Source organism: Salinicoccus sp. ID82-1, assembly GCF_021991715.1.
Lineage (GTDB): Bacteria > Bacillota > Bacilli > Staphylococcales > Salinicoccaceae > Salinicoccus > Salinicoccus cyprini.
On the sequence record NZ_JAGFLY010000004.1, the window covers coordinates 226,871 to 284,541 of the forward strand.

A 57,671-nucleotide genomic window follows, 5' to 3' on the forward strand; every position below is an offset into this window, starting at 1 on the left:
AATCCGCAAGCATCGAGTTTGTGGCAGATGTACGTGCCTATCCATACAGCAGAAAACACCCTCAATTCAATGGAGAAGAAATGAAAGAATGGCTGAAGGAAGCGGGTATCGGCTACAATCATTTTCCCCTGCTCGGAGGCAGGCGCGGTACTGCCTCAAATGTAGGCAGCAATCTGAACAGCGGCTGGAATAATGTTTCATTCCACAATTACGCAGACTATACGCTGACAGAAGATTTCTCTTCAGGTATTGAAATGCTGGTAGACAAGGCAGCTTCATACAATATAGTCTGCATGTGTTCAGAGCGGCACCCTGCCCGCTGCCATCGTCTGATCATCAGCAACTGGCTTGCGGCACACGATTGGACAGTCCAGCACATCATCAATAACAGCAAAAACGAACCGGAACTGGTTCACCATGTTCTCGGCAAATGGGGGGCAATGCCGATCATAGAGGCAGACGGCACTGTCGTGTACCCTGAAGACGTATAATTCTCAGGTACTTGACGGTCAGCTGGAACAAGGAAATGTCCATCAGTTGAAATTATTTTCATTTAGCACAACTTTCTTTATAATCAGCATATAAGACTTCCCATAGGAGCAGACAAATGATTGAATTTAAAAATGTGACAAAACGATACGGCGACAAGCTTGCAGTGGACGATGTGAGTTTCAATATCAGAGAAGGGGAAATATTTGTTCTGATCGGCCCTTCCGGTTGCGGCAAAACAACCACATTGAAGATGATCAATCGTCTGATACCACTTAGTGAAGGTTATATCTATTTCAAAGATAAGCCGATCAGTGACTACCCGATCTACGAGATGCGTTGGGATATTGGCTATGTACTTCAGCAGATCGCCCTTTTCCCGCATATGACCATCAAGGAAAATATTGCCCAGGTTCCCCAGATGAAGAAATGGAACGATAGGAAGATCAATGAAAGAATTGATGAACTGCTGACGATGGTCGGCCTGGAACCGGAACAGTACAAGCATCGTACACCAGATGAACTTTCCGGTGGTCAGCAGCAGCGTGTTGGTGTTGTAAGAGCACTGGCTGCCGACCCACCCCTTATACTTATGGATGAGCCGTTCAGTGCACTCGACCCGATCAGCAGGGAGAAACTTCAGGACGATCTGGTCGAATTGCAGAAAAAAATTAAAAAGACGATTGTCTTCGTCACCCATGATATCCAGGAGGCATTGAAGATTGGTGACCGTGTATGTCTGCTTAGAGAGGGTCATGTGGAACAGATCGGTACGCCTGAAGAGTTTATGGCCAACCCGAAGAATGACTTTGTCAGGGAGTTCATCGGCAACCTCGAGTCATACAGGATGCAGCAGGTAACGATTGCGGATATCATCAGGACATATCCACCACTTGATCCCGGAGATACTCCCGGCTATCCTGAGGTCGCACACGATGCAACACTTCAGGATATCTATCAGCACCTGTCAGATCATGAAGGTGTTGTCATCCGGGAAGATGGCGAGAGGAAAGTACTGAAACATCACGATGTCTTCAAGTATCTTGCAACAAGTCAGCGAGGTGATAAGCAATGAACACCTTCTTCGAAACACTGGATGCACGAAAAGGAGAACTGCTGACCACGCTGATTGAACACATCCAGATTTCCTTCATTTCTCTTATAATTGCTGTCATCATCGGTTTGCCACTTGGTATCCTGCTGACAAAAACAAAGAAGATATCGGAATTTGTCATCAACATAGCAGCTGTACTTCAGACCATCCCATCCCTGGCACTGCTCGGGCTCATGATACCGCTTTTCGGTATTGGTAAAGTACCGGCAATCATCGCCCTGACTGTCTATGCACTGTTGCCGATTCTACGTAATACGTTTACCGGAATCGACGAAGTGGATGATTCACTTGTCGAAGCGGCCAAAGGTATCGGTATGAAACCGATGCGCCGGCTGACCAAGGTCGAACTGCCGATTGCAATGCCGGTCATCATGGCAGGGATACGCACAGCGATGGTGCTGATCATCGGGACCGCGACCCTTGCTGCCCTGATCGGTGCCGGCGGTCTTGGAGATCTGATCCTGCTCGGAATCGACCGCAACAATACATCCCTCATTCTCATCGGTGCCATTCCGGCAGCGCTGCTGGCCATTCTTTTTGATGTATTGCTGCGTATCATTCAGAGATTATCCTATAAGAAGATCATCATTACGCTTGGAACCATTCTGATTGCCATGCTGGCAATTACTGTTGCTCCGCTGCTTGCTCAGAGAGAAGATTCCATCACCATCGCAGGTAAACTGGGCACAGAACCCGCCATCATTACAAATATGTATAAAATTCTGATCGAAGAAGAAACAGATTATACAGTCAATGTGGAAGATGGACTTGGCAGGACAACCTTCCTGTTCAATGCACTGAGATCCGATGATATTGATGGCTACCTTGAATTTACAGGCACCGTCATCGCTGAGCTGACAAAAGAAGAACTTGAATCGAAAGAGGAAGAAGCGGTCTACGAACAGGCCAAATCCGGACTCCAGGAACAGTTCGGTATGACACTGCTCGAGCCGATGCAGTACAACAATACCTATGCACTTGCTGTAAAGCGAGATTTTGCAGAAGAACATAACCTTGAAACCATCGGAGATCTGAGAGAAATACAAAACCAGATCTATCCTGGGCTCACTGCAGAGTTCAATGACCGTGCAGACGGCTTTCCGGCTCTGCTGGATGCCTATAATCTGGACTTCAATGAGGTAGTGACCATGGAGCCAAGTCTCAGATATCCGGCTGTTGAAGCAGGAGACATCAACCTGATTGATGCATACTCCACAGATGCAGAGCTCAGACAGTTCGATATGGTCGTACTTGAAGATGATAGAAACGTTTTCCCGCCATACCAGGGCGCACCTTTATTCAAGCAGTCATTCCTCGATGAACATCCTGAGATTATTGAACCACTGAACAAGCTCGGTGGCATGATCAGCAACGAAGAGATGCAGGAGATGAACTACCGTGTGGCTGAAGAAGGCGAAGATCCTTATGTTGTGGCTGAAGAATATCTGCAAGAGGCAGGTCTGATAGAGTAGTTTCTATCATCCAGCCGATGCCCTGTATTACAGACCTACTGTAATACAGGGTTTTTATTTGAAAAAATTACATAAAAAAGCAGGAACAGTGATAGAAATTCCCATTTGTTTTCGAATATAGAAGTGAACACAACAGTAAAGGAGGAAATCAGTTGGATTCCAATGAAGAACAAATGGTGCAGCTGATTCGTTCACAAGACGAAACAGGTATCAGATACTTGCTTCAGCACTATGGTGGCCTGATGAAAAGCGTCTCGCAACGTCATCTGTACCATCTTGAGAGCCATATTGACGAGTGCATGAATGATGCCCTGCTGGCAGTCTGGAACCATATTGAGGATTTTAATCCATCACAGTCTTCGTTTAAAAACTGGGTACTGTCCATCACACGTTTCAAAGCCATAGACCTTCTGCGCAAGCATAGTAAAGAGAAGCACGAAGCATACGATGAGCACCCAGCCATTCATGAAGATCAGCATCAGCAACTTTGGGAAGAAGAATGGAACGATCTGATAAAAGATCTGAATGACAAGGATCAGCAACTGATGACGCTTGTCTTTGTGGAAGGATATTCTGTCGAAGATGCCGCAAGAATGAAGGGAACCAGCAGAGATAATGTCTACAACCGGATATCGAGAGCAAGGAAGAAACTAAGGAGGCATAAGGATGAGCATCTACAAACAGTTCAATCACACGCAAACAGAAGACTATAGAGCTGACGCACTTAACAATGAAGAACTGGAGCATTACTTCAGCAACTTCAAATCAAGCCGGACAATCAAGAAGAAGACGAGAAGGCCAGTCCGCTCCCTGGTTACTGCAGCAGCCGCTGTACTGGTGCTGATCCCTGTCGCATTCAACGAGGACATCCAGGCGAGTGTCTCCACGTTTCTGGATGATTTCAGTTATAGTCTGACGAACACCTTCTCTCCCAATGCCACCGAGTATGCATCCGCAGTCAATCAAGTATTGAGCTTTGATAATGCAGATATAAAATTGACTGATGTCCTTGTAGATGACCAGTACATCACGTACAACGTACTGATTGATGCGAAAGAAGATATCGAAGTGATCGGTCTGAACTCGAAGCCGCTTGAAATCAATGGAAAAACATACACCGGCGGCGCTTCTGGACAACTCGGAATGGTTGACGAAGAGAATAACGTCTATTCCATGGTGATGACAGAACGTCTGAATGAACCGGTACCGGATGGCGAACTGGATATTTCACTCCAATTCAGCGACTTCTACTATTTTCAGGACGGCACTGAGCTGAAAGATGATATGAATGCTGTATATGAACTTACAGCAACCAAGTCTCTGCTCGCCCAGGATACCCATAATCTCAACCTGGAAAAAATTTATGATGTTGGCGATTATGATGTCGCACTGAATCAACTTATACTCAATCCAGTCACAGCACGTATTGATGCACGAGATTCCGAGAAGAACCTGACATACGATATGACGTTTGAAGATCAATCCGGCAAGACCTATCTGTTCAACTTGACCAGTAAGTCGCCCGCAGAAACAGAAAATGAATTTGAAACAGTACTTACTTTCAATCCTGAATTCTCGAGCGGTACAATAGATGATTTGAACCATGCAGACTACCTGACCCCAGAATTTGAACTCTCCGTTATTCCTGAATCCAGCGGAAAGATACAGGATATTAAAAATCCAACTGTTGTATATGAACCCATCAATCTGAGATGATTTCTGTATTTTATCAATAAAACCTATTCGGAATAATTCATTTCCCGGGAAATAAGAGCATGTCAAAGCGTTTTGACACTTATTATATGGTCGATGTCAAAAGAACTTGGTAGTATAAAAGAAATACCCCGACTAATCTGGAAACGAGGACATCGATATGGAAGTCAGCACTCAAATTAGAAAGTACAGGCAACGGGATGGCTACTCCCAGGAGGAACTTGCACATAAATTATATGTATCCAGGCAGACAATATCCAACTGGGAGAACAGCCATAGCTATCCGGATATTCAAACGCTTCTAATGATGAGTGTGCTATTCGATGTTTCTCTCGATAATCTGGTCAGGGGAGATATGGATATGATGAAAAACGAAGTTTTGAAGCAGAAGAACGCAATGAATTTCTGGTCGTGGACAATGGTAGGCGCCTATTTCGCAACTGCAGTACTGATGGGGGTAGTCCTCAACTTCATGAATATATGGGGAATCATCCTACCAATCTGTACATTCGGCATTGCTCTCCTTGGAGCAATCAAAGTAGAAAGGATTAAAAAGACACATGCTCTGGGAACGTACGAAAAGATTGTTGCTTTCAGTGAAGGGCGGCCGACAGAAGAAATATCAACCAAAAAGGGATGGAAGGATGTAATGAGTCTTGTAGGCGTGCCACTCGCATTCATAATCATAATGCTGCTGAGCGTCTATCTGTTCTCATTGATCTAGAAAAGACGGTCTGTACTATAAATGGAATATAAAAATGGCTCCTGAAAGAGATTCAGGAGCCATTTTATTTAGCTACGCAGTTTTTTGAATCCGACAACTATCGCTGCAAGCAGCAGTGCAATGCTTCCGATGAGCAATGTAATACTGACACTTGTATATTCGCTGCCACTTTCAGCGTAGATGCCATAATAGGGCCAGATGATTACGAGCGGATAGAGCCAGTCCTTGAAAAAGAAGGCAATGGCCAGACCAATCAGTGTCGCCACAATCAGAATAATGACCGTCCATGCCAGCTCATCCAGTCCAAGGATGGTTTCCACATTGTTGCTGACTGTGACTGTAAAGATATTGACGATGGTCGCAACTGTCACCCATGCAAAATAGATCGAGAAAGGCAGACGATCGAACCAGTGGTATCCGGTTTCGGTCATCGTAGAATACATTTCTGCCAATGTATAAAGCAGTGCTGCAATCACAATCGTGGATGCAATCAGCCACTGCTGGGTGAATACTAGAATCCATGCACCATTCAGGAGAAAGTTGATGATGGGCCAGAATTTCAGTCGATACGCCATGGAATCTTCCCATGTTCTTGAAAAGAAGATTTTGATGATCCATATGAAGAGCAATACATAGATTACACCCCAGATTGAGAATGCAAAACCTGCAGGCTGAATGATGGACTGGTTGTTATTTGCCACAAACCCCACATTCGTTGCACTCCAATAGTTCAGGAAAATCATGATGGCAAAGGCCACAAGGTATCCAATTGCCCATTTCTTCTGTTCAGCCATATGTACTCACTCTTTCTTCGATTAGTTGTTTCTTATCTATTTACTTTAAAGAGAAGGGTGAAACAATATATGCAGGATGCGTTTATTTGAATTAGAAAATAAAATGGATGGCGACCAGTATGAACATTGTAATTCCAAGTCTGATGTGCAGCTTTCTGACTCTGATTCTGGGGTCGATCAGCAAACGGTACCATCCCGAAAGGACAAGGACGAACAGGTTGATGGAAGCGAGGAATCCAGTCAGAATCTTCATGTTGGTCAGATTGAAGCCATAGAGCTCTATGACTGCCCATCCATGAAGCAGGATGATGATCAGAGCAGATGTCCCTACCCAGCGGTGGTATGGACGGATCCGCTTCGACATTCTCGCCAATCGTATCCTGTTCTGCCTGTTTTCTGCATTGCGGATTGTAGAAAACACTGCGTTTCGTGTCCAGTTGAAGATGAACAGCAGAAATCCGGCAAAACCGAGTAGTATATGTATGTATGATGCATGGCTGGATATGCCGAAGGCAACATTCCATATGGCCCAGATGAGCAACATGCCATTCAGTAGAAACCAGATACTCATGTTCCTGCCTCCAAAAAATAATTTATTTCAATGACTATGGTCACTAGAAAGAAATTATATAGAAGTTTCCGGCAATGTCCACAGTCCTAGAGATGATTTGTCGCCGCCCACAATATATGATAATATATTCATATATTGATATTGATGATTGAGGTGAAGTACTTTGGAAAAGTTTGAAGCTGAAAAGGAAAATATCCAGGACCTGGATAGCGAAACGATTTTCATGGTGTCACAGACGTTCAAGGCACTTGGTGATCCTACCAGAATCAGAATATTGAACTTGATATGCGAAGAAGAACATTCTGTGAATCAGATTGCAGAAACGCTGGATATTGGACAATCCACCGTTTCCCACCAGTTGCGGTTTCTGAAAAACCTGCGTCTTGTGAAGTACCGCCGTGAAGGCACAAGCATCTATTACTCGAATGATGATGAGCACGTGATGCTGACGCTGAAACAGATGATCGATCATGCACGCCACAACTAATTTGTACGTACGCGCGTGGGTACACGCATATGTTATTTAGGAGGGTTTTCCATGGGACATGACCATGAACACCACAATCATAATGCCAATCGGACTGTGTTGAAAACCAGTTTCTTCATCATTGCTGCATTTATGCTCCTCGAAGCCGTGGGGGGGTATCTGACCAACAGTCTGGCACTGCTTGCAGATGCAGGCCATATGCTGAGTGATGCCATTTCGCTCGGGGTCGCTGTACTGGCCATGACAGTCGGAGCAAAGGCCGCGGACTATAGTAAGACCTTCGGCTATAGACGATTCGAGATTCTGGCAGCCATTTTCAACGGCGTCACACTTATACTGATTTCCCTCTATATCTTCTATGAAGCATTCCAGCGGTTCTCAGACCCGCCGGAAGTGGCCTCGACCGGGATGCTGATCATTGCAATCATCGGCCTGTCAGTCAATATACTGGTCGCCTGGCTGATGATGAGCGGCGGCGATACTAAAGAAAATCTGAATGTCAGAGCGGCCTTTCTGCATGTCCTCGGTGATCTGCTCGGATCAATCGGTGCCATCGTGGCAGCACTGCTCATCATGTTCTTCGGCTGGGGCTTTGCCGATCCATTGGCCAGTGTAATTGTTGCTACCTTAGTGCTGATCAGTGGTTGGAACGTCTCTAAAGATGCAGTACACATTCTTATGGAAGGCACACCTTCCAATGTAGATATAAAGCGGATTGTTGAAACCATGAAGGAAGAAGAGGGCGTGACCGACGTTCATGATCTGCATATATGGAGCATCTCAAGTGGGCTCAATGCCTTGTCATGCCATGTCACTGTAGACGGCAGTAGGACAGTACGAGAATGCCAGAAGCTGCTGCAGTCTCTTGAAGAGCGGCTTGAGGATAAGAATATCCATCATGTAACGATTCAGATGGAAAATGAAACCCATCATCATTCAGATGCCTTAATGTGCAACATGAAGCATAGCCACTGATTCGAAATTCTGACACGGCAGTTGATCATCCATCAACTGCCGTTTTTTTATTGAACAATAAATTTTATCATCGGGTTGAGCATTTGCACTTTACTATACCCATAGGGGGTATGTTATGATTCATTCAAGCTATACAGGAGGCAGTAACCACTTAAGCAAACCAAAGGTGTATAAAAGCTTTCTACAGCTAATAATAATGATAAAGGAAGTAACAACATGGCAAATCAAAACATCACACTGGAAACTGTATGGAATGGCAATCAGGGCGAAGGTGTCATCCATAGCAGAAATATTGATACCAAAATTGCAATTCCTGAAGCAATGGGCGGTACTGGTGCAGGTACGGATCCAAAAGAAATGCTCATCTCTTCTGCCGCAGCATGCTATTCAATGACACTGGCTTCCATGCTTGAAGCAAGAAAGCTGCCGGTCACCGAGTTCACAATGCGTTCTGAAGCAGGAATGACTGAAGAAAACAACCTGCAGATTGTACACTACCCTCAGATTACACTATCAGCAGAAGCGACAGAAAAAGAAGTCCAATCGGTGGATAGAGCATTTTCATCTGCTGATAAGGCTTGTGCTGTCGGCAATATACTGAAAAAAGCAGATAATGAAATTTCCATCGAAGGGAGCATCTCTGTAGGTACTGGCGAATAATACGCTGTTTCATCTTCGAAATGTATCTCACTGGAAGTAGGAGTTGAATAATAGAATGACGAATTATCAATTGGAAGTCTATTCAAGGCCGACCTGTTCAGATTGCCAGAACCTGAAGCAGTTTCTTCGAGCGCATAGCATTTCATATACAGAATATGACTTGTCAGAGCAGCCCGAGAAAGAACAGGACCTCAAGAAGATCACAGGGAGCAGGATTGTTCCTGCCCTTGTCTTCTCACGTCCTGCGTTTATGGGAATCAAAAGAAAAAGGACCAGCATGATCGGTTTTGAACAGAATGAAGAAAAGATCAGAACATTACTGAATATCACTTAGAATATTACAAAGCACTTTCTTGACGCTATATTTTTTTACACGTATTAATACCCCATAAGGGTATTAATGCAAAAGTAGAACTTGGACGAAATAAAATCAAATGAACTGTAGGTTCTTCCCATGTCATCACAAACACTCACACATCCGATCCGAATCGCTTTAAAGCACTGTTTCTTCTTTGTTTTGCCAACTTCCTCGTCATGATGGACTCGGCAATCATACAGATTGCATTACCATCCATACAGGGAACACTTGGCTATACCCAAGAGAATCTGCAATGGATCATGAGTGCATTCCTCATCTTCTTTGGCGGATTCCTGCTACTGGGTGGCAGACTTGCCGATCTATTCGGCAATAGAAAAATTTTCAATATCGGTGTCATGATCCTCGTTGTCTCATCCTTATTTGCAGGGTTGGCATGGAGTGAAATGGCTCTGAATGTCTCAAGAGCTGTACAAGGACTCGGATCTGCCCTGATCGCTCCAGCAGCATTATCCATGATCATGCTGCTGTTCAGCGCAAACCCAAAGGAAATGGGTAAAGCACTTGCCTTCTGGGGTCTGTCCGGTGCAGCTGGCGGCGCCCTCGGCATCGTCCTCGGTGGCGTCATCACGGAATTCGTAGGATGGCGTTGGACGCTGCTACTCTATGTACCGCTTGGTCTCGCAGTTCTATTCTTTTCACCAAGACTACTGCAAGCTACGAAAGGCAGAGTCAAAGGCCGTGTCGATTACATCGGTGCGCTGGCGGTAACCATATCATTGATGCTCATTGTATACGGTATTGTTACAGCTGAGCACAGTGGATGGCAGTCTCTGAGTACAATCCTGCCGCTCTCAATCGGCGGATTGCTATTCCTGCTGTTCCTGATTCTGCAATCCAGAGTAAAAGCACCGCTTATTCCGCTCAATATTTTTAGGACACACAATCTTATGATCGGAAACATTTCCGTATTCCTGATCGCAGCATCATGGTTCCCACTCGTATATATACTGGTACTATACCTCCAACAGGTATTACAGCTGGCACCATTCACCAGTGCGATGGCGCTGATCCCGATGCCGATTTTCATGGCATTCTTCATGATCATGATTGCTGAGAAAGTAATGGCTAAGTTCGGTATCAAAAAGACGATGGTTGCCGGGTTCATCATACTGGCTGCTGGCGGTTTCCTCTTCTCCCAGATGGCAACGGTAGATGGAAACTACTGGACTAATGTATTGCTTGCTTCTCTATTTGCATCTTTAGGCAACGCACTGGCATATCTGCCGGCAACAACCGCTTCGGTTGCTGCAGTCAGGTCGGACAGATCAGGTATTGCATCAGGACTGTATAACACTTTCTATCAGATCGGTTCTGCCATCGGTCTTGCATCCATCGTAGCTATCGCAGGCGCAGCAAGATCTGCGAGTACTGCGGCCAATCCAGTCGCCATGCTGAATGACGGATTCCAGCAGGCCTTCCTATGGTCCGGAATCATCGCATTAGCGGGAGCTGTTCTTGCCATCATTTTCACACATCCGGCAACACAGGAAGAGCAAAAAGCCAGTCCAGCAACTGCCGGCAAGTCTTTAAGCTAAAATCATTCATTGGAGGAATCAATTATGAAAAATATAAAATATCTATTTGGAGCAACAGCCGTGACGGCACTGATACTCGGTGCCTGCGGGGCAGAGGAAAGCACTTCAGAGCATGGATCACATGAAGAAAGTATGGATCATTCTGAAATGGAGCACTCCGGTATGGACCACTCCAGCTCAGGCGAAGTGCCGGAGAGCCTTGCAGAAGCAGAAGACCCGACCTATCCAGTGGATAGCCAGGCAATCATACGCACAGAGCATATGGCAGGAATGAATGGTGCCACCGCAACCATTACAGGTGCGTTCGACACTACAGCCTATGCTGTGACGTATACTCCTGAGACAGGCGGCGACCCGGTCGAAAACCACAAATGGGTAGTCCACGAAGAACTGGATAATCCGGGCGAAGCACCTTTAGCACAAGGGGATGAAGCTACAATGAACGCAACGCATATGGAAGGCATGGACGGTGCCACTGCGACGATTGATTCTGCTGAACAGACGACTGTCTACATGGTGAGCTATACGGATACGGAGACTGGAAATGAAGTCCAACATCATAAATGGGTCACTGAAGACGAACTGGAACCATTGGAGTAGCTTTTCAAAATCCGCTGTCTTGACATTAATACCCTTAGGGGGTATAATGAAATGAATTAATAACACATGAAAAGTGGTGAATATATATGGCGGATCATTTACAGGCACTTGCGATCGAACCAAGAACTTCGGATGAGAAGACAAAGATGCTGAATCGTCTGAAGCGTGTCGAAGGGCAAGTTCGCGGCATACAGAAAATGATTGATGAAGACCGCTACTGTATCGATATTCTGGTACAGATCAGTGCCATCGAATCGGCACTGAAGAACGTCGGATACAGTGTAACCGAAAGACATATGAAGCACTGTGTGACAGACGCCATTGAAAAAGGGGAAGGTGCTGATTCCATCGAAGAACTGATGGCGGTCCTGAAGCAATTCTCCAAGTAGAAAAAGCAAAATCGAATAAGGAGGGAAATATATTGTCCAACAGCAAACACGTCACATTAAACGTTACAGGCATGACATGCGCCGCATGTTCAAGCCGTATTGAAAAAGTACTGAATAAGATGGACGATGTCGATGCCAAAGTCAATCTGGCAACTGAGAAGGCGTCCATCGACTATGATTCAGATAGTATAAAACTCGATACCATTACAGATAAAATCGCAAACCTTGGATATGGTGTCGAATATGATGAAGTCGAATTCGATATTACCGGCATGACATGTGCCGCATGTTCAAGCCGCATCGAGAAAGTATTGAATAAGACCGACGGCGTTAGTAATGCAACAGTCAACCTGACTACAGAAAGTGCCGTCATCGAATATAATTCCAGTATCGTCACCGAGAAGGATCTTATCAGTAAAGTCGGCAATCTGGGGTATGAAGCAAAACCGAAACAGAGCAGTGAAGAAAAAGGCACCAAGAAGGAACAGGAACTGACACGGATGAAGTGGAAAGTCATCATTGCAGCACTTTTATCCTTACCGCTGCTTGTGACCATGCTTGATCACCTGTTCGGAGTAAGCCTTCCGGCCATATTCATGAATCCATGGTTCCAGCTGGCGTTTGCCACTCCTGTGCAGTTCATTCTCGGCTGGCAGTTCTATGTCGGTGCCTATAAGAACCTGAAGAACTTCAACGCCAATATGGATGTACTTGTTGTCATGGGTACAAGCGCTGCATTCATATATAGTCTATATGAAACCTATTCATGGATGACCGGTGCCACAATGCACCCGCATCTTTATTTTGAAACGAGTGCCATCATCATTACACTGATCCTATTCGGAAAATATCTGGAAACACGTGCAAAATCAAATACGACAGGCGCCATCAAGGAGCTTCTGAATCTCCAGGCGAAAGAAGCGCGCGTCATCAAAGATGGTGTAGAGCAGATGGTACCGGCCGAAGAAGTTATGAAGGGCGACCACCTCATCGTCAAGCCGGGTGAGAAATTCCCGGTGGATGCGGTCGTCGTCAAAGGACGGACGTCTGTTGACGAATCGATGATCACCGGCGAGTCGATTCCAATTGAAAAAGAAATCGGCACCAGTGTCATCGGATCGACCGTGAACCAGAACGGTACAGTTGAAATTGAAGCAACCAAGGTCGGCAAGGAAACAGCCCTCCAGTCCATCATCAAAGTGGTTGAAGAAGCACAAGGCAAAAAAGCACCGATACAGAGGATGGCTGACATCATTTCGGGCTATTTCGTTCCTATCGTCATCGGAATTGCGCTTGTCACGTTCCTCGTATGGTACTTCCTGGCAAGCCCAGGCAATTTTGAACCTGCACTCGTCGCTGCGATTTCGGTACTCGTTATCGCATGTCCTTGTGCGCTTGGTCTTGCTACACCGACATCAATCATGGTCGGCACAGGCAAAGGCGCGGAAAATGGGATTCTATTCAAAGGTGGGGAGCACCTTGAAAAGACGCATTCTCTGAATACAATCATCATGGATAAGACAGGTACAATCACTAAAGGTAAACCTGAAGTGACCGATTTCACAGGCGACCAGGATACACTCAGGCTGCTTGCTTCAGCTGAGAAAGGTTCTGAGCACCCACTGGCACAAGCCATCGTCGGCTATGCAACTGAAAATGATATTTCAATGGTAGATGTGGAAGACTTCAGTGCGATACCAGGACACGGTATCGAAGCAGTCATCGAAGGCCGCAAAGTTCTTGTCGGTACGCGCAAGCTGATGGCTGAAAATAATATGAACACGGATCACCTTGAAGACAGCATGACCCAGTTCGAACACGAAGGCAAAACAGCCATGATCATTGCAACAGATAATCAGATCAAAGGTGTCGTTGCCGTGCAGGATACGGTAAAGGACAGTGCCAAAGAAGCAATCAAAGCATTGCATGACCAAGGTCTTGAAGTGGTCATGCTGACCGGGGACAATACCCGGACAGCAGCAGCCATCGCCAGACAGGTCAACATCGATACGGTCATCGCTGAAGTACTTCCTGAGGAAAAAGCGTCTCATGTTAAACAAATGCAGGACGAAGGCAAAATCGTCGCCATGGTTGGAGACGGCGTCAATGATGCCCCTGCACTTGCAACTGCCGACATCGGTATCGCCATCGGTACCGGTACAGAAGTTGCAATCGAAGCCGCCGACATCACCATTCTCGGTGGCGAACTGACACTGATCCCAAGGGCAATCAACCTGAGCCATAAAACAATACGCAACATCAAGCAGAACCTGTTCTGGGCATTCGCCTATAATACAGCAGGCATTCCAATCGCAGCACTCGGGTTCCTTGCCCCTTGGGTGGCAGGCGCTGCCATGGCATTCAGCTCAGTCAGCGTTGTATCAAACTCGCTTCGCCTGAAACGCGCAAAAATTTAATTCAAATCATAGGAGGAATTTCATTATGGAAAACCAGACAATCAAAGTAGAAGGTATGACATGCGGTCATTGCAAAAGCTCGGTAGAAGGTGCGCTTAATAAACTCGACGGTGTCGACAGTGCAGTCGTCAGCCTCGAAGACAACCAGGTCGCTGTCCAGTATGACGAAAGCAAAGTGAGCAGCAGTGAACTGAACGAAGCAATCGAAGACCAGGGCTACGATGTCGTAAAATAAGTGAAGATATGCTTTATTTCCCCCATTAAAAGGAATGGGGGATTTTTTATGTTCAACCAACTCCTTAATAATTCAGTATTCCTTTAATTCATATAGTATATATACACCATTTTATTTATAACGTTATGCATTACGTAAAAAATCCTTATAAATCAGTATTTATACACCTGGTATAACGCTTATGTATCGCTTTATAGCACTCGCTGACATACATTAACCGGTTTAAAAATTGCTTTTGATGTGTAAACCTAGTATTATAAGTAGCCTGTTCATTTACATACTAGTAAAAGTAACGGGATGCCGAACGGTATTCCATAAATATTAAGGAGCGAATCAATGAAGGATTCTTCAGGTCCCAGTAGTAGGAAGTTATCGAAGGTTTTCATCTATTCAGTAATGATTGTTGCCCTGCTCGTAGTTGCCGGCATCATCAATCCAGACCAGTTCGGAGCAGTTTCTGGTGCTATTGCAGGGTGGGTAAGCAAATATTTTGGATGGTACTACATGATCATCACATCCGGCATGCTGTTCTTCTGTATTTTTCTTATCTTCAGCCCGATCGGCAAATTGAAGCTCGGAAAACCACACCACAAGCCGGAATTCAGTACCCGTTCGTGGCTGACCATGCTTTTTAGTGCAGGAATGGGAATCGGTGTCGTATTCTACAGTACTTCGGAACCGATCTCCCATTTTGTCACACCCGCCACTGCGGATCCGGAATCAGAGGAAGCAGTACTTGAAGCCATCCGTGCGACCATCTTCCACTGGGGTGCCCATGCCTGGGGAATGTACGGTGCAGTGGCATTGGCGCTTGCCTATTTCCAGTTCAGAAAAGGGGAGACCGGACTGCTTTCGAAAACCCTGCGTCCAATACTCGGAGATAAAGTCGATGGCACTGTGGGCGTCATCATCGATGTTCTGACTGTGTTCGCCACAGTAATCGGTGTTGCGGTAACACTTGGTGTCGGTACTACACAGATCAATGGCGGTCTGAACTACCTCTTCGATATGCCGATCAACCTGACCATGCAAGGTATCATCATTGCCGTAGTCACTCTGCTCTTCCTGGCCAGCGCATGGAGCGGTCTCAGTAAAGGAATCAAATACTTGAGTAATATGAATATGGTACTGGCAACCATACTTCTACTGTCCGTCCTGATAATGGGTCCAACGCTGTTGATCCTGAACATGCTGCCGACAGCAGCCGGGGAATACATCAATACATTCATCGCACGTACGCTTGATGCAGCACCTTTGAACAGCCAGAAGAATGAATGGCTGCAGTCTTGGACCATCTACTACTGGGCATGGTGGCTAAGCTGGAGTCCATTTGTCGGCATTTTCATTGCCCGCGTATCAAAAGGACGTACCGTTCGTGAATTCGTCCTGGCCCTGCTTATCGTACCGACAACAATCGGAATCATCTGGTTTACAGTATTCGGTGTAACGGGTATCGATATGGCTGATCGAACGCCGGACATCATCAATCTCGGACCGGAAACACAGCTGTTTGCCATATTCAATGAGATGCCGCTCAGCGTACCATTATCAATTCTCGCAATCATACTCATATCGTCATTCTTCATTACATCAGCGGATTCAGCGACTTTCGTATTGGGCATGCAGACATCCCATGGCTCGTTGCGCCCTTCTGCAAAAATCAAGGTGATATGGGGCATCAGCCTGTCGTCCATCGCCTACGTACTGCTACTCTCAGGGGGAGAAACAGGGCTCGAGGCGCTTCAGTCGGCAGCCATTATAGCAGCGTTACCGTTCAGTTTCGTCATTCTCATGATGATGTATTCATTCTATAAGGATGCCAATAGAGAGAGAAAGTATCTCGGGCTGACAATTACTCCAAACAAGCATCGCATGAAGGAATACCTCAACCGTGAAGAAAAAGAATATCAGGAACAGAAAGAGGCAGGGGTAGACGAAAGAGATCTATAGCAGTCACAAGCAGCACCAGACCTTCAAAAGTCTGGTGCTTTTTATGTATTGCATGCGTTATTCATCCATGTATTGAAGTATTTGTAGTTATGTGGGCAATGTTCTACACTCGTCTTATACCTAAATTATGCAAGGGGCGTTTACATGAGATTCTATATCAAGCAGAAAATTTTCTCCTTCAAAAATCAGTTTACAGTAAAAGATGCAGAAGAAAATGATGCTTTCTACGTAGAAGGCAAAGCGATTTCGCTCAGGAACAAGCTGCGTGTAACCGACACAAGCGGTGAAGAGGTTTTATATATTGAACAGAAGGTCCTTCGCTTCTCCCCGGAGTTTGAATTGTATAGAAATGACCAAAAGGTAGCGACAGTCAAAAAAGACTTCAATCTGCTGGCGAACAACTATACGATTCTGGGGCCGGACTGGCACATAGAAGGCTCCATCATGGAGCATAACTATTTCATCAAAGAGAATGACAATATTGTTGCCGAAGTCAGTAAAAAGCTGATTTCATGGGGGGATTCCTATTCGATTGATATCTACGATGAGGCACATCTGGATATCCTTCTTGGCATCGTAATCGTTATCGACTGCGTCAACCAGAAAAACAACTAGATGATAGGCGACATTCTACTTGAATCATAAAACCCGAAGCGTCGCTTCGGGTTTTTCTTTATATGCACTTATTCATATGAATACTATATGGGAGTCGATCATTCCTTCTACTTACAGTATACACTCATCTGTGAATCATTTATAGACTGTTCATACTGAAGTATCCGTATTATAGTTGCATTACAAAACGAGAGTATGGAGGGGAAAAGATGAATAATAACGCCGTTACAGACGCTGGCCCTTTTTTCCACGGTACGAAAGCAGAGCTCAAGATTGGAAAATATCTCGAGCCAAAGCACTTTTCAAACTATCAGGATAGAAAATCCAATTTCATCTACTTTACTGCATCACTGGATGCGGCCAAGTGGGGGGCTGAACTGGCAAAGTCCGATTTAAAAGAGAGAATCTATATTGTAGAACCACTGGGTGTTTTCGAAAATGATCCCAACTTGACCGATAAGAGATTTCCCGGAAATCCGACACGCTCCTATAGATCCAGATCTCCTCTGAAAATAATTGCTGAGCTCGGTTCGTGGGAAGGGCATACCGATGAAGAAATAGAGCATATGAAAGCTTCTCTCGAAAAACTCCGTAGAGAGGGAAAAGACGTAATGGATGATTAATGTTCATCACCTGTCCTCATGTCGATTATTTCGTCCGTTTTAGGGAAAGTATGAGGTAAATTAATATATAGAAGGTGTAATGATGCGACATAGAAAATGGTGGGAAGATGCGATCATCTATCAGATCTATCCAAGAAGTTTCAAAGATTCCAATGGGGATGGAATAGGAGACATCAATGGCATAATCGAGAAACTGGATTACATCGAGTCTCTCGGTGTCAACACAGTATGGATCAACCCGATGATTCTATCCAATCAGCAGGATAACGGATACGATGTCATCAACTATACAAAGGTGGACCCATTATTCGGCACTGAAGAAGATGGAGAGAGACTGATCAAAGAACTAAAGAACAGGGGAATCAAGATCATCTTCGACTTTCCATTGAACCATACATCAGATCAGCACCCCTGGTTCAAGACAGCATTGAAAAGCAAAGATAGTCCTTACCGTGACTATTATCTATGGGCAGAAGCAGAAGAAGACCGTCCATACCCGAACAATTGGACTGCAGGATTTGGCGGCTCAGCCTGGAGCAGGGTGTTGAACGAAGACCAGTACTATCTGCACCTGTTCATGCACTCCATGCCTGACTTGAACTGGTCGCATGCGCCGCTCAGACAAGAAATGGCGGAAGTGCTGAACTACTGGATTGAAAAGGGCATTGACGGCTTCAGACTGGATGCTTTCATTTATATGGATATCGATCAGGATTTCCCGGAGTATCCTGGAGAGAAGGGGCCGGGACAGGAGATGAATGAGCACGGAAATAATATCAAAGACTATCTGAACGAAATGAACCAGGCGATCAGCCACCATGAAAAGGAAGTATTCCTGGTCGGTGAAGCAACCAGTGCAGATGCAGACTTGACACAATGGTACACGGATCAGGAGAACGATATGGTGGACAAGATCATCACACTTCAGTATTTCCCGGAAAATAAAGAAGGAATGGATCGGTCTGTTCCCGAATCAAACCAGCATCTGCCTCTTGATCCCAAGAAGTTCAAGAAAGTGCAGAAGGAATTCCAGGAGAAAGGTGGGGCGGACGGCGGCCCCATACTTTTCTGGTCGAACCACGATATGCCACGTTCACCACATAAATATGGCAACATGGCAACCGAGCATCGGGACAACAGCGCTAAAATGATGGCGACGCTCCTCTACTTGCAAAAAGGCATACCGATAATATACAACGGGGAAGAAATCGGCATGAAAAATGTTGCCTTTGGTGATCCAGGCAATATTGCAGATTCAGGTGTGATGCAATTCTACCAAGAAGCTCATCAGGCTGGCTGGAAGCATAAGAATATCATGCACCACATCAACCTGACTGCTCGCGATGTCAGCAGAGGCATCATGCAGTGGGAGGATAGTGAGAAAGTCGGATTCACTGACGGTGTCCCCTGGATGCTCTATAATCGCGAATCGACCTATAACGTAAAAGACCAGGAGAAAGATGAAGACAGCATACTCAATTTTCATAGAAAGCTGATTGAGCTGAAGAAGACAGAACTCTTCCAGCATGGCGCCTATGAAATGAGAGAGACAGAAGAGACATTGTATGCCTATGAACGGACCTTGGATGCACAAAAAGCACTGGTCTATTGCAACTTCTCAGACAAAGCAGAGACAATCGACATCGGGAAAGAGTGGCATGCGCAACAAATCGCTCTTCAAAACGCAGGCAACGGGCTTGAAGATGGAAAGTTGCGTCTGTCTCCATATGGTGCAGTTGTCCTTGTAAAGAAATAGATAAAGATATTCACATCAGTTTTCCTTTTACAAGGAAGGCTGATTTTTTATGTCCAAATCGTGACCCTTAATGAATTATTCAGAAATAATACAAACAGATATCAATATTACAATGATCGATACTAATTGTAACCTTGTTATTATTAAGCTGTAACACCCGACGGATAAATTCATGATATAGTGTGTCTTGTCTTAAAAAATAAGGCTTGAAAACGACATGACTCAACAACTCAATAAAACACCCATATAAAATTTATCTGGAGGACGAAAAAAATTATGAAGAAAACAATTCTGACTACAACTCTAGCACTCGGTCTCGGTATCACTGGTATCACATCTGGTCAAACAGCGGACGCATCCACTCACGAAATCAACAAGCAGGAGCTCGCAGAAATGGCTCTGGCAAATTCAAGCGAACTCAACAATGCGCCAATCCACGAAGGTGCATATGACTATGACTTCACGCTTAATGGTGTAGACTACAGCTTCGAATCAAATGGTACAAGCTTCACATGGGCTTACAATAGCTATGGCGATGTTCAACCACAGCAGGAAGTTCAAGTACAAGAACCTGTAGAACAAGAAGTTCAAGCACAAGAGCCTGTACAGCAGGAAGTTCAAGTTCAGGAACCAGTACAACAGGAAGTCGAAGTTCAGCAACCAGAACCTGAGTACAATGTACAGGAAGTATCCAACACACAGCAACAGACTGAAACTACTCAAGCAGCTGCACCACAGCAGTCCACTGGCGGATCAACTAAAGAACAATTCCTGGCTGCTGGCGGTACAGAAGCAATGTGGCAAAATATTGTCCTGCCAGAATCAAGTGGTAACCCGAACGCAGTGAATCCACTCGGCTACAGAGGCCTTGGACAAACAAAAGAAGCATGGGGAACAGGATCTGTTGAAACACAGACTAAAGGCATGATCAACTACGCGCAAGAACGTTATGGTTCTGTTGAAGCTGCTATGGATTTCCGTGCACAAAACAACTGGTGGTAAGATTCAGACCAACTAATAACCCGTATGACCTGGATTTCTCCAAGTCATACGGGTTTTATTTTCTACATATTAAATTTGAATTAGCATCAATAATGCTTATTTAAAACTCCGTGTAAACTCCGCTGGAATTTTCGATTCAAATCGCAGGGATTCTCCTGTTTTCGGGTGTTTGAATGCGATGACGTGGGCGTGTAGGCCCACTCTTTTAATCGGATTACCGCGTGCTCCATACTTCTTATCGCCGACAATTGGATGGCCCAAGTCCTGCATATGGACACGGATCTGGTTTTTACGCCCCGTTTCCAAGTTGACTTCCAGTAATGATAGATTGTGACTGAACTTTAATACTTTATAATGGGTAATCGCTTTTTTACCGTCATTCGGATGCTTACTCGAACGCATTATCAACTCTTTATTCTCCGTCAGCCAGGAAGTGATTCTACCCCCTTTAGTTACTTTACCTTCAACGAGCGCGATGTATGTTCGCTCAGAAACGATATCTTTCCAGTTATCCTGCAACTTCTGCTGCACATGTTTATTCTTCGCAAATATCATAATTCCGGAAGTCTCACGGTCCAGTCGATGCACGATGAAAATACGGTTCCTAGGATTAATACCCTGTACATAATCCGACAATTGACGATAGGCAGTCATCTGCTGCTCTTTCTCTGATGCGATTGAAAGCAGACCGGCGTCTTTTTCGATGACGATCACATCGTCATCTTCATGGAAAATTCTAATGCCTCTAAGTTTTACATTTTTAGCTGCTGAACGTATTTCAACACGATCTCCCGGTTCGAGTGCATCATTGAATTGAGTTGTCCCTTCACCGTTTACAAAAACTTTTCCCCGGCTCAGTGTTTCTTTTACAGCTTTGCGACTACGCGAAGACATCACTTCGAATAGGAACTTCAGCAATTCAGTCGGTTCTTTGACGATCCATTCTTGATTCTGTCCGTTTGATTTTTCATTTTTATTCATTGTAAACTTCCTTTTTCAACTTATATTATTCTTTAATACGAACGTTTCATCCGACAAGTGATTAATAAGCAACACCCACGCGTGCTTTTACATACTCATCATCTTCTATCTGACTGTATGCAAGCTCTGCTGTATCAGGAACGGAAATCATTTTCCCGTTTTCAGGAAGGAAGTCACGTTCTATTCGATACCTGCTTGTATGTTCACCATCAGGCAGATAGGTGGGGCAGATGATTGTCCAGTCAAGAGATGAGTCTTCAAGCAACTCATAGACTTTGTGATGCTCCTTTGCTGCACGTGTCGTTCTTCTTTTTGATTCATTCGATTGATAGCGCAGTTTTCCGGGTTCGGTTCTGCTGTTCAGAATGCCTGCAGTGCCAATAGTAATGATTCGTTTTATGCCTTCATCTTCCATTACTTTCACAATGGACGGCATGCTTTCGGAAAGCGTCGTGGTGCCATCAGTGCCGAGTGCGCTGATTACCATATCCATACCCGCTATCGCGTTCACAATGTCTGCTTCTACTAGAACATTTCCTTCTATGACTGTTAGGTTTCTATCTTTAATCCGGAGCTTATCCATGTCACGTACCAATACCTTAACATGATGGTCATCATCCAGTGCAAGTTTTAATATATGACTGCCGACTCGTCCAATTGCTCCTAAAATCAGTATGTTCATTCCGAGTCTCCACCTTTTCAATTATTTGTGGTAGCTTTCATTCTTGATGATCTTATTCGCCCTGTAGATCTGCTCCATGAGCATGACCTTCATCATCTGGTGGGGGTAGGTGAGGGTGCCGAAGCTGATTTCCTGGTTGGAGCGCTGCTTGACTGCCTGGCCGAGCCCGTTGCTGCCGCCGATGATGAATACGATGTCACTTTTGCCGGTATTCATCCACTGCTGATACTGGCTCGCCAGCTGCTCGCTTGTGTAGGTCTTCCCATGTATCTCGAGTGTAACGACGTGCTGGCTGTCTTTGACTCTGCCCAGTATCTTCTCTGCTTCCTTGTCCTTGATGTTTTCAATATCCTTCTCACTGGCATTATTCGGTTCCTTTTCATCGGAAACTTCGATCAGTTCAAGCTTGGTATATGCACCGAGCCGCTTCCTATATTCATCCACAGCCTGCTGCCAATACTTCTCTTTCAACTTGCCCACAGTAATCAAAGTGATTTTCATACATATCCTCCTGTTTATCCACATTTATTCCACATATCCACGGATATTTACTCATTCACTGTGTATAATATCATTTCCTAATCATTATAATCACATAAATATAAGAAAAGCAGCCAGTAATCCTTTACTGACTGCTTAGTTATCCACATTTTTATACTTTACCCACATTTATGACTATTTATCCACATAGTTTTCACACATTTCTGTGTATAACTTTATATCTGATAGATTTTTGTCGGTACAGCCTTGTCCGTATCACTGATTGTTATATGATTGTCTGTATCGATATCATACTGGTTCAGCACTTGCTCCACACTCATTTTAGCCAGTTCTTTTATATTGTTATCCAGACTCAGGTGACTGAGATAGATACGCTTTGTACGGTCCGTTATAACGTCACGCATGGCATGTGCAGCGTCTTCATTCGACACGTGGCCGACATCGGAGAGTATACGCTGTTTGGTGACCCACGGATATCTGCCCATCCGGAGCATATCGACATCATGATTGCTTTCGAAAATGAAAACATCGCTGTCTTTGATGATGCCTTTCATCTGGTCCGAAATATAGCCCGTATCCGTGATGACGGAAATCTTCTTGTTGTCTTTCATGAATGTGTAGAACTGGGGGTCGATGGCGTCATGGGAAACATTGAACGACTGGACGTTCATGCCGAGCAGTTCTTTCTCTTCCAGAGGGTTGAAATGGAATCTCTTGTCATTATGGACTTCGATGTCCTTGGCTTCGATTCTCTGCCATGTCAACTCATTGGCATAGATCGGAATGCCATAGCGTTTCGAGATGACTTTGAGCCCTTTGATGTGATCGCTGTGTTCATGGGTGATGAGTATGGCATCTATATTATTAAGAGAAGTATCCAGTGTGTTCAGTGCCTCTTCAATACGTTTGCAGGAAAGTCCCACATCTATGAGCAAGCTGCCTTTTTCAGTTTCTATATACGTGCTGTTCCCGGTGGAACCGCTGGCTAACACGCTCATCTTCATTACTGTCACTCACTTTCGATAATATCTTCTGTTTCACTGATGGCGTCGACATAAATGGTCTTTTCGACGTCTTGGTCAGTGACCTGGAACTCCCATTTCGGTCTGAGGAGCACCTGCTCTTCATCATTGAGAATGATGTAGTAGCCGAGTCTGGCATTTTCAATGACCGCTTCTCCGGAAATCCTTTCACGGAGATACAAGTCCGATACGACCTGTCTCGGGTCTCTTGCGGTAATCGGGGAGGTGTGGCTGTTCTCGTGCAGATTTGTAATATAGCCCTGTTCATACTCGGCTGCCTCCACACCTTCGCCTCTATACAGCACACGGGCTGCTTCATGGTTGAAAATAGGGTATTCTCCATAATACTGATTGAACAGCATATAGTTGTTATTGCTCATTACATCATCATACTTGTAATCGCCGCCCCTGTAAACCTGATCATTCTTATGCGCCTCGAGTGGTTCCTGTTCCATCACCGGAGCAAGATCTCCATCTTCAAAACTATGATGGATGACGAAGTCCTCGTCGGTTATCTCGACAGTTTCCTGATCGATTTCTTCGACTTCTGCAAAATTGACCCGCTCTCCTACAAGGATGGTCACCTGTTCCGGTTCGTATTCCGGAAGCTCTGAAAGGTCGATATTCGTCGATTCCAATACACTCGGTGCATCTTCAATCTCCCTGATTTCTTCCTGCTGCTTATTGTAGTACATCACCAGCAGGGCTACGTTGATGAGCAGGAATACAAGGATGTAGAGGGATTTGGTCAGTTTCCAATCCATTAATGCAACCCTCCTTCATTGTAGCGCAGCCATTCCCCATCGTACTTCACATACCATTCGGGAGTGAAATTCACCAGGTTGAGTTCGGTCTGCTCCTCCGAAAAGCGCATGTTGTAGCCGATGGTGATTTTGGATACTTTCTGGAGATCGAGTTCATCATTCAGTGCAATTTCATATCTGACATCTTCCAGACGGGCCAGTTCCTCCGCCTCTTCACTCGGTACCTGCGCATTGATGTAGAGCAGTGGCCGCTCGTATTCGAATAGGGCATTGCTGCCATATTTTGTTGTGACCGTCGTTGCAATTTCATCACTGAATACAGCGTACCCATTCAGCGTATAGCGATAGGTCGACTGGTTGCCTTCTTCTTCATAGTCGAACAGAATATGCTCCGGTGCCAGACCGATATGGGAGTTGAGGAAGTTGAAGCTGCGCTGTATTGTCCGATGGGGATCTCGCTCTGAAGATAAGGATTCGTTCAGGTTGGTGTAGACATAGTTGTAGGTGTCCGTATTGTAGGTGGCCAGACCATTTTCAGCTTCATATACATATACATTCTCATTCTGTGACACACTGACATCATCCTCCATGAAGAGGATATCATTCATGTTGTCTATGCTGATCTGTGTGGACAGGAAACGCATCACACTGACTTCTCCAGGCGCATCCGGTCCATAGATTGCTGTCTTGTTGTTCGCAGTCTGCTGATTGGTGATGATGCCTGTATAATCTTCAAATGAACCTTCATAATCGTTGACGATGGACAGCAGATAGTCGCTCTCAATATCGGTCTCGGCAACCGCCACGCGGTCCAGTGATTCATTCAGCATATAAAAAACGACCTGAGGTGAGGCGATGTCCACGACAATGCGGTCGAATTTGTAATCGGGCAGTGTTTCTTCATACTCGAATCCAAGTATCTGGAACAGTGATTTTGCAGGCATCTCCGACGGATAGTCGACAATCAGAAACTCTTCACTGCCGTCCTCCTTTACCGTAGGATTGAGGCGGTTCATATTATTGTATACGTTGATGTCCCTTATTCTGGTGCCGTCCAGAAACTCCCTGACACCGACGACGGCTTCTTCCTCTATTGTGCCTCTTGCATTCTCTCCGTCCACCCAGATGAGCTGATAGGCACGCATGACACTATCAAACGGCAAAGGCTCTCCCTGTCCGGTATTCGACGTCGATTCGATGGAAGTATCAATCTGCGAGAATTCAGGCTGATAGCTCCATACCATGTACGTCAGTATGGCACTGCTCACAACAAGAACGAAAAGGATGATGGATTTGATAGTCTCTCTATGCACCCCAATCATCCTCCTCAAGTGTTTCACACGGCAGATTGATGAAGATTGTGGTCCCTTTATTCTCTACACTGTTGGCCCAGATCTTGCCATCATGCGCTTCTATGATCTCCTTCGAAATGGCAAGACCAAGACCGGTGCCGCCCATTTTGCGCGCCCGTCCCTTGTCGACACGATAGAAGCGTTCGAAAATGCGGTCGACCTTGCTTGCTGGAATGCCAAGGCCATTATCCTTGATCTGTACCGTCATACGGTTGTAGAGACGGTTCTGTTTGACATGGAACTCCACTTTCTTGTTCGTGCTGCTAGAGTATTTGATGGCATTCGAAATGACATTATCAAGTACTTGACCCATCTTGTCCACTGCGACTTCCGTGAAAATTGGAGTGGAAGGGATGTTGCGGACGAACTCGACCTGATCCTTATGTGTCATCTCGAAGCGGTCGATGATGCGGTTCAGGAACATGTTGAAATCCACAATTTCCCGTGTCAGTTCCTCTGCTTCGTTGTCCATTCTGGATAACTGCAGCAGATCTTCGACCAGCCGGATCATGCGGTCCGTCTCTTCGCGTGTCACTCCGAGGAACTTCGGCGCAAGCGTATCATTCTTCCAGGCACCTTCCTGCAGTGCCTCGATATAGCTTCTCATGGAAGTAAGTGGCGTTCTGAGCTCGTGAGAGACATTGGCGACAAACTCCCTGCGCTCATTATCCACACGCTCCTGTTCCGTGACATCATGCAGTACCGCGATATAGCCGTTGATGAAGCCGGTATCCTTTACAATGGTGGAGAAATTGACACGGATCGTCGTATCTTCCTCGCCGTTATTCAGGAATAGAAGCTGGCTTTCATTCATTTCCTGTATGTCTTCCACAGCCATATCGGCATCAAGCTTCAGGATTTCGAGCATATCCTCGCCGTGAAGGTCTTCACCGGACATCCCGAGCATATCCAGTGCCATCTCATTGACTACCCGGACACGTCCTCTGCGGTCTGTGGCGATGATGCCGTCCGACATGTGGGTGATGACGGAGTCGAGACGCTTCTTCTCGCTCTCCGTATTCGCCTGGGCCTCCTGGACACGTTTCGACAGTATGTTGAAGGAGCCTGCGAGTTCACCGATTTCATCACTGCTGTATATTTTAACCCGCGATGTATAGTCCCCCTCCGACATGAGCAGCGCCTGGTTCCTCATATCGGTGATAGGCTTCGTAATGGTCCGTGCAATGAAAATTCCGAGAATGCTTGTAATGATCAGTGAAATCAAGGTGGCAATGATGAAGGTATTATTTATCGATTCAAGCTGCTGGTATACCGTCTCGATATTCGAGGCGGCATAGATGGCACCGAGGATCTGACTGTCCTGGATGACAGGCTGGTTCAGCAGCCATACACGCTGATGGTCCTGTTCCACATTGACGTAGATCTCCTCATTCGGCGTACCGGTTGTAACTGCTTCTTCAGTCAGCGGCGCATTGATCCTCGAACCGATGCTCGACTCATTGGAAATGCGGCTTGTCGCCACGAGAACATTATCGGAGTTTACATATCTGATTTCTTCAATTTCCGGCCTGTTTCCATAATCGGAAAGCAGACTCTGAATCTCTTCCCTGAACTGTTCACTGTCATCTCCATATTCGGTGTACAGTTCCTTGACTCTCGTATCTATAAGGCTTACCTGGGTTTCGATATTATCTTGGAAATTCCCGGTCAGTTCCTTCTCAAGCGTATTCGTAAAATACAGACCGATGATCTGCATGCCGATGACGATGAGGAGCACATATATGATTACAAGCTTTATATGAAGAGATTGCAGATTTCTAAAAAACTGCTTCATTAAGTGTTAACCCCTTTATTCGTCACCTTGAATGTAATACCCGACACCTCTTCTTGTCATCAGGTATTCCGGATGGGAAGGATCATCTTCAATCTTCTCCCTGAGTCTTCTGACCGTCACATCGACAGTACGGACATCACCGAAATAGTCATAGCCCCATACCGTTTCAAGCAGATGCTCCCGTGTCATCACCTGGGAGATGTGCTGCGCAAGATAGTTGAACAGTTCGAACTCACGATGGGTGAGTTCTATGTCCTTGTCATTCTTCTTGATGGCATAGGAATCCGGTATTACGGTGATGGCCTTGACCTGGATGTTATTGCTCTCCGGTTCCCGGTCCTTCGATGCCGTCTCGACGTTTCTTCTCAGATTGGCTTTGACACGGGCAATCAGCTCACGTGTCGAAAACGGTTTTGTGACATAGTCATCGGCGCCGAGTTCGAGGCCGAGCACCTTGTCTATTTCGGAATCTTTGGCTGTCAGCATGATGATCGGCATATCATGTGTCTTGCGGACTTCACGGCACACTTCCATACCGTCCATGCCCGGCAGCATGATATCAAGCAGTACAATATCCGGCACGACTTCAAGAATCAGTGCCAGTGCGTCATTGCCGTCATAGGCACAATGCACTTCATAGCCTTCCTTCTCAAGGTTGAACTCCAATATATCAGCGATGGGTCTCTCATCATCCACTACAACGATTTTCTTAGGCATTTCATTCCCTCACTTTCGTTAAGTGCCTGTTCACATAGTCATATCCATTATAAATGTATCACTTTTCCATGTTTATTTCCATCCGGGTATAGGAAAGAAGCCATCAGCATTGTATGCTGATGGCTTCTTGTGACGGTCCCGACGGGAATCGAACCCGCGATCTCCTGCGTGACAGGCAGGCATGTTAACCGCTACACCACGGGACCATGTGATGAAAGAAATATGAAAAGTGACCCGTACGGGACTCGAACCCGTGTTACCGCCGTGAAAGGGCGGTGTCTTAACCGCTTGACCAACGGGCCATATTATTGAATGGTATTGAACACAAAAGTTATTATAGCATGATATAAATTTCATTTTCAACTGAAACTTTAATTTTATTGAAAAATAAATATCCCACGGCCGTCCATGCCATGGGATATATGCTAGCTCCAGAAATTTTTCAGGAGGTTCGTCTGATTGCGGTCGGGACCGACAGAGAAGATGGAGATGCCGACACCCGTCAGGCGCTCGATCTCTTCAAGATAGTTCCTTGCGTTATCCGGAAGATCCTCAAGACGCTTGATGCCTGTAATGTCCTCGTTCCAGCCGGGCATTGTCTTGAAGATCGGCTTGGCGCGATCCAGTGCATGAAGCGTCGCCGGATATTCCGTCACTTCCTTGCCATCGATCTCATAGGCTGTACAGATCTTTACTGTATCCAGACCACTCAGTACATCAATGGAGTTGAGGGAGAGGTCCGTAATGCCGCTGACGCGTCTTGCGTGGCGCACGACGACGCTGTCGAACCATCCAACACGTCGCGGGCGGCCTGTCGTTGTACCATATTCACGTCCGATTTCACGGATATGGTCAGCGCTTTCGTCAAACAGTTCCGTCGGGAATGGGCCATCGCCGACACGTGAAGTATAGGCTTTGCAGACACCGACGATGTTTTTGACAGCTGTCGGGCCGACACCACAGCCGACCGTCACGTTACCAGCAATCGGGTTGCTGGACGTAACGAACGGATATGTACCATGGTCGATATCGAGCATGACACCCTGGGCCCCTTCAAAAAGGACCTTCTGGTTGTTCTGGAATGCATCATCGAGTACTTTTGCCGTATCGGTCACATAAGGTGCCAGGCGTTCTGCGGCTTTCTGATACGGTTCAAAAATTTCATCGAAAGTGAATCCTTCGCGTTCATAGAGTGCTGAGAACATGTGGTTCTTCAACTTGAGGTTCTCTTCCAGTCTTTTTCTGAACGTTGCTTCATCGATCAGGTCCGCCATGCGGATGCCGATCCTCTGTGCCTTGTCGACATAGCATGGTCCGATGCCGCGTTTTGTCGTACCGATCTTGTTGTCTCCACGTGCTTCCTCTTCCAGTTCATCCTGAAGCAGATGATAGGGGAGAATGACTTGCGCACGGTTTGAGATTCTAAGATTATCTACGGATATGCCGCGCTCGATCAGTCCATCAAGTTCCTTGATGATGGAGATCGGATCGATGACGACACCGTTGCCGATCAGCGAAATTTTATCATCATAGAATATACCTGAAGGTACGAGGTGCAGTTTATATGTTTCGCCACCAAACTGGATGGTGTGTCCTGCGTTGTTGCCTCCGGAGAAACGCGCGATGATATCTGCATCTTCTGATAGGAAGTCTGTAATCTTCCCTTTGCCCTCGTCGCCCCATTGTGTTCCGACTACTACTGTTCCAGACATGTCTTTGCCCCCATTTTCTTTGAATTACCGTAATCATTCTAACAATAAGCCCGATAAAAGGCAATAAAAATACGAACGTTTTTATAAGCGGTATATAAAAACATTCGTAAATTTAATTCGGTGGAATGTAACCATCGTCATATCCCCGGTTATCCTGATCGAAGAAGCTGCTGTAGGACTTGTTGAAGATCAGTTTCACCGTGCCTGTGGGACCATTCCTGTGCTTGGCCAGTATGATTTCGATCTCATCCTGTTCCCGCTGGGCACCTTCTGCATCTTCCTCTCCGTCACCCCGAACATAGTAGTCCTCCCGGTAGAGGAAGGCTACAATATCCGCATCCTGCTCGATCGAACCCGATTCGCGCAGGTCACTCATCATCGGACGCTTATCCTGGCGTGTCTCCACACTTCTTGAAAGCTGGCTGAGTGCAATGACCGGACATTCCATCTCACGTGCCAAGGCTTTCAGCATACGGGAGATTTCGGAAACTTCCTGCTGCCGGTTGTCGCTTCTCTTGTTGCTCGAGCCCTGGATCAGCTGCAGATAGTCGATGATGACCATGTCGATGCCATGCTCCTGCTTCAGACGCATGCATTTGGAACGGATATCGCTCACCCGGATACCAGGTGAATCGTCTATGAATATTTTCGATTCCGCCAGACTGCCGATGGCTGTCGTGAAGTTGTCCCAGTCATCGTGGTTCAGATTCCCCTGACGCAGTTTTGTCGCATCAATCATGCCCTGGCTCGAAATCATACGTGACACGAGCTGATCGGCCCCCATCTCGAGAGAGAAGATGGCGACGGTATATTTTTCACGGGATGTACCGACGTGCCCTGCAATATTGAGGGCGAATGCCGTCTTACCCATGGAAGGGCGTGCAGCCAGTATGATCAGATCGTTGCGGTTGAAGCCTGATGTCATTAAGTCGAGATCACGATAACCTGTCGGGATGCCTGTCGTACTGTCGGTCTGGCCGGCGCGTGCCTCGACCTGCTCATATACTTCGTGGACGACGGATTTCATGGATTTGAAGCCTTCATTACGACGACTCTCCGAAATGGACATGATCCTCGACTCGGCCTCGGTCAGGAGATCTTCGACATCCATCTCTTCCGAAAAACCTTCATTGGCGATTTCTTCTGCTGTCCTGATCAGTGTGCGTTTCAGCGCGTATTTCGCCACTATATCCACATAGAAAGCGACGTTCCGGCTCGTCGGCACGACATTGGATAGTTCTGCAAGGTATCTCGGACCACCGACGGAGTTCAGTACTTCCATGCTTTTCAGCTGATCGATCAGCGTGACAACATCAATACTCTGATGATTTTCACTTAGAAAGCCCATTGCACGATAGACGTGCTGGTGCTCTGAACGGTAGAAATCTTCCGGCTCCAGCGTTTCCGCTGTGGAAATGAAAACTTCGGGATTGATCAGTATGGCACCAAGGACAGACTGTTCCGCTTCCATGTTATGCGGCATCTGCTGATGTATGTCCAAAATCAATCCCTCCCTGATCTACTATTGCTCAATAACATGCACCTTGATTTCTGCAGATACTTCCGGATGCAGTTTGACACTCATCTTATGGTATCCGAGGCTCTTGAGCGGCTGGGACATATCGAGCTTCCTTTTATCCAGCTTGATGCCATGCTGCTTTTCATATGCTTCAACAACCTGCTTGGAACTGATGGAGCCGAATAGACGACCGTCGTCACCGGACTTCGTCTTTATTTCAACTTCCTTCTGTTCCAGTTCCTCTTTCATCACTTTGGCATCTTCCAATGCCTGCTCAGCCTTCGCCTCCTCGGCATTCTGCTGCTCTTCGAGCCTTTTCAGGTTGGCTGGTGTCGCTTCTTCGGCCAGACCTTTCTTCAGCAGGAAATTCTGTGCATAGCCTGTTGCGACTTCTTTCACTTCACCTTTTTTGCCTTTATTTTTAACGTCATTCAGAAAAATTACTTTCATTCCTCTTCACTCCTGTTATCAAGTATTTCCTTAATTGCTTCATCCAGTTCATCATAGAGTTCATCCATCGATTTGCCGCTCACCCGTGTTGCTGCATTGGACAGGTGACCGCCGCCGCCGAGTGCCTCCATGACGAGCTGTACATTCATTTCCCCGAACGATCGGGCGGAAATGCCGATCGACTCGTCTTCACGTGCTGCCATGACGAATGAAGCCTGTACGCCTTCGATCTGCAGCAGCTGGTCGGCTGCCTGTGCCACCGTTACAGGGTGGTAGGTCATCATGGAATCCGCTTTGACGATGGCAATGCCGTTATCCCTGATTTCGGCCGATTTGATCAGGTCACTTCGTGCGATATACGTATCAATGTCATCCTTCAGGAAAGTCTGGGCAAGCACCGGATCAGCACCGCTGCTTCTCAGAAAGCTCGCTGCATCGAACGTTCTCGACCCGGTGCGCAGCGTATAGTTTCTTGTATCCACAATGATGCCGGTCAGCATGATTGTCGCTTCAAGGCGGGAGAGCTTCTGCTCCTTGTTCTGGTATTCGAGCAGTTCTGCAACAAGCTCACTTGCACTGGAGGCATACGGCTCCATATAGACAAGGAGAGGGTTCGAAATAAAGTCATCGGCACGTCTATGATGGTCGATGATGACCTTGCGTGCCGCCTTGTTGAGAATCACTTCGTCGAGCACCATGTTCGGGCGGTGCGTATCGACGACGACGACTGTCGTTTTCGGATTCATCTTCTCCCAGGCTTCCTCGGATGTGATGAACATCTTCATCAGATCTTCCCGCGCCTTAAGCTCTTTCATCATCCGCTGCAGTGTTTCATCGATGTCATCTTCATTCAGTACGATATGGGCCTCGATGCCATTCATGGAGGCGATCTTGGCAACACCGATGGCGGATCCCAGAGCATCCATGTCCGGATGTTTATGGCCCATGATAAGCACATTGTCACCCTCAAGCAGTATGTCCCGGAGGGCATGGGAAATGACACGTGCTTTGACACGCGTCCGTTTTTCCATCGGGTCCGTCTTGCCGCCGTAGAACCTGGCATTGCCGTTCACCGCCTTGATGGCCACCTGGTCGCCACCGCGTCCGAGGGCCAGATCAAGACTCGACTGGGCCAGTTCGCCGACTTCTATATAGTCATCGGAGCCTTCCCCAATACCGACGCTCAGCGTAATCTGTGCACCAAGCTCCTGTGATCGGTCACGTACTTCATCCAGCAGATTGAACCGTGTCGATTCGATTTCCTTCAGGCTGCTGGAATTGAGCAGGATGATGAAACGATCCTGGGAGAAGCGGCGGATATATATATGGTGCCGGTTGGCCCATTCATTGATGGTATTTGTAATGCTGTTGTTGAGCTCGCTTTTCAAAGCCTCACTCATATTCTGGGTCACTTCGTCATAGTTATCGAGAAACAGGATGCCGATGACCGGCTGCTTGTCTTCAAGCTCGGTTTCGCGGTTGCGCTGGCTTGTAATATCTATCAGATGGAGGGCCTGGTGCTTTTCATCCCAATAGATCTTGAAGTATTTATCGTTATAGGTCGATTCCGTCCGATGGATGTTGTTGGCTTTGAGCGTTGTCATGATATTCGGGAACAGACGGTTGATCGGCGTATTCATATTATCCTTTGAAATTTCCTTGCACATGTAGTCGTTCATCCACTCGATCTCATCGTCATCATTCAATATGATGAGCCCCATCGGCAATTCGTCGATGGCATACTGCTTGCTGCCGGCAATATCGACCACCATCTGCCGGAAACGGTTCTCATTGATGACAAAGGAACGGTAGAGGTACAAGAATAGAAGTGTCAGGAGAATGGTACTTACGATCAGAAAGAGCAGGCCGGTTCTGAAATGGTTCGTCAGTACAAATATATTCATTACCAGAATATGAAACGCTGCGATTGCAAAAGGTATGAAGACCATTTTCCTGTCCAGCACGTTATACATTCCCATCACTTCCTTTTCAACTGTATTAGCGTCCTTATCCTAAAGATCATTTCGAACAGTCCGATCAGAAGTGTGATCGGTCTCAGGATGATCAGCGGAATCAGCAGCAGTATGGAAAGTGCTACATTCAGCTTCTTTTCCCTGAAGAAGAAATAGCTGAAGCTGAGACCATGAAGGTAGAGCATCCATTCCACAACAATCAGCAGGTTGCTGACTGTAGACTGCGCCGTCGTTCCTTCAGTTGTAAAAAATGATACTACAAATAGAATCAAAAATAAATAAAGGATGAGGCGGGGAAACGCCCAATCTTTAAATGAACGGTAGTTCCACATTTTCACAGAAGAGGAACTGAATAGCACACGCTGCATCAGTATGGTGTAGAGTGCGAGCATGAATGCAATCACGGTAATGTACGCAGGGAGATTGATGAATATCTGATCCATCGAAGTACGTATGATATCAGTATCCAGATCAGCGGCAAAAGTGCCGTACATCTCAAGCTGCGACAAGTACCAGCTGCGGATATCAAGATAGGCATCCGATATCGGCTGGATGATTCCGAATCCCTGGAGCAGGTTCAGTATGCCGATGAACGAAAGCATCAGCGTTGCCGTCACATAGAACAATGCCAGCTCCTGCGACATATTCTTTTTCAACGTGTGGTGAACCACTGTCGCCACTATATATAATACCACAAACCATACCCAGGCATCCGGTGAAAGCAGTAGCGCGGCAGGTATGAGAAAGCTGACGAATGTCAGCCAGAAATGATAGTTTGACTGATGCTTCAGATTGACCAGAAAGTACACCGCAAACGGCAGCAGGACTGCGCCGAAAAGCAGACTGATGTCGGTAAGTGTGATGAACACGAATACAGCAAACAGCACCAGCATCAGCTGAAGCATCGATACTCTTTTATTCAATTTTCCACTCCTCCAACCATAAAATAAAGCTCCTAAACGAATAGGAGCATTCAATATTACTATTATAACGCTTCAAGCTTTTCCTGACCACTCATATAAGGCCTCAGTACTTCAGGGATTGTCACTGAACCATCTTCGTTCTGGTAGTTTTCGAGCAGGGCGGCCATCGTCCGGCCGACCGCCAGTCCACTGCCGTTCAGAGTATGCAGCAGTTCCGGCTTGCCATCCAGCTCGCGTTTGAATTTGATATTCGCACGGCGGGCCTGGAAATCGGTCATGTTTGAAATGGAGCTGATCTCCTTGTAGTCCTGATAGCTCGGCAGCCATACTTCCACATCGTACGTCTTCGCAGATCCGAAACCGATATCTCCAGTACAGAGCAGCACGGTACGGTGGGGAATCTCGAGCAGATTCAGTATGTTCTCGGCATGATTTGTCATCTCTTCGAGCGCATCCCAGGAATCCTCCGGACGCTCCACACGGACCATTTCGACCTTGTTGAACTGGTGGAGGCGGATGAGGCCGCGTGTATCCCTGCCGGCAGAACCGGCTTCACTCCTGAAGCATGCCGTCTGGGCAGTAAACTTCACCGGCAGCTGATCATTGGAGAGCGTCTCATCCTTATGGAAATTCGTCAGAGTGACTTCCGATGTCGGAATGGTATACATCTCCATGCCGTCGATCTTGAAGAGGTCCTCTTCAAATTTCGGCAGCTGGCCTGTCGAGTACATCGCTTCCGCCCGCACAATCTGCGGCGTCATCATTTCCTTGTATCCCTTTTGACCATGCACTTCAAGCATGAAGTTCATCAGCGCACGCTCAAGACGGGCACCATCGCCGGTATGATATACAAAGCGGGCACCGGAAACTTTGGCACCGCGCTCAAAGTCGGCAAGCTCAAGGTCCTCAAGAATATCCCAGTGGGCCTTCGGATTGAAATCAAACTGACGGGGTTCACCTGTTTTGCGAATTTCCACATTCTCGGAGTCATCCGCACCTTCAGGGACATCATCATGGATGAGGTTCGGCACACGGCTCATCCTGTCCTCGAAGTCCGCTTTGATGGTGTTCAACTGTGAATCGATGCCTTTTATCTCTTCACCGACTTCACGCATTGATGCAATGGCATCGTCTGCGTTCTCCTTGTTGCGCTTCTTCTGTGCAATCTCTTCGGACACCTTGTTGCGTCGGCTCTTCAGTTCCTCCGTTTTCTGAATGAGCTGTCTGCGGGATTCATCCAGCTCGAGAATTTCGTCTATGATTGCAGGATCCGTCCCGCGTTTTTCTGTTTTTGCCTTCACTTGTTCAGCATCGTTGCGAATCATCTTGATATCCAGCATAAGTCTACCTCCATCTTTATAGAAAAATAAAAGATACCACGCCCCGGAAAGGGACGTGGTATACGCGTTGCCACCCTAATTTGATGCTTTTAGCATCATCTCATTCATCTAACGGTACGGGGTACCGGCCACTCTTTATCAGAAGGACGGAAATTCGTATTCCACTGTAGTCATTTTCACCATCCATGACCTCTCTATAAACAGGGGGACACTACTGCTTCCTTCAAGCGACTCATATTCAGCTTAGCCCCATTCTATAATGAAAATGCCGAAAATGCAAGACTACCGGATCGGCTCGAGTCCCGGCTGCCTATAGATGACCTGGCCCCGGGCGATGACAGTATGTGCGTGATTGACGCCGTAGTGGTAGGGGATATATTCATGATTCGGTGCATCCCAGAGGACGATGTCCGCCTGGTCACCCGCTTCAAGTGTTCCCTTATCCACATCGATGGCATGCGCGGCATTGACGGTCACAGCGTTCCATATTTCATTCGGTGTCATTTTCAGCTTGAGGCTCGCAATGGCCATGATCATCTGCAGGTTGTCCGTCACACAGCTGCCCGGATTATAGTCGGTTGCGAGACTGATTGCGCCACCATTCTCAATCATGCCGCGGGCATCCGCGAACTGGTCCTTGCCGAGATAGAAGGTCGTACCCGGAAGGAGTACAGCAACAGTGTCCGTATCAGCAAGCATCTTTTTGCCTGCCTCGCTTGCGGCAACAAGATGATCTGCACTGATGGCATTCTGTTCGATGGCAAGCTCAAGGCCGCCGAGCGGATCGATTTCGTCAGCATGGATCTTTACACGCATGCCGAGTGCATTGGCCGCCTCCATGTATTTTCTCGACTGCTCGATTGTGAATACACCTGTCTCGCAGAAGATGTCGGCAAAATCGGCATAGTCCTTTGCTTCCTCAAGCAGATTGATCATGTCATCCAGGAAGGCATCTCCATCTGCACCTTTCGGTATGGCATGCGGGCCGAGGAAGGTATGACGCATCGTTACCGGGAATTTTTCGGATATTTCCCGGGAAACTTTCAGCTGTTTCAGTTCGTTTTCACGATCGAGACCATAGCCGCTTTTGCTTTCGACAGCGAGCACCCCGTGCTGGATCATGCGCGTAATGCTTTTTGACGCCTTGTCGACAAGCTGCTGATGGGTCGCTTTGCGTGTCTGCTCCACAGTATTGAGAATGCCGCCGCCCTGTTCCAGTATGGTGAGATAGTCCACACCCTGGCGCTTCAATGACATCTCATGCTCCCGTGAACCCCCATGGACTACGTGGGTATGCGGATCGACGAGGGCAGGGGAGGCGATCATGCCGGAGGCATCCAATTCTTCAGATGCTTCATATTCATCGGTTGCCGCGCCACGATAGACGACCTGGCCATCCTTGATGACGATCATCGCACCTTCGATGATCTCCAGTTCATCCATCTCCTTGCCCTTAAGTGGTCTGTCGCTCTTCTTCGGCAGAATAAGTGCACCTATGTTCCTGATGATTGTATCGTTCATTACTGATCCTCCTTGAGCATTGGAATATTGACGCCGCGTTCTTTCGCTGTTTCAACCGCAATTTCGTATCCTGCATCGGCATGTCTTGCCACACCCATGCCAGGATCACTCGTCAGTACACGTTCAAGACGGCGTGCTGCATTATCTGTACCATCGGCAACAACGACCATGCCGGCGTGGAGCGAGTAGCCCATGCCGACGCCGCCTCCATGATGGACGCTGATCCATGAACCGCCGGCTGCAGTATTGACCAGGGCATTCAGGATCGCCCAGTCGCCGACAGCATCGCTGCCATCCTTCATGCTTTCCGTCTCACGGTTCGGGCTGGCTACGGAGCCACTGTCGAGATGGTCGCGGCCGATGACGACCGGTGCGGAGATTTCGCCGCTTGCGACCATGTCATTCAGTGCCATGCCCATCTTTGCACGCTCACCGTAGCCGAGCCATGCGATTCTTGAAGGCAGACCCTGGAATGCAATCTTCTCCTCGGCCATATCAAGCCACCTCAGAAGCTTTTCATTTTCCGGGAACAGCTCACGCATCTTCCTGTCCGCCGCTTCGATATCCTTCGGATCGCCACTCAGGGCCACAAAGCGGAATGGCCCCTTGCCTTCACAGAACAGGGGACGGATGTAGGCCGGCACGAACCCCGGGAAGTCGAATGCATCCTCCACACCTTCGTCTTTTGCCACCTGGCGTATATTGTTGCCGTAGTCGAAGACGACTGAACCGTTTTTCTGAAACTGGAGCATCGCCTTGACGTGACGTGCCATGGATTCCGAGGCCAGTCTGACATATTCCTTCGGATCCTTTTCTCTCAGATCATCCGCTTCGCGAAGGCTGTAACCGGCAGGAACGTAACCGTTCAGCGGATCATGCGCGGACGTCTGATCGGTGACGATATCGATCTTGAACCCACGCTCCAGAATTTCATGGTGGACTTCAGCTGCATTGCCGAGCAGGCCGATGGAGAGTGGCTCCCCTTTATTTTTGGCTGTTTCCGCCATTTCAAGCGCCTCATCCAGTGAATCGGTCTGCGTGTCGAGATAGCGCGTTTCAATACGCTTTTGTATTCTTGATGGATCAACCTCGACACAGATGGCCACCCCTTCGTTCATCGTGACAGCCAGCGGCTGGGCACCCCCCATGCCACCGAGCCCCGCTGTCAGAGTGATGGTCCCCTTCAGGCTGCCATCATAGTTCTGATTCGCCAGTTCCGCAAACGTTTCATATGTGCCCTGGACGATGCCTTGGGAGCCGATGTAGATCCAGCTGCCCGCCGTCATCTGGCCATACATCATGAGCCCCTTCCTATCCAGTTCGTTGAAGTGGTCCCAGTTTGCCCATTTCGGTACAAGCACGGAATTCGACAGGAGCACACGCGGGGCTTCCTCATGGGTTCTGAACACCGCAACCGGTTTGCCGGACTGTATCAGCATCGTTTCGTTCTTTTCCAGGTTGCGCAGTGTGTTCTCAATCGCTTCAAACGACTCCCAGTTCCGTGCCGCCTTGCCGATGCCACCGTAGACCACAAGGTCCTCCGGACGCTCCGCCACTTCAGGATCCAGGTTGTTATAGAGCATGCGCAATGCCGCTTCCTGTTCCCATCCTTTACATTCGAGTTCCAATCCTTTTTTTGCAGTGATTTTTCTAGACATATTTCTCTCTCCTTAGAATATTAGTAATGTGAACGGTATGACTATCAATAGGGAAAGTATGGCCCTGATCAGCCAGATGATCACCATTTTCCACACTTTCATCTTTATATCTGTTGCAAGAATGCATGGTACGAGTGCTGAGAAGAAGATGATGCACGAAACGGAGATGACAGCTGTAATGAAACGTGTCTCCAGTGCAGCTTCAACCACAAGCAGGGAAGGCAGAAACATTTCAATGATGGAGACGGTCGCCGCCTCTGCGAGCAGTGGTGCATCCTGTATCGGGAAAATATAGAGTATCGGGTAGAAGATGAACGATATCCAATAGATGATGTCGGTAAATTCGACAATCATGAGTCCAAGGAGCCCGATGGATAGAATGGTCGGCACAACCGTCATTGTCATTATGAAAGCATCCTTCAGGTTGGTAATGATGTTCTTCAGAATCGGATCGCTTTCATAGGACTGCTGCTTCGCCTTGTACCAGGCATATTTCAGACGTCCACCTTCAAAATCTTCCTGCTCAGCATTATTTCGACCCTCATAGTAGTAATCTTTTTCTGTCCTGAGTGGCGGAATTCTTACAGAAATCGCCGTAACAAGGAAGGTGACCAGGAGCGTTGTCCAGAAGAACAGATTCCAGTAGTCCATCAATTCCAAAGTCCTGCCGATGACGATCATGAATGTTGCTGAAACCGTCGAAAATCCTGTCGCGATGATCATTGCTTCTTTTCTACTGTACAGCCCATCCTTATAGACCCGGTTGGTGATCAGAAGACCGATGGAATAGCTGCCTACGAATGAAGCCACTGCATCCACTGCAGACCGCCCCGGTGTTTTGAAGAGCGGCCGCATGATCGGCTCCATGATGACTCCGATGAAAACAAGCAGCCCATATCCGACGAGCAGACCGAGTACTGCGCCGCCAACTGGAATCAGGATGCTCAGATTGACTGCCAGCGAATTGAAGAGAAAGGGCCCGATGTCTTCTCTCAATACGAAAGCAGGACCGACTCCGAATACGACCATCATACCGACAACAACACCCAGAATCTTGAATATGGTAATGATGATATCTGTAAAACTTCTGTTCCATTCCTTCGAAAAGAATGGATAGGCCGCACCCAGCATGATGACCAGCAATGTGTAGTATTTGATGCCATCGCCAAATGTATTTCTCACTAATGTAACAAAGTGGTCGAGCAGTATGGAATTGCTTTCAAACAGCGTCACCGGTATAAAGAACATGATGACTCCAATTGCGCTATATAGGAAAAACCGCCACATTCCTTTCCCACTCTGCGTCTGCATCTGCTTTTCTGTAATCATATCTCCACCCCCATGGAATTTATGAATGCCTACCTCACTTCTTCTGAAGCCGTTCCAATCCCTTTGATCTGTTTCAATTCATCCGAAAGGATCTTGATATCTTCGCTGAAGTTGCGGTCCTGGCTGATGAATGCCACGTGTCCGCGATAGATGTCGAACTTGTCACGTGTCCGAGGTGACAGTTTGTCCTCCCCTTTGATTTCAACTGCTGTCAGCGCGATGAACAGCTCGATCGCCAGTACGTTTCTGACGTTATCGATGATATCCCGTGCGTGCCTTGCGCCGATGGTGCCCATGGAAACGTGGTCCTCCTGGTTGGCTGAGGATGGAATGGAATCGACGCTCGCCGGATGGGCAAGTGTCTTGTTCTCCGATACGAGGCTCGCGGCTGCATACTGCAGGATCATTGCACCGGACTGCAGCCCTTCCTGTGGACTCAGGAATGCTGGCAGGTCGCCATTCAGTGCCGGATTGACGAGACGCTCGATGCGGCGTTCCGATATATTGGCCACTTCGCTGACACCGATCTTGAGCAGATCCATGGCAATCGCGATCGGCTGGCCATGGAAGTTTCCGCCTGAAATGACTTCCTCCTCACCGAATATGAGTGGGTTGTCGTTGGCGGCGTTCATCTCGATCTCGAGCTTCTCCTTGACATAGGCAAGTGTCTGGAGAGAAGCCCCGTGCACTTGCGGAATGCATCTGAGGGAATAGGCATCCTGCACCCTGACTTCGCCCTGGCTTGTCGTCAGCTCGGAGCCTTCAAGCAGGTACCGCATCTTCTCTGCGACTTCGATCTGCTCCTTATAGCCGCGTGACAGGTGCACCTTTTCGTTGAATGCATCTGTAATTCCATTCAGCGCCTGATGGGTGAGTGCGGAGATCCAGATGCTGTCGTCCATGATCTTTTCCGCTTCGATGTAGTTGATCAGTCCCTGTGCCGTCATAGGCTGGGTACCATTGATCAGCGCAAGTCCTTCTTTTGCCTGCAGTGTGAGCGGGCGGATGCCGAGACGATCCAGTACTTCCCGGGAAGGGGACAGGCGGCCTTCATGAAATACTTCTCCTTCGCCGATCAGCGCAATCGCGAGATGGGCGAGTGGGGCGAGGTCACCGGATGCACCGAGTGATCCCTGCTCCGGCACTTTCGGTATGATGCGCTGGTTGATGAATGTCCTGAGCTGGTCGACCAGGTCGACCGTTACGCCGGAGTGGCCTTTCAAGAGCGTATTGAGCCTCAAAACCATCATGGCAAGTACCGTCTTTTCTGCAAATGGCCTGCCGACGCCACACGAGTGGGAGCGGATGAGGTTGACCTGCAGCTCTGTCGTCTTGTCACCCGATATTCTTACATCACTGAACAGGCCGAATCCTGTCGTGATGCCGTAGATGGTGCTTTCATTTTCAATGATGCGTTCAACGGTTTTCCTCGATTCCCTTACATTCGCGTAGGCTGCCTCTGAAATTTCGATGGTGCTTCTGTCATCGTTCAGGAACGTCTTCATCTTCTCGATGGTCAGTTCCTGTCCGTTCAATGTTAAAACTGTCATGCTAACGCCTCCTTTTCTGCATTAAAAAAAGACACATTCATCCCTCCGGATGTAAAGTGTCTCTAATGGCTAATGTCTATGACATGTATATTCGATTGAAAACTACATATGATTGATGCCAAGGCCCAGTGTTTCATGCTCCTTGCCTTTGATGGGGGCACCGATGGTTCCGTAGAAGCATACGGCAATCCATTCCCCTTCATCTACTTCTGCATAGGGTCGCCCTCTGACGACTGAGAATGTCAGTCCGACAGTACGCATGACTTCCCCGACGCTCAATTTGCCGCGTGTCACACCTTCCGCCGCTTCGATGATGGCGTGATAGAGTGCGTGGGTTTCGCGGTAGACCTCTCCATTGATCAGCTGGTTGCGCTTTGCTGCTGTCTCGACCGAGGAAATGACCTTCTTCAGGTCCATCGATCCGACTTTTCCAGTTACCACTTTGAAAGATTTGTATTCAGGCATGAGCCCGAGTGCCGTATCAGCATCTGTCAAAGCAACGAGTGTGGCATATTTGCCGAATGCCTGCTGCTGATTCTGATTCATTGGCATCCCTCTCCAAAATCCATCTATGATTATTTCTCTGATTGACTAATGACTACTTTTATTATAGCGCTTCCATCGTGTAAGCGCAATTGCATCTGCAATCAAAAAAATCCCGATCCATGATATATCATGGATCGGGGAATTTTCAGAAACACATTCTATTCTTCTTCGACTGCCTCGGATTCCACATCTGCATTGGAATCCGCTTCTTCTTCGACGACTTCCTTCACTCTGGCGACTGTTGCGACCTTCTGATCGTCGCTCATCTTGATCAGTCGGACACCCTGCGTATTACGGCCGGTGGAGGAGACTTCCTCCATGACCAGTCGGATGATGACACCGTGGTTTGTCACAATCATCAGATCCTCATCGCCATCGATGGCAGCAATATAGACAAGTTCACCGATGCGCTCTGTCAGATTCGCAGTCTTCACACCCATGCCGCCACGGTTTGTAATACGGTAGTCCGCTTCAGGCGTACACTTGCCATAACCGTTGTCGGTAACGACGAGGATGGACTGGCCTTCGGTGAGGACATCGAGTCCGATGACATAATCGCCTTCGCGCAGCTTGATGCCTTTCACACCCGCTGCCGTACGTCCCATCGTACGTATCTGCGTTTCCTCGAAACGGATCAGGTTGGCATCTCTCGTACCGAGAATGATGTCCTTGGAGCCATCGGTCAGACGGACAGCGAGCAGCTCGTCATCGCCACGGAATGAAATGGCGATCTTGCCATTCTTATTGATGCGTTCGAAGTCGCCGAGTGGCGAGCGTTTTACAAGACCATTTCTGGTCGCAAACACAAGGAATTTATCCTCAGTATCCTCATCTTTTACGCCGATCATCGTACCGATTACTTCATCCTTGTCGATCTCCAGCATGTTGACGACCGGAATACCTTTCGACTGGCGGGAGAACTCAGGAATCTCATAGCCTTTCAGACGGTAGACACGGCCTTTATTTGTAAAGAACATGATGTAGTCATGCGTACTCATCGTCACAATCTGGCTGACAAAGTCGTCTTCGACCGTATTCATCCCCTGTACCCCGCGTCCGCCACGATGCTGCGCACGGTAGGTGGAGGACGGCAGACGCTTGATGTAGTTGTTGTGGCTCAATGTGACAACAATCTGCTCTTCAGGGATGAGATCCTCATCCTCGATGTCCGACAGGCTGCCGAGTGTGATTTCGGTCCTGCGTGCATCGCCATACTTCTCCTTGATCTCGATCAGTTCATCGCGGATGATCTGAAGCAGCTTCTCATCATCTGCCAGAATCTCCTTGAGGTACTGGATCGTTTTCAGGATTTCGTTGTATTCATCTTCAATCTTGCCTCTCTCAAGTCCTGTCAGGCGTCTAAGACGCATATCGAGGATGGCCTGGGCCTGGCGCTCGGACAGATTGAACTGTTCCATCAGACCGGTTCTCGCCGCTTCGTCGTTCTGGGAACCACGGATAAGTGCGATGATCTCATCGATGTTATCAAGCGCAATCTTCAGCCCTTCCAGAATATGCGCACGGTCTTCGGCACGTCTCAGATCGAACTTCGTCCGTCTTGTCACGATGACCTTCTGGTGCTCCAGATAGTGCGCAAGCACTTCTTTCAAGCCGAGTATTTTAGGCTGCCCTTTGACAAGCGCCAGCATATTGATGCCAAATGAGGTCTGCAGAGGTGTCTGCTTGTAGAGGTTGTTCAGAATGACGTTGGCATTCTTGTCCTTGCGGATCTCTATGATGATTCTGACACCTGACGCGAGACTGGTTTCATCGCGCAGATCGGTGATGCCTTCGATCTTCTTGTCGCGTGCAAGCTCTGCAATCTTCTCGACCAGTCTTGCCTTGTTGACCTGGTACGGAATTTCGGAGACGACGATGCGTTCCTTGCCGTTGCTCATCATTTCGATCTCACAGCGTGAACGCATCATGACCGAACCGCGACCCGTCTCATATGCCTTTCTGATGCCGCCTGTACCGACAATCAGGCCGGCAGTCGGAAAGTCGGGACCTTTGACATGCTCCATCAGCTCGGGCAGTGTGATTTCCCCGTCTTCCGAATAGGCGAGGACGGCGTCGATCACCTCAGTGAGGTTATGTGGCGGGATGTTCGTCGCCATACCGACTGCAATGCCGCTCGTGCCATTGACGAGGAGGTTCGGGAATCTTGAAGGCAGAACGACCGGTTCGCGTTCATTGCCGTCATAGTTATCCTGGAAATCGATGGTATCCTTGTTGATGTCACGCATCATTTCCATGGAGATCTTGCTCATTCTGGCTTCGGTATACCGCATCGCCGCCGCACCGTCGCCATCCATGGAACCGAAGTTCCCCTGGCCGTCAACAAGTGGATAGCGGTAGCTGAAGTCCTGTGCCATACGGACCATGGCATCATAGATCGAGGAGTCACCGTGCGGGTGGTATTTACCCATGACGTCCCCGACGATTCTGGCAGACTTCTTGTAAGGCTTGTCGGACGTCATGCCGTTATCGTGCATGCCGTAGAGTATTCTGCGGTGCACCGGCTTCATGCCATCCCTGACATCCGGCAGTGCCCTTGAAACGATGACACTCATCGCATAGTCAAGGAAGGATGTCCGCATCTCTTTGCTTATGTTTACTTCTTTCAATCTATCCGTTCTATCAACCATTCAATTACCTCCACTAATTAGACGTCAAGATTCTGGACGTATAACGCGTTTTCTTCAATAAAGTTCCTTCTGTGTTCGACAATATCGCCCATCAGCATTTCGAATGTCTGGTCTGCATCGACGGCATCGTCCATTGTGACCTGCATGAGCGTTCTGAATTCCGGATCCATAGTGGTCTCCCAAAGCTGGTCTGCATTCATCTCGCCAAGACCCTTGTATCGGGAAAGCGCAATTTTCGGTGTTTCCTTGAGTTCTTTTTTGAGCGCGTCAAGCTCCCTGTCATCAAACACGTAATACTTGTTCTTGGCCTGTTCGACTTTGTAGAGCGGTGGCTGGGCAATATAGACATATCCCGCTTCGATGAGCGGCTGCATGAAACGGTAGAAGAATGTGAGCAGCAATGTACGGATGTGCGCACCATCGACATCGGCATCGGTCATGATGACAATCTTATGGTAGCGGGCCTTCGACAGATCGAACTCCTCGCCGATGCCTGTACCGAGCGCCGTAATCATTGATCGTATTTCATTATTGTTGAGAATCTTATCAAGTCTTGCCTTTTCCACATTGAGAATTTTTCCTCGGAGTGGGAGAATCGCCTGGGTCGTGGAGTTGCGTCCGGATTTGGCAGAACCACCGGCGGAGTCCCCCTCGACGATGAACAGTTCACTTTTTGCGGGATCCTTGCTCGAACAGTCGGCAAGCTTTCCTGGCAGACTGGAGACTTCAAGTGCCGATTTCCTGCGTGTCATCTCACGCGCTTTCTTGGCTGCGACCCTTGCACGCTGGGCAGTAAGCCCTTTTTCAACGATGATTCTTGCAGCGGTCGGATTCTCGAGAAGGAATCTGTCGAAGCCTTCAGTGAACAGCTGGTCTGTGATGAGTCTTGCTTCCGAGTTGCCGAACTTCGTCTTGGTCTGGCCTTCAAACTGGGGATCCGTATGCTTGATGGAGATGACAGCGGTCATGCCTTCACGCACGTCCTCACCACTCAGACGGTCTTCATTCTCCTTGATGATGCGGTTCTTCACACCATAGGCATTGATGACTTTTGTCAGTGCACGCTTGAACCCGTCCTCATGCGTACCGCCTTCATACGTATGGATGTTGTTCGCATAGGAAAGCAGGGTGGAATTGTAGCCGTTATGGTACTGCAGTGCAATTTCGACTTCCACGTCGTCCTTCTCACTCTGCATGTAGATCACTTCATCATGCAGTACATCCCGTGTTTCATTCATCTGCTCGACGTAGGATTTGATTCCGCCTTCGTAGTAGTACTCAAAACGTTCATCCTCTTCCCCACGCTCATCGATCAGGGTGATTTCAAGTCCTTTGTTGAGGAAAGCGAGCTCCTTGATGCGTTTCTGCAGTGTTTCGATGTCATATACCGTCGTTTCCGTGAATATCTCATCATCTGCCTTGAAACGGATGATCGTACCCGTCTTATCAGTTTCACCAATGACTTTGAGATCGAAATCAGGCACACCTCTTGTGTAGCTCTGGTGATGGATCTTGCCATTCAAGTGGACATAGACTTCGAGTGTTTCACTCAGCGCATTGACGACAGAGGAGCCGACCCCGTGCAGTCCGCCGGACACCTTATATCCGCCTCCGCCGAATTTACCACCGGCGTGGAGTACGGTCAGGATGACCTCGACTGCCGGACGGCCCATCTTCTCCTGGATGTCCACCGGAATACCACGGCCATTATCGGTCACTTTGACCCAATTGTCTTCCTCGATCGTTACAGTGATGCGATCAGCATAGCCCGCCATCGCTTCGTCGATGCTGTTGTCCACAATTTCCCATACGAGGTGGTGCAGTCCTTTTGCAGCTGTGGAGCCGATGTACATCCCCGGGCGTTTGCGGACCGCTTCCAGTCCCTCCAGTACCTGAATCTGACTCGCGCCATACTGTTCCATATTATTTTCAGCCATATTATCACCTTCCATTATACTTTCACATTGCCGTCTTCTATGCCGAATACCTGCATTTCATCCATGATTGCATGATTGATGTCACTGATTGACGTCGTCGTGACAAAGGTCTGCACCCTGTCGCGGATCGAGGTCAGAAGATGGGACTGCCTTGTCTCATCAAGCTCGCTCAGGACATCATCGAGAAGCAGTATCGGATACTCGCCGACTTCTTCATTGATCAGTTCGAGTTCTGCCAGCTTCACAGAAAGTGCCGTCGTCCTCTGCTGTCCTTGGGAACCGTATGTCTGGACATCATAGTCGTTGATATGGAACGAAATATCGTCCCGATGCGGACCAATCAGTGCCTGGCCTCTTTCAATCTCCCGCTCGAGTGCTTCCTCCAGCAGCAGTTTCAGTTCCTGTTCGAGCATCTCCACACCGGTCGCCTCGTACCTGATGTTCGGTCTGTATCTGACCGACAGGATCTCCTGGCCATTCGATATGTCCGAGTGGATCTCCCTGGCATATCTTTCGATGGTATCCACGAACTGCTGCCTCTTTAAAATAATTAAACTTGCATAGTATGCAAGTTGTTCATTCAATACATCGATCATCACCCGATCGACATTCTTCTGTTTTAGATAGTTGTTTTTCTGGGCCAGTACCTTCTGGTAGCCGCTCAGCATGCTGATATACACCTTTGAGATCTGTCCGCATTCCATATTGATGAACTTGCGTCTGACCTGGGGGGAGCCTTTGACGATGTTGAGGTCTTCCGGTGCAAACAGCACCACATTAAGATGCCCGATATACTGGCTCAGTTTCGATACTTCCATATGGTTCACCTTCGCACGCTTCCCTTTTCCGCTGACACTGAGCGACAGGGGAAGGGTGCTGTAGGCAGTCGTAATATTGCCGTTGACGTACGCTTCATCCTGACCGAAGCGTATGAGCTCCTTGTCCTTTGAAGTACGGTGGCTCTTGGCCAGGGCGAGGAAATAGATCGATTCCAGAAGATTCGTCTTGCCCTGTGCATTCCGGCCGATGAAGACATTGAGTTTTGGATGGAATTCAAGGTCCAGCATTTCGTAATTTCTGTAATCCCCAAGGTGTATACGATTCAGAATCATTTGGAATATTCTATCCTGAATTGGCCGAATTCTCCCAGATCCAATACATCACCTTCATGCAGCTTCTTTCCTCGGCGGTTTTCAGGCTCTCCATTCAATAGTACTTCGTTCTCCTGAAGGAACCACTTGGCTTCTCCGCCGGTTCCTATGATGCCTTCGTGCTTCAGAAATTTTCCTAGTGTAATCAGTTCGTCGAACCGGATACTTTCCATGCACTCATCCTCCTTAATCTCACTTATATATTATACTACATTTTTCAATAAAATTCACCTTGGAAGCCCAAATAAAGCCCTAGGAGCGTTTTGCGATATAAACAAGGGTTTACCCCTGAAAACAAAAAAGCGACTGAGAACCCCTTTTTTTTAATTTCTGGGGGCTCAGTCGCAGTTTTGACTGGAATTCTAATATGTGCGGATTGGAAGGATCAGCTGAACGACCGCGTCCGATTCAGCTGCTTTCAGAGTGAATGGGCGCATCGTGCCGAAGAATTCGATCGTCACTTCGTCATCATTGATGGCCTTCAGTGCATCCATCATGTATCTGGAGTTGAAGGATATCTTAAGATTCTCGCCTTCAACGTTGCCGGTACTGATATCTTCGTGCACCGTACCGACTTCAGGAGAATTGGAGGATAGGGCAACGTTGCCGTTTTCCACACTCATGCGGATGACGTTGTTGCCGCCCTCCCTCGCGAGCAGCGAGACACGGTCGATGGCATGATAGAATTCACCATTGTTCACAGTGACCTTCGTTTCATAGTTTTCAGGGAACAGACGGGATGTATCCGGATAGTTGCCTTCAAGCAGCCTGGAAATGAAGCGCATGTTGCCGTAGCTGATCAGCACCTGGTTCTGTGAGAAGTGGATTTCGACTTCCTCATCGGAATCATTGATGATCTTGTTGAGTTCATTCAATGATTTGCCCGGGATGATTGCATGCATGCTGTCCATGCCGAACTGGTCACCTTCGAGTCTTCTCAAAGCCAGTCTATGGGAATCCGTAGCTGTGAACTGGATGCCCTTATCATCGAACTGCCAGTTTACACCCGTCAGTACAGGCCGTGTTTCAGACAGTGATACTGCAAAGTTGGTCTGGTTGATGATATTTTTCAGCACTGCAGATGGCAGGACGATGCTTTCTTCATCATTCACTTCAGGCAGCAGTGGATACTGGTCCGGGTCATTGCCGCTCAGATTGAATTCCGACTGGGAAGCTGTAATCTTCGTCTGGAATGCATCATTTGTTTCAAGCTGTACAAAGTTGCCTGAAAGCTTCTTGATGATATCCACAAAGAATCGGCCGGATAGTACAACGGTCCCTGTTTCACTGATTTCGAGTATTTCTTCATTATCGATTTCTGTCGGGATGGTGATTTCAATTGAAATTTCAGAATCACTGCCAGTAAGAAGCAAATGATCCTCTTTTACTTCAAGTTTTATGCCATTAAGAATCGGTAGTGTTGTCCTTGGGGAAATTGCCTTGAGACAATGATTCAGCTGTTCGATGAAATACTGGCGGTTGATACTGATTTTCATAAGTTAGCGACTCCTTATATATATTAAGTAGTATTTAAAGTAATAATAGTAGTAAGCCCTGTGGATTTGTGGATAAGTGGATTCGGTCCATGGCGTGCAAGTTATCCACATGTGGGTAAGCTGTTTGTTACAGTGTAACATCTATCCACATCATTCACATCTCTAATTGATCTGGTTTTCGATTTCCTCGAGCTCCTGCTTGAAGCGTTCGTCTTCGTTGATCATTTTGGAAATTTTCTCATGTGCATGGATGACAGTGGAGTGGTCCCGTCCGCCAAAAACTTCCCCGATCTTCGGCAGGGAGTAGTCTGTAAGCTCACGTGCCAGATACATCGCGATCTGACGTGGGAAAGCAATGGATTTCGTCCGCTTCTTGGAGGCGAAAGACTCGATCTGTATATCATAGAAGGATGCCACTGCCTCCTGTATGTCTGTAATCGTAATCTTCTTGGATTTGGTCTGGGTGACGAGATCCTTCAGTGCTTCGGATACCATTTCCGGTGTCAGTGGCTGGTTGACCAGTTTCGAGTACGCTGCGACCCGTGTCAATGCACCTTCCAGCTCACGGATGTTCGTATGGATATGGTTGGCGATATAGATCATTGCTTCGTTTGGAATCTCGACTTTTTCTTCTTCGCATTTCTTTCTGAGAATCGCAATGCGTGTTTCAAGGTCAGGCGGCGTGATGTCGGTGATCAGACCCCATTCGAAACGGGAGCGTAGTCTGTCTTCGAGTGTCGGAATCTCCTTTGGCGTACGGTCGCTTGAAATGACAATCTGCTTATTGTCTTCGTGAAGTGCGTTGAAAGTATGGAAGAATTCCTCCTGCGTCGATTCCTTTCCGGCAAGAAACTGGATATCATCAATCAGCAGTACGTCGACATTGCGGTACCGGTTGCGGAATTCCTCGGTTTTGTTGTCGCGGATGGAATTGATGAATTCATTTGTAAACTTTTCACTGGAGAGATACGCCACTTTGGCGTTTGGACGGTGCTCCAGTACATAATGGCCGATGGCATGCATAAGGTGGGTCTTGCCGAGACCGACGCCACCATAGATGAAGAGGGGATTGTAGGCCTTCGCCGGAGCTTCTGCCACAGCGAGGGAAGCGGCATGGCTGAAGCGGTTGCCGTTGCCGATGACGAATGTTTCAAACGTATTGTTGACATTCAGCTGGCTGTTCACGGGAACTTCAGGTTCTGCTTTTGTCTTCTCAGGCGCTTTTGCAGGGGCTTCCTCTTCTTCCGTGACGATTCTGATTTCAGGCTTCTCTCCCATGACTTCGTACAGCTGCTCCTGAATCAGTCCACTATAGTTCTTCTCAAGCCAATCCCTCTGAAACTGGGTATCTGCTTTGATGACAGCCGTGTCATTGTCCAGATGGATCATCGAAGTGTCCTGGAACCATGTCTGATAGCTGGCATTGGCGATGGTTTCTTTGATCCCTTTCAGCGTATTCTCCCAGATTTCTTTAATACTACTCATACGATTGTCCTCTTTTCCTATTCACATAATCACAGTGTGTGGATAATAATTTCCACAGTGCTGAACAACTATCCACAGGTTACTCACAATCTGTGGACAAATCTAGTTATCAGGACGGTTTTACCACAAATTCATACACAGAATTATAACGAAAAAAGCGAGTGATATCAACAGCTTTATAAAGATATACACAATTCAGGAAGTTATCCACACAGTAGATATCAAGGTCTGTGAATCTGGGGATAAACAGTGCAGATTGCTGTGGAAAATAGTTATCCACATTTCATTTATCCACACATCTTGTCCACACTGTGGGTTATCCACATGGCGGTGCGATAAATTCCTGGTGAAAAATGTATTGAAATCTATTGGCTCATCTGTTATTCTTTAATAGTTACAATTCTAAAAGCTATACACAGGCAATAGGTATCATGGAGGTGTATTTAATATGGTAAAACGTACTTACCAGCCAAATAAACGTAAGCACAGCAAAGTGCACGGTTTTCGTAAAAGAATGAGTACAAAGAACGGACGCAAAGTATTGGCCCGTCGTAGAAGAAAAGGTAGAAAAGTACTTTCAGCCTAATCCCCAAGATCATCTGATATAGGTGATCTTTTTTTGTGCATATAGGCGTGCTGTTTTATAAATTTCGTGTAATTTTGTATAATGAAATATCATATGTGAGAGAGCGTAATAGTGATGAAAAAGAGATTCAGAATTAAAAAAGAACGTGATTTTCAACTTGTTTTCAAAAAAGGCAAATCCTATGCAAACAGGCAGTTCGTCATCTACCTGGCCGATCATCCGAAGACGGATCACATGCGGCTTGGAATCAGTGTGTCGAAGCGTCTTGGCAATGCGGTAAAACGCAACAAAATCAAAAGACGGATACGTGTTTTCTTTCAGCATCACCAGGACAGGCTCAAGCCGAGAGAATATGTGGTCATCGCCAGACAGCCGGTCAGCAGCATGGATTACCATCAGATGGAGAAATCACTACTACATGTGCTGAAAATCGCAAAATGCATAAAATGACACGGGAGGCACCGTCATGGACAGAGTTTACAGGGATGAAACTGTTGATCGTGCAATCGCAAAAGGGCTGGAAGAACTGAATGTATCGGAAGCGGACGTCAAAATCGATGTTGAAGAAGAAGGCAGAAAAGGGCTGCTCGGTTTCGGCAAGAAGGATGCGGCAGTCAGACTGACGATCATCAACCCCGAACTGAAGCTTTATGACTCGATCGAATCGTTGGCTGCAAGGAACATGGGAAAGACAGAAACCGATGTGTCTGGAACATCATCTGAAAATGAAGTGCAGGAACAGGCGTCGGCGCACCATAATACTATGGAAGAAACAGAACCGGTTCCTCCGGATACGGAAGTACAGGAAGATGCTCTGGTTCAGGAAGAGATGCCGGATGAGACACGGCGGAATGAAATGTCCATCGAAGAAGCAGCGGAGGAGACAAGGCGCTACATCGACCGGGTCATCCGGGATATGAATATTGAAAGAAGCAGTGAAGTCAGCATCAGGCAGAACGAAGTCCAGATAGAACTGTCTTCGCCGATGGCAGCCAAGCTGATCGGCAAGCGGGGGGCGACGCTCAATGCGTTGCAGGAAGTGGCCCAGCAGTATTTCAATTCGATCTACAGAAGCTACGGTTCCATTCTGCTGGATGTCGAGAACTACCGGGAAAAGCGCCGTGAAACGCTTGAGAGCCTGGCAGTCAACATGGCCAAAAAAGCGCAGCGGACGAACAGACCGGTGCGCCTCGAGGCGATGCCTTCATCCGAACGGAAGATCATGCATCACGTATTAAGCAGAATCGAAGGTATTGAAACCCATTCCGAAGGCTCGGAACCGAACCGCTATATCGTAATAGAAAAGAAGTAAAGGAGTATTGCATCATGCAATTAGAAACAATATCCAGCATCTCCACCCCCGTGGGTGAAGGTGCAATCGCTATCGTGCGTCTATCAGGCGTCGATGCCGTTGAAATTGCAGACCGTCTCTATAAAGGGGCGAAATCCCTATCATCAGTGGATTCGCATACGATCAACTATGGTCATATCATGGATCCGGATACACAGGAGTCCGTGGAAGAGGTCATGGTTGCAATCATGAGGGCGCCCCGCACCTATACGCGCGAGGATATCGTTGAAATCAATTGCCATGGTGGCATACACACGGTCAACCGCGTGCTCCAGCTGACATTGAAACACGGCGCCCGCATGGCGGAACCGGGCGAATTCACGAAACGTGCATTTCTTAATGGCAGAATCGACCTGTCCCAGGCCGAAGGTGTCATGGATTTCATCAGATCGAAGACGACCGAAGCATCCAAAGTGGCCAATCAGCAGATGCAGGGCAGATTGAAGTCATACGTCGAAGATCTGCGCCAGAGCATCCTCAACATACTGGCCCAGGTGGAAGTCAATATCGACTATCCCGAATATGATGATGTCGAGGAAGCGACGACCGAATTTCTCCAGGAAGAGTCCCGGAAGGTCAAACAGGAAATCGAGAAGCTGCTGAAAAGCAGTACGCAGGGCAGGATTCTAAGAGAGGGTCTGAGTACCGTCATCATCGGCAAGCCGAATGTCGGCAAGAGTTCCCTGCTCAACTATCTCATCCAGGACAACAAGGCCATCGTGACGGATGTCGCAGGGACGACGCGCGATATTCTGGAAGAGTATGTGAATGTCAACGGCATTCCGCTCAAGCTGATCGATACGGCAGGTATACGTGATACCGACGACATCGTGGAAAAGATCGGTGTCGAGCGCAGCCGCCAGGCACTGAAGGAAGCGGAACTCATCCTTTACGTGCTGAATAATAATGAACCACTGACCAATGAAGACGTGGAGATTCTCGATTCCATGGCGGATCAGAATGTCATCAGTATTGTAAATAAACTGGATCTGGAAGCAGAGCTTGATGTGGAAGATCTGAAATCAAGATACCCGGGGATGCCCATCGTCAAGACATCCATCATCAACAGTACGGGTGTCGATGAACTTGAGGACAGGATTGCCGGATTGTTCTTCGAAGGTGAAATACAGTCTGTGGATTCCACCTATGTATCGAACAACCGCCACATCCACCTGCTTGAGCAGGCAATATCCGCAATATCGGATGCAATAGAGTCTGCTGAAATGGATGTTCCGGTGGATATTGTCCAGATCGATCTTGTAAAAACATGGGAACTGCTTGGAGAAGTAATTGGTGAGGACGTCAGCGAACAGCTGATCGACCAGCTCTTCAGCCAGTTCTGTCTTGGAAAATAAAAAGGAGGATAACTATGGCAAGTAATATGAAATATGATGTTGTTGTCATCGGTGCGGGGCATGCCGGCGTTGAAGCAGGACTGGCCTCGGCACGAAAAGGGCTCAGAACGCTCATGCTGACAATCAACCTTGATAATATCGCCTTCATGCCCTGCAACCCTTCAGTAGGGGGGCCTGCAAAAGGCATTGTAGTCCGTGAAGTGGATGCACTCGGCGGACAGATGGCAAAAGTGATAGATAAGACACACATACAGATGCGCATGCTCAATACCGGCAAAGGTCCGGCAGTCCGGGCACTGCGTGCACAGGCGGACAAGGTCCTGTATCAGCAGGAGATGAAACGTGTGCTGGAAGATGAACCGAATCTGGACATTCTTCAGGGCATGGTGGATGAAATGATCATCGAAGACGAAGAAGTCAAAGGCGTCAGAACAAATATCGGTACAGTGTATGAAGCGGATGCAGTCATCGTGACGACAGGCACGTTCCTGCGCGGGGAGATCATTCTTGGAGATTTGAAATACTCCAGCGGTCCGAACCACCAGATGCCTTCCGTACCACTTGCCGACCAGATGAAGGATCTCGGCTTTGATATTGTACGCTTCAAGACGGGCACACCACCGAGAGTCAATTCCGACTCCATCGACTACTCCAAAACCGAAATCCAGCCGGGGGACGATGTCCCACGTGCATTCAGTTTCGAAACAACTGAATTCATCATGGATCAGCTGCCTTGCTGGTTGACCTATACTTCGGAAAATACGCATATGATCATCAACGACAACCTGCACCTTTCAGCAATGTATTCCGGTATGATCAAAGGGACAGGGCCACGCTACTGTCCGTCCATTGAAGACAAGATTGTCCGTTTCAACGACAAGCCGCGCCACCAGATCTTCCTCGAGCCAGAAGGTCGCGATACGAAGGAAGTCTACGTACAGGGCCTTTCTACAAGCATGCCTGAAAATGTACAGAGGGAAATGCTCGCTTCCGTTCCAGGCCTTGAAAATGCCAGAATGATGCGTGCAGGCTATGCCATCGAATATGATGCGCTTGTACCGACGCAGCTTTGGCCGACACTCGAGACGAAGAAGATCAAGAATCTTTATACCGCTGGTCAGATCAATGGTACAAGCGGCTACGAGGAAGCAGCAGGACAAGGCCTCATCGCCGGCATCAACGCAGCAAGCAAATTGCTCGGCGAAGAGGAACTGGTACTCAGCCGTTCCGATGCCTATATCGGCGTACTCATCGATGACCTTGTAACAAAAGGTACAAATGAACCGTACAGACTGCTCACTTCAAGAGCGGAACACCGTCTGCTGCTGCGTCATGACAATGCGGATATGCGTCTGACGGAGATCGGTCACAACATCGGTCTGATTTCGGACGCACGATATGATGCATATCAGTTGAAGAAGCAGAACATCGAAGATGAGATCGAACGTCTGAAAGGAATCCGTATCAAGCCGAATGAACTGGCCCAGTCCATCATTGCGGAAAAAGGCGGCACTGCACTCAAGGATGGCATTCTTGCCATCGAGCTGCTCAGACGTCCGGAAATGGATTATGATTCCATTATGACTATAATGGAAGATGAAACGACGCTGACACAGGAAGAGTATGAACAGGTTGAAATCCAGGTGAAGTACGAAGGCTACATCAAGAAGTCGCTTCTTCAGGTCGATAAGGTGAAACGCATGGAGAAGAAGAAGATTCCAATGGACATCGACTATGACGTCATCCATTCCCTTGCCACTGAAGCCCGTGATAAACTGAAGACGGTCAAGCCGCTTGATATCGCCCAGGCTTCAAGAATATCCGGTGTCAATCCTGCAGACATCTCCATTCTGCTCGTCTACATCGAACAAGGTGACATCAAACGGGTGAATGCATGAGAGAAGGACAGTTCATCGACGCACTGAAGCAACAAGGTATTGAACTGACTGATGTTCAGGTGGGCCAGTTCAGAAAGTATTTCGACATGCTGGTCGAGTGGAATAACAAGGTCAATCTGACAGCAGTAACTGATGAAGCGGACGTCTATCTGAAACACTTCTATGATTCATTGACACCATTGTTCCATGTGGATATTCCAGAAGGTGCGAGCATCTGCGACGTAGGTGCCGGTGCCGGTTTCCCGAGTATTCCAATGAAAATAGTCAGACCGGATATCAAGGTGACCATAGTGGATTCGCTGAACAAGCGCATCATGTTTTTAAATGAGCTGACAGCAGAACTCGATCTGGATAAGATGCATCTGGTGCACGACCGTGCCGAAAACTTTGCGCAGGGGGCACAGCGGCATATGTTCGATATCGTAACGGCACGGGCTGTCGCCCAGCTGAATGTATTGGCGGAACTCTGTCTGCCACTCGTCAGAACAGGCGGGCGATTTATCGTACTGAAAGGCCGCAAGGGTGCCGAGGAACTTGAAGACAGCCGCTTCGCCCTCGAGCTTCTCGGCGGAGAACTTGAAGGGATGCACAACTTTACGCTTCCGGAAGAAGACAGCGAACGGTATATACTGGATATCAGGAAGCGAAGAAAATCACCCGGGAAATATCCGAGAAAAGCGGGTACTCCGAACAAATCTCCATTAAAATAAAAGGCAGGTGTGGCATGTGAAGAAACCATTTTCAAGACTTTTCGGTCTGATAGACAAAAGTGAAGATCAGCAGGAGAATGTATCATTGCAGCACTTGCCGATGGAAAATATCGTCCCGAACCGGTATCAGCCGCGGACGGAGTTCGATCGCGATCGTATCAGGGAACTGGCGGATTCCATCGAGGAGCATGGATTGCTCCAGCCCATCACTGTGCGCCC

General features: G+C 47.6%; 54 protein-coding genes and 2 tRNA genes (2 of these 56 running past the window's edge). 27 read left to right on the top strand and 29 right to left on the bottom strand.

Annotated features, from left to right (window positions below; translation table 11 throughout):
* The 6 genes from J4760_RS11005 to J4760_RS11030 all read left to right on the top strand — a co-directional run.
* Positions 1-491: the 3' portion of a DUF488 domain-containing protein gene (locus tag J4760_RS11005; protein WP_145287604.1), read on the top strand. The gene continues 61 nt to the left of window position 1, outside the view; 491 of the gene's 552 nt are visible here — the last part of the coding sequence; its start codon lies beyond the left edge, outside the window; the stop codon is at positions 489-491.
* Positions 492-607: 116 nt separating this feature from the next.
* A complete protein-coding gene (locus J4760_RS11010; protein ID WP_145287601.1) occupies positions 608-1,564 on the top strand; it encodes an ABC transporter ATP-binding protein in 957 nt (318 codons plus the stop codon).
* Complete coding sequence (locus J4760_RS11015) at positions 1,561-3,075, top strand: ABC transporter permease/substrate-binding protein (protein WP_145287598.1); 1,515 nt, start codon at positions 1,561-1,563, stop codon at positions 3,073-3,075. Before J4760_RS11010 ends, J4760_RS11015 begins: the two co-directional genes overlap by 4 nt.
* Before the next feature lie 152 nt (positions 3,076-3,227).
* Positions 3,228-3,788 (top strand): sigma-70 family RNA polymerase sigma factor, encoded by a 561-nt coding sequence (locus J4760_RS11020; RefSeq protein WP_237605722.1) that lies wholly within the window; start codon positions 3,228-3,230, stop codon positions 3,786-3,788.
* Complete coding sequence (locus J4760_RS11025; protein ID WP_237605723.1) at positions 3,742-4,791, top strand: DUF4179 domain-containing protein; 1,050 nt, start codon at positions 3,742-3,744, stop codon at positions 4,789-4,791. The genes J4760_RS11020 and J4760_RS11025 overlap by 47 nt, the downstream gene beginning before the upstream one ends.
* Positions 4,792-4,948: 157 nt before the next feature.
* On the top strand, positions 4,949-5,512 hold the full coding sequence (locus tag J4760_RS11030) for a helix-turn-helix domain-containing protein (RefSeq protein ID WP_237605724.1): 564 nt from the start codon (positions 4,949-4,951) through the stop codon (positions 5,510-5,512).
* A 68-nt stretch (positions 5,513-5,580) separates the two neighbouring features.
* Here J4760_RS11030 and J4760_RS11035 read toward each other — a convergent pair whose 3' ends face one another.
* Both J4760_RS11035 and J4760_RS11040 read right to left on the bottom strand, forming a co-directional pair.
* Positions 5,581-6,306, bottom strand: coding sequence for a tryptophan-rich sensory protein (locus tag J4760_RS11035; protein WP_237605725.1), 726 nt, complete (start codon positions 6,304-6,306; stop codon positions 5,581-5,583).
* Between the two features lie 91 nt (positions 6,307-6,397).
* Positions 6,398-6,877 (bottom strand): hypothetical protein, encoded by a 480-nt coding sequence (locus tag J4760_RS11040; RefSeq protein ID WP_145287583.1) that lies wholly within the window; start codon positions 6,875-6,877, stop codon positions 6,398-6,400.
* Positions 6,878-7,100: 223 nt separating this feature from the next.
* Here J4760_RS11040 and J4760_RS11045 point away from each other — a divergent pair, with 223 nt between their 5' ends.
* From J4760_RS11045 to J4760_RS11110, 14 genes are all read left to right on the top strand, one after another.
* Positions 7,101-7,364 (top strand): ArsR/SmtB family transcription factor, encoded by a 264-nt coding sequence (locus tag J4760_RS11045; protein WP_145288245.1) that lies wholly within the window; start codon positions 7,101-7,103, stop codon positions 7,362-7,364.
* A 51-nt stretch (positions 7,365-7,415) separates the two neighbouring features.
* On the top strand, positions 7,416-8,339 hold the full coding sequence (locus tag J4760_RS11050) for a cation diffusion facilitator family transporter (protein WP_237605726.1): 924 nt from the start codon (positions 7,416-7,418) through the stop codon (positions 8,337-8,339).
* A 216-nt stretch (positions 8,340-8,555) separates the two neighbouring features.
* Positions 8,556-8,999 (top strand): OsmC family protein, encoded by a 444-nt coding sequence (locus J4760_RS11055; protein WP_145287577.1) that lies wholly within the window; start codon positions 8,556-8,558, stop codon positions 8,997-8,999.
* 55 nt (positions 9,000-9,054) lie between these two features.
* A complete protein-coding gene (locus J4760_RS11060) occupies positions 9,055-9,333 on the top strand; it encodes a glutaredoxin family protein (RefSeq protein ID WP_145287574.1) in 279 nt (92 codons plus the stop codon).
* A gap of 167 nt (positions 9,334-9,500) precedes the next feature.
* Positions 9,501-10,913, top strand: coding sequence for an MFS transporter (locus J4760_RS11065; protein ID WP_255695433.1), 1,413 nt, complete (start codon positions 9,501-9,503; stop codon positions 10,911-10,913).
* Between the two features lie 24 nt (positions 10,914-10,937).
* The gene (locus J4760_RS11070) at positions 10,938-11,513 is read left to right on the top strand and encodes a YdhK family protein (protein WP_145287568.1); all 576 of its coding nucleotides are present in this window, start codon (positions 10,938-10,940) and stop codon (positions 11,511-11,513) included.
* Between the two features lie 86 nt (positions 11,514-11,599).
* Entirely contained in the window at positions 11,600-11,902 is a 303-nt protein-coding gene (locus J4760_RS11075) for a metal-sensing transcriptional repressor (protein WP_145287565.1), read from the top strand.
* 29 nt (positions 11,903-11,931) lie between these two features.
* Positions 11,932-14,319 carry a heavy metal translocating P-type ATPase gene (locus tag J4760_RS11080; RefSeq protein WP_370637564.1) on the top strand — a complete coding sequence of 796 codons (2,388 nt, stop codon included), beginning with the start codon at positions 11,932-11,934 and terminating at the stop codon, positions 14,317-14,319.
* Positions 14,320-14,344: 25 nt separating this feature from the next.
* Positions 14,345-14,554, top strand: coding sequence for a copper chaperone CopZ (gene copZ / locus J4760_RS11085; protein ID WP_145287560.1), 210 nt, complete (start codon positions 14,345-14,347; stop codon positions 14,552-14,554).
* Positions 14,555-14,890: 336 nt separating this feature from the next.
* Positions 14,891-16,504 (top strand): BCCT family transporter, encoded by a 1,614-nt coding sequence (locus tag J4760_RS11090; RefSeq protein WP_145287557.1) that lies wholly within the window; start codon positions 14,891-14,893, stop codon positions 16,502-16,504.
* A gap of 144 nt (positions 16,505-16,648) precedes the next feature.
* Positions 16,649-17,119, top strand: a complete 471-nt coding sequence (locus J4760_RS11095; protein ID WP_237605729.1) for an LURP-one-related family protein — start codon at positions 16,649-16,651, stop codon at positions 17,117-17,119.
* A gap of 209 nt (positions 17,120-17,328) precedes the next feature.
* Positions 17,329-17,742: an NAD(+)--rifampin ADP-ribosyltransferase gene (gene arr, locus J4760_RS11100; RefSeq protein WP_145287551.1), complete on the top strand. Its 414-nt coding sequence runs from the start codon at positions 17,329-17,331 to the stop codon at positions 17,740-17,742.
* 82 nt (positions 17,743-17,824) lie between these two features.
* Entirely contained in the window at positions 17,825-19,498 is a 1,674-nt protein-coding gene (locus tag J4760_RS11105; protein WP_237605730.1) for an alpha-glucosidase, read from the top strand.
* Between the two features lie 276 nt (positions 19,499-19,774).
* Complete coding sequence (locus J4760_RS11110; RefSeq protein WP_237605731.1) at positions 19,775-20,500, top strand: aggregation-promoting factor C-terminal-like domain-containing protein; 726 nt, start codon at positions 19,775-19,777, stop codon at positions 20,498-20,500.
* 96 nt (positions 20,501-20,596) lie between these two features.
* On the opposite strand, the gene J4760_RS11115 is transcribed toward J4760_RS11110, so the two are convergent.
* The 27 genes from J4760_RS11115 to dnaA form a co-directional block, all read right to left on the bottom strand.
* Positions 20,597-21,481 carry an RluA family pseudouridine synthase gene (locus tag J4760_RS11115; protein ID WP_237605732.1) on the bottom strand — a complete coding sequence of 295 codons (885 nt, stop codon included), beginning with the start codon at positions 21,479-21,481 and terminating at the stop codon, positions 20,597-20,599.
* Between the two features lie 61 nt (positions 21,482-21,542).
* A complete protein-coding gene (locus J4760_RS11120) occupies positions 21,543-22,163 on the bottom strand; it encodes an NAD(P)-dependent oxidoreductase (protein WP_237605733.1) in 621 nt (206 codons plus the stop codon).
* Positions 22,164-22,184: 21 nt separating this feature from the next.
* A complete protein-coding gene (rlmH, locus tag J4760_RS11125; protein WP_237605734.1) occupies positions 22,185-22,664 on the bottom strand; it encodes a 23S rRNA (pseudouridine(1915)-N(3))-methyltransferase RlmH in 480 nt (159 codons plus the stop codon).
* A gap of 215 nt (positions 22,665-22,879) precedes the next feature.
* Positions 22,880-23,668, bottom strand: a complete 789-nt coding sequence (locus J4760_RS11130) for an MBL fold metallo-hydrolase (protein WP_145287536.1) — start codon at positions 23,666-23,668, stop codon at positions 22,880-22,882.
* Between the two features lie 5 nt (positions 23,669-23,673).
* Positions 23,674-24,450, bottom strand: coding sequence for a two-component system regulatory protein YycI (gene yycI / locus J4760_RS11135; RefSeq protein WP_145287533.1), 777 nt, complete (start codon positions 24,448-24,450; stop codon positions 23,674-23,676).
* Positions 24,450-25,763: a YycH family regulatory protein gene (locus J4760_RS11140; RefSeq protein ID WP_237605735.1), complete on the bottom strand. Its 1,314-nt coding sequence runs from the start codon at positions 25,761-25,763 to the stop codon at positions 24,450-24,452. Before J4760_RS11140 ends, yycI begins: the two co-directional genes overlap by 1 nt.
* The gene (gene walK, locus J4760_RS11145) at positions 25,756-27,597 is read right to left on the bottom strand and encodes a cell wall metabolism sensor histidine kinase WalK (RefSeq protein ID WP_145287527.1); all 1,842 of its coding nucleotides are present in this window, start codon (positions 27,595-27,597) and stop codon (positions 25,756-25,758) included. Before walK ends, J4760_RS11140 begins: the two co-directional genes overlap by 8 nt.
* Positions 27,598-27,612: 15 nt before the next feature.
* Positions 27,613-28,314: a response regulator YycF gene (gene yycF, locus J4760_RS11150; protein ID WP_145287524.1), complete on the bottom strand. Its 702-nt coding sequence runs from the start codon at positions 28,312-28,314 to the stop codon at positions 27,613-27,615.
* Positions 28,315-28,447: 133 nt separating this feature from the next.
* A tRNA-Asp gene (locus J4760_RS11155) sits at positions 28,448-28,520 on the bottom strand.
* Positions 28,521-28,544: 24 nt separating this feature from the next.
* Positions 28,545-28,616, bottom strand: a tRNA-Glu gene (locus J4760_RS11160).
* A 123-nt stretch (positions 28,617-28,739) separates the two neighbouring features.
* The gene (locus J4760_RS11165) at positions 28,740-30,026 is read right to left on the bottom strand and encodes an adenylosuccinate synthase (protein ID WP_237605736.1); all 1,287 of its coding nucleotides are present in this window, start codon (positions 30,024-30,026) and stop codon (positions 28,740-28,742) included.
* Between the two features lie 112 nt (positions 30,027-30,138).
* On the bottom strand, positions 30,139-31,509 hold the full coding sequence (gene dnaB, locus J4760_RS11170) for a replicative DNA helicase (protein WP_237605772.1): 1,371 nt from the start codon (positions 31,507-31,509) through the stop codon (positions 30,139-30,141).
* A gap of 39 nt (positions 31,510-31,548) precedes the next feature.
* Positions 31,549-31,995 (bottom strand): 50S ribosomal protein L9, encoded by a 447-nt coding sequence (gene rplI / locus J4760_RS11175; protein WP_145287515.1) that lies wholly within the window; start codon positions 31,993-31,995, stop codon positions 31,549-31,551.
* Entirely contained in the window at positions 31,992-33,968 is a 1,977-nt protein-coding gene (locus J4760_RS11180; RefSeq protein WP_237605737.1) for a DHH family phosphoesterase, read from the bottom strand. The genes rplI and J4760_RS11180 overlap by 4 nt, the downstream gene beginning before the upstream one ends.
* Before the next feature lie 5 nt (positions 33,969-33,973).
* Positions 33,974-34,891, bottom strand: a complete 918-nt coding sequence (locus J4760_RS11185; RefSeq protein WP_237605738.1) for a DUF2232 domain-containing protein — start codon at positions 34,889-34,891, stop codon at positions 33,974-33,976.
* Positions 34,892-34,953: 62 nt separating this feature from the next.
* Positions 34,954-36,231 (bottom strand): serine--tRNA ligase, encoded by a 1,278-nt coding sequence (gene serS / locus J4760_RS11190; protein WP_237605739.1) that lies wholly within the window; start codon positions 36,229-36,231, stop codon positions 34,954-34,956.
* Positions 36,232-36,513: 282 nt separating this feature from the next.
* A complete protein-coding gene (hutI, locus tag J4760_RS11195; RefSeq protein ID WP_145287503.1) occupies positions 36,514-37,752 on the bottom strand; it encodes an imidazolonepropionase in 1,239 nt (412 codons plus the stop codon).
* On the bottom strand, positions 37,752-39,410 hold the full coding sequence (hutU, locus tag J4760_RS11200) for a urocanate hydratase (protein WP_237605740.1): 1,659 nt from the start codon (positions 39,408-39,410) through the stop codon (positions 37,752-37,754). Before hutU ends, hutI begins: the two co-directional genes overlap by 1 nt.
* Positions 39,411-39,422: 12 nt before the next feature.
* Complete coding sequence (locus J4760_RS11205; RefSeq protein ID WP_237605741.1) at positions 39,423-40,739, bottom strand: YjiH family protein; 1,317 nt, start codon at positions 40,737-40,739, stop codon at positions 39,423-39,425.
* Between the two features lie 29 nt (positions 40,740-40,768).
* On the bottom strand, positions 40,769-42,289 hold the full coding sequence (gene hutH / locus J4760_RS11210) for a histidine ammonia-lyase (protein ID WP_237605742.1): 1,521 nt from the start codon (positions 42,287-42,289) through the stop codon (positions 40,769-40,771).
* A 102-nt stretch (positions 42,290-42,391) separates the two neighbouring features.
* Entirely contained in the window at positions 42,392-42,835 is a 444-nt protein-coding gene (gene hutP, locus J4760_RS11215; protein WP_237605743.1) for a histidine utilization transcription antiterminator HutP, read from the bottom strand.
* A gap of 158 nt (positions 42,836-42,993) precedes the next feature.
* Positions 42,994-45,483 carry a DNA gyrase subunit A gene (gene gyrA, locus J4760_RS11220; RefSeq protein WP_145287488.1) on the bottom strand — a complete coding sequence of 830 codons (2,490 nt, stop codon included), beginning with the start codon at positions 45,481-45,483 and terminating at the stop codon, positions 42,994-42,996.
* A 17-nt stretch (positions 45,484-45,500) separates the two neighbouring features.
* Complete coding sequence (gyrB, locus tag J4760_RS11225; RefSeq protein WP_237605744.1) at positions 45,501-47,420, bottom strand: DNA topoisomerase (ATP-hydrolyzing) subunit B; 1,920 nt, start codon at positions 47,418-47,420, stop codon at positions 45,501-45,503.
* 14 nt (positions 47,421-47,434) lie between these two features.
* Positions 47,435-48,532: a DNA replication/repair protein RecF gene (recF, locus tag J4760_RS11230; RefSeq protein WP_237605745.1), complete on the bottom strand. Its 1,098-nt coding sequence runs from the start codon at positions 48,530-48,532 to the stop codon at positions 47,435-47,437.
* Complete coding sequence (gene yaaA, locus J4760_RS11235) at positions 48,529-48,744, bottom strand: S4 domain-containing protein YaaA (protein ID WP_145287480.1); 216 nt, start codon at positions 48,742-48,744, stop codon at positions 48,529-48,531. Before yaaA ends, recF begins: the two co-directional genes overlap by 4 nt.
* Positions 48,745-48,933: 189 nt before the next feature.
* On the bottom strand, positions 48,934-50,067 hold the full coding sequence (dnaN, locus tag J4760_RS11240) for a DNA polymerase III subunit beta (protein WP_145287477.1): 1,134 nt from the start codon (positions 50,065-50,067) through the stop codon (positions 48,934-48,936).
* A gap of 162 nt (positions 50,068-50,229) precedes the next feature.
* Positions 50,230-51,552: a chromosomal replication initiator protein DnaA gene (dnaA, locus tag J4760_RS11245; protein WP_145287474.1), complete on the bottom strand. Its 1,323-nt coding sequence runs from the start codon at positions 51,550-51,552 to the stop codon at positions 50,230-50,232.
* Positions 51,553-52,000: 448 nt separating this feature from the next.
* Between dnaA and rpmH the strand changes: the two genes are divergently transcribed.
* The 7 genes from rpmH to J4760_RS11280 form a co-directional block, all read left to right on the top strand.
* The gene (gene rpmH, locus J4760_RS11250) at positions 52,001-52,138 is read left to right on the top strand and encodes a 50S ribosomal protein L34 (protein WP_000240855.1); all 138 of its coding nucleotides are present in this window, start codon (positions 52,001-52,003) and stop codon (positions 52,136-52,138) included.
* A 114-nt stretch (positions 52,139-52,252) separates the two neighbouring features.
* A complete protein-coding gene (gene rnpA / locus J4760_RS11255) occupies positions 52,253-52,588 on the top strand; it encodes a ribonuclease P protein component (RefSeq protein WP_186365492.1) in 336 nt (111 codons plus the stop codon).
* Positions 52,589-52,604: 16 nt separating this feature from the next.
* Positions 52,605-53,450, top strand: coding sequence for an RNA-binding cell elongation regulator Jag/EloR (gene jag, locus J4760_RS11260; RefSeq protein ID WP_237605746.1), 846 nt, complete (start codon positions 52,605-52,607; stop codon positions 53,448-53,450).
* 14 nt (positions 53,451-53,464) lie between these two features.
* Positions 53,465-54,844 carry a tRNA uridine-5-carboxymethylaminomethyl(34) synthesis GTPase MnmE gene (gene mnmE, locus J4760_RS11265; protein ID WP_237605747.1) on the top strand — a complete coding sequence of 460 codons (1,380 nt, stop codon included), beginning with the start codon at positions 53,465-53,467 and terminating at the stop codon, positions 54,842-54,844.
* Between the two features lie 14 nt (positions 54,845-54,858).
* Positions 54,859-56,742: a tRNA uridine-5-carboxymethylaminomethyl(34) synthesis enzyme MnmG gene (gene mnmG, locus J4760_RS11270; protein WP_237605748.1), complete on the top strand. Its 1,884-nt coding sequence runs from the start codon at positions 54,859-54,861 to the stop codon at positions 56,740-56,742.
* Entirely contained in the window at positions 56,739-57,452 is a 714-nt protein-coding gene (gene rsmG, locus J4760_RS11275) for a 16S rRNA (guanine(527)-N(7))-methyltransferase RsmG (RefSeq protein ID WP_237605749.1), read from the top strand. The genes mnmG and rsmG overlap by 4 nt, the downstream gene beginning before the upstream one ends.
* A gap of 16 nt (positions 57,453-57,468) precedes the next feature.
* Positions 57,469-57,671: the beginning of a ParB/RepB/Spo0J family partition protein gene (locus J4760_RS11280; protein ID WP_237605750.1), read on the top strand. 610 nt of this gene lie beyond the right edge of the window; 203 of the gene's 813 nt are visible here — the first part of the coding sequence; the start codon lies at positions 57,469-57,471; the stop codon falls past the right edge of the window.

Bases quoted from the DNA above. Each gene is read 5' to 3' on its own strand.
- J4760_RS11010 (WP_145287601.1), top strand. From the start codon at position 608: ATGATTGAATTTAAAAATGTGACAAAACGATACGGCGACAAGCTTGCA.
- J4760_RS11015 (WP_145287598.1), top strand. From the start codon at position 1,561: ATGAACACCTTCTTCGAAACACTGGATGCACGAAAAGGAGAACTGCTG.
- J4760_RS11025 (WP_237605723.1), top strand. From the start codon at position 3,742: ATGAGCATCTACAAACAGTTCAATCACACGCAAACAGAAGACTATAGA.
- J4760_RS11030 (WP_237605724.1), top strand. From the start codon at position 4,949: ATGGAAGTCAGCACTCAAATTAGAAAGTACAGGCAACGGGATGGCTAC.
- J4760_RS11035 (WP_237605725.1), bottom strand. From the start codon at position 6,306: ATGGCTGAACAGAAGAAATGGGCAATTGGATACCTTGTGGCCTTTGCC.
- J4760_RS11040 (WP_145287583.1), bottom strand. From the start codon at position 6,877: ATGAGTATCTGGTTTCTACTGAATGGCATGTTGCTCATCTGGGCCATA.
- J4760_RS11045 (WP_145288245.1), top strand. From the start codon at position 7,101: ATGGTGTCACAGACGTTCAAGGCACTTGGTGATCCTACCAGAATCAGA.
- J4760_RS11050 (WP_237605726.1), top strand. From the start codon at position 7,416: ATGGGACATGACCATGAACACCACAATCATAATGCCAATCGGACTGTG.
- J4760_RS11055 (WP_145287577.1), top strand. From the start codon at position 8,556: ATGGCAAATCAAAACATCACACTGGAAACTGTATGGAATGGCAATCAG.
- J4760_RS11060 (WP_145287574.1), top strand. From the start codon at position 9,055: ATGACGAATTATCAATTGGAAGTCTATTCAAGGCCGACCTGTTCAGAT.
- J4760_RS11070 (WP_145287568.1), top strand. From the start codon at position 10,938: ATGAAAAATATAAAATATCTATTTGGAGCAACAGCCGTGACGGCACTG.
- J4760_RS11075 (WP_145287565.1), top strand. From the start codon at position 11,600: ATGGCGGATCATTTACAGGCACTTGCGATCGAACCAAGAACTTCGGAT.
- copZ (WP_145287560.1), top strand. From the start codon at position 14,345: ATGGAAAACCAGACAATCAAAGTAGAAGGTATGACATGCGGTCATTGC.
- J4760_RS11090 (WP_145287557.1), top strand. From the start codon at position 14,891: ATGAAGGATTCTTCAGGTCCCAGTAGTAGGAAGTTATCGAAGGTTTTC.
- J4760_RS11095 (WP_237605729.1), top strand. From the start codon at position 16,649: ATGAGATTCTATATCAAGCAGAAAATTTTCTCCTTCAAAAATCAGTTT.
- arr (WP_145287551.1), top strand. From the start codon at position 17,329: ATGAATAATAACGCCGTTACAGACGCTGGCCCTTTTTTCCACGGTACG.
- J4760_RS11105 (WP_237605730.1), top strand. From the start codon at position 17,825: ATGCGACATAGAAAATGGTGGGAAGATGCGATCATCTATCAGATCTAT.
- J4760_RS11110 (WP_237605731.1), top strand. From the start codon at position 19,775: ATGAAGAAAACAATTCTGACTACAACTCTAGCACTCGGTCTCGGTATC.
- J4760_RS11115 (WP_237605732.1), bottom strand. From the start codon at position 21,481: ATGAATAAAAATGAAAAATCAAACGGACAGAATCAAGAATGGATCGTC.
- J4760_RS11120 (WP_237605733.1), bottom strand. From the start codon at position 22,163: ATGAACATACTGATTTTAGGAGCAATTGGACGAGTCGGCAGTCATATA.
- rlmH (WP_237605734.1), bottom strand. From the start codon at position 22,664: ATGAAAATCACTTTGATTACTGTGGGCAAGTTGAAAGAGAAGTATTGG.
- J4760_RS11130 (WP_145287536.1), bottom strand. From the start codon at position 23,668: ATGAAGATGAGCGTGTTAGCCAGCGGTTCCACCGGGAACAGCACGTAT.
- yycI (WP_145287533.1), bottom strand. From the start codon at position 24,450: ATGGATTGGAAACTGACCAAATCCCTCTACATCCTTGTATTCCTGCTC.
- walK (WP_145287527.1), bottom strand. From the start codon at position 27,597: ATGAAGCAGTTTTTTAGAAATCTGCAATCTCTTCATATAAAGCTTGTA.
- yycF (WP_145287524.1), bottom strand. From the start codon at position 28,314: ATGCCTAAGAAAATCGTTGTAGTGGATGATGAGAGACCCATCGCTGAT.
- J4760_RS11165 (WP_237605736.1), bottom strand. From the start codon at position 30,026: ATGTCTGGAACAGTAGTAGTCGGAACACAATGGGGCGACGAGGGCAAA.
- dnaB (WP_237605772.1), bottom strand. From the start codon at position 31,509: ATGCCGCATAACATGGAAGCGGAACAGTCTGTCCTTGGTGCCATACTG.
- rplI (WP_145287515.1), bottom strand. From the start codon at position 31,995: ATGAAAGTAATTTTTCTGAATGACGTTAAAAATAAAGGCAAAAAAGGT.
- J4760_RS11180 (WP_237605737.1), bottom strand. From the start codon at position 33,968: ATGTATAACGTGCTGGACAGGAAAATGGTCTTCATACCTTTTGCAATC.
- serS (WP_237605739.1), bottom strand. From the start codon at position 36,231: ATGCTGGATATCAAGATGATTCGCAACGATGCTGAACAAGTGAAGGCA.
- hutI (WP_145287503.1), bottom strand. From the start codon at position 37,752: ATGAACGATACAATCATCAGGAACATAGGTGCACTTATTCTGCCGAAG.
- hutU (WP_237605740.1), bottom strand. From the start codon at position 39,410: ATGTCTAGAAAAATCACTGCAAAAAAAGGATTGGAACTCGAATGTAAA.
- J4760_RS11205 (WP_237605741.1), bottom strand. From the start codon at position 40,739: ATGATTACAGAAAAGCAGATGCAGACGCAGAGTGGGAAAGGAATGTGG.
- hutH (WP_237605742.1), bottom strand. From the start codon at position 42,289: ATGACAGTTTTAACATTGAACGGACAGGAACTGACCATCGAGAAGATG.
- hutP (WP_237605743.1), bottom strand. From the start codon at position 42,835: ATGAATCAGAATCAGCAGCAGGCATTCGGCAAATATGCCACACTCGTT.
- gyrA (WP_145287488.1), bottom strand. From the start codon at position 45,483: ATGGTTGATAGAACGGATAGATTGAAAGAAGTAAACATAAGCAAAGAG.
- gyrB (WP_237605744.1), bottom strand. From the start codon at position 47,420: ATGGCTGAAAATAATATGGAACAGTATGGCGCGAGTCAGATTCAGGTA.
- recF (WP_237605745.1), bottom strand. From the start codon at position 48,532: ATGATTCTGAATCGTATACACCTTGGGGATTACAGAAATTACGAAATG.
- yaaA (WP_145287480.1), bottom strand. From the start codon at position 48,744: ATGGAAAGTATCCGGTTCGACGAACTGATTACACTAGGAAAATTTCTG.
- dnaN (WP_145287477.1), bottom strand. From the start codon at position 50,067: ATGAAAATCAGTATCAACCGCCAGTATTTCATCGAACAGCTGAATCAT.
- dnaA (WP_145287474.1), bottom strand. From the start codon at position 51,552: ATGAGTAGTATTAAAGAAATCTGGGAGAATACGCTGAAAGGGATCAAA.
- rpmH (WP_000240855.1), top strand. From the start codon at position 52,001: ATGGTAAAACGTACTTACCAGCCAAATAAACGTAAGCACAGCAAAGTG.
- rnpA (WP_186365492.1), top strand. From the start codon at position 52,253: ATGAAAAAGAGATTCAGAATTAAAAAAGAACGTGATTTTCAACTTGTT.
- jag (WP_237605746.1), top strand. From the start codon at position 52,605: ATGGACAGAGTTTACAGGGATGAAACTGTTGATCGTGCAATCGCAAAA.
- mnmE (WP_237605747.1), top strand. From the start codon at position 53,465: ATGCAATTAGAAACAATATCCAGCATCTCCACCCCCGTGGGTGAAGGT.
- mnmG (WP_237605748.1), top strand. From the start codon at position 54,859: ATGGCAAGTAATATGAAATATGATGTTGTTGTCATCGGTGCGGGGCAT.
- rsmG (WP_237605749.1), top strand. From the start codon at position 56,739: ATGAGAGAAGGACAGTTCATCGACGCACTGAAGCAACAAGGTATTGAA.